A 45,917-nucleotide genomic window follows, 5' to 3' on the forward strand; every position below is an offset into this window, starting at 1 on the left:
GCAGGGACTTCCCGTTCGAGGCGACGATCGACTCGAACGCTTCGAAGTCCTCGGTTCTGGTCAATTCCGGCATGTAGTGGGCGCGGAGCGCCGCCACCGCGTCGGCGCGCGTGGTAAGATTCATCGTGAAGGGCCTTTCTCTTGCTTGCTTTGGCTTAGACACCCGCAAGCATACCGAAGGGCCCTTTTCCTTCGCTAGCAGATTTCTCGGCTGTTTTTCCTCAAAAACTTAACTCGCACGCAAGCGAGTGCTCAAGAAAAAGGGCTTCGTGTGCGCGCGGTGGCTGACGCGATGAGCAATCAGCCCTATTCGACCGGCAACTGAATCTCGGTCAGCCACTCGTCGACGGATTCCTTGTTCCAGATGCCATCAATGTAGCTCTCGCGGGAGAAACCCGCCACCTTGTACCCGTTGTCCTCGGCGTACTTGTAGATGAATGCGTACGCTTCGCCAAGGTTTTCGTAGGCGCCCTGGTGGTAAATGCTCAAAACCTTGGTCTCGGGGACTTCACGGAACTTGATGTTGTCGCTTTCCGTGCCGAACTCCTCGACGGCCTCGGAATGGCGCACGCGTACGTCGGCCTCGCGGTGCTCGCAGTCTAGGTACTCCACGAACTCGTACGGCGGCTCCGCGCATTTCAAGTCTGGGTTGAGGGCTTTTGCCTCAGCGCCCTGGGCTGGGATCCACTGCATGGCGTCGGAGTATTGGGCGAGTGTCGCTTCGGAGTAGTAAACGATGCAGGAGGGGATGGTCTTCTCGGTTACTTGATGGTTCATGCTGTTTCCTTCCAGTAGGTGATGGATCACAGAAAGGTTTCTGGCAATCTTGGCCTGCTGTTCCTGAAGTGTGTGCGCTTGCTCCAGGAGAATCTCCCGCTCATCCGCACCGCCGAGAATCGCCTTAATCTGGGCAATCGGTATGCCCAGCTGGCGAAGCGCCTTGATGCGAGCGGCAGTTCTGAGCTGTGCGGTGTCGTATATGCGGTATCCTGTCCACTCGTCGACGCGGGCGGGCGAAAGAAGCCCTTCCTTTTCGTAGAAACGCAGGGCCTTCACCGTCAGCATGGACAGCTTGGAAAACTCGCCGATCTTCAGCATGCTGAATGCCTCCTTTCCTATTACGGCGCCTACTGTCAGGCCTTACCTTAGGGGAGAGTCAAGGGGTGACTTTCGGTTCTTTTTCGGAGGTGGAAGCTGAGGGAGCATTGCCGCGACGGTTGCTGCGATAAGTGCGGGGTCATCGGAGTCTACGAGCAGCATGGGTTTCGCTCCTTCGTAGGGAATGTCCTCGCTTGGGAAAGATTCGCGAGCAACAGGTACGTCCTTGAGCAGCAGCCTGTCGTCGTAAATGCCACCAAAGAGGACTCCCTCGCTGTACAGAAGGTATTCGCCCATCATCTTGCGATGCGTGACGGCAGGGGTTTCGCGCAGCAGATCGAGCGCATATGCCAGGTATTCTTCGGTAGATGCCATCAGAACTTCTTTCCATTTTGCATGAACTCGGGGATGTTGGCATGAATGATGCCATCCCTTTGCTGGATGGGGTCGCTTCGCGTTAGCAGGTACTTGGGATAGTTGTCCTTAATCTGAGTAAAGGGCCGGTATTCGCGCTCCTCCGTTGCCCGGTCGGCCATGATGGTCATGGCAACTTGGACGTATGCGTAGCCCATCTCGGGGTTCCTGAGGATGAAGTCGCATTCCAGCTTCCCGATGCGTCCGACGCTGACCTTGCAACCCTGCGCGAGAGCGTAGCGGTAGACGATGTTCTCGAGGACGGGCCCGTAGTTGATGCGTTTGTCGGTGTTGAGGGCGAAGTAGAAGCCCAGGTCCGCCAGGTAGTACTTTTGCTCGCCCCGCAGCGATTTCCGCGATTTCGGGTCGAAGCGGGCGCACTTGCTGACGATCTTCGCGTCTTCGAGGATCTGGAGGTATCGCGCGAGCGTCTCGCGCTTGATCTTCACGCCCTGCTTGCTCTCGAGGTCTGATTGGATGTTCGCAAGCGACGTGGTGGCGCCGAAGTTGTTGATGACGTAGTCGCGCACCTGGTTGAACACGGAGACGTTCTTGATCTTCACGCGCCTGCGAATGTCCTTCTCGAAGATCTCCTCGATAATGGCGGCAACGTAGGCGCGCTTGTCGGCGAGCTGGGGGTAATCCATCGCTTTCGGAAAGCCGCCCTCGAGGATGTAGGCGTCGAACTCCGCGACCGGGTTCGGGTTCACGGGCAGTCCTAAGAAGCGCTTCATCTGGCAATACTCGCCGAAGTCCAGCGTCTGCATCTCGAATTCGATGTAGCGCCCGGTTAGCTTCGTGGCCAGTTCGCCCGAGAGCAGATAGGAGTTCGAACCGGTGATGAAGATGGAGAAGCCGCCTTCGGTGCGCAACCCGTTGAGCACGTCCTCGAAGCCGTCGACGTTTTGAACCTCGTCGATGAAAAGGTACTTCGTCCCCGAGATGGCGAGCAGGGGCTCGACGAGGGCCTCGAGCTGTTCAGGGGTCTTGACGGATCGGTACCCGTATCGGTCCAGGTCGAAGAAGACGATGTGCTCGTCATCGACGCCTTCGGCCCTCAGCTCTTCGGCGATGCACTGCATGAGGCAGGACTTGCCGCAGCGGCGGACGCCGGTGATGACCTTGATCATCCCGTCGTCATGGTAGAAGCCGCGGATCTTCTTCAGGTAGTTTTCTCTAGGGAATAAACGCATACTGGCTCCAATCTTCGTTGGAGCCAGTATATCAAATTAGAGGCTTATTGGGGTACTCGTTATCGTCTAAGCGATTTATACCCCCATAACTAAGGAATTTCCTACTCCCATTCTATTGTCGAAGGAGGTTTCGGCGTTATGTCGTAGCACACGCGGTTGGCGCCGGGGACCTCGGCGACGATGCGACTGGAAATCTTGCCCAGCACCTCGTAGGGCAGCTTCGCCCAGTCGGCGGTCATGGCGTCGGAGCTCTCGACGGCGCGCAGGATGATCGGGCGCTGATAGGTGCGCTCGTCGCCCATGACGCCCACGCTCTTGATATCGGGCAGCACCGCAAAGTACTGCCAGCAGCTGTGCTCGGAGTTGCGCTCGCCGGTCTCCTCGAAAAGCCGTGCGTTGTAGGCGTCGAGCTCCTCGCGCACGATGGCATCGGCGTTCTTCAAGATCTCGAGCTTCTCCTTGTCAACCGCGCCGATGATGCGGATTGCCAGACCCGGGCCTGGGAACGGCTGGCGGTACACGATGTGCGCCGGAAGACCCAGCGCAAGACCCAGCTCGCGGACCTCGTCCTTGAAGAAGTGGTCGAGCGGCTCGATGAGGTCGAAGCTCACGCCATCGGGGAACGGGATCAGGTTGTGGTGGCTTTTGATGGTGGAAGCCTTGCCGCCCGTCTTGCGTGCGCCGGACTCGATGATGTCGGGGTAGATGGTGCCCTGGGCAAGGTACTTCACGGGCTTGCCATCGGTTTCCAGCTGCTGGGCGACCGCGAAGAACTCCTTCCAGAACTGCGTTCCGATGATGCGGCGCTTTTGCTCCGGCTCGGTCACGCCGGCCAGGAGCTCGGCGTAGCGGTCCTCGGCGTGCACATGGATGAAGTCGACGTCGAACTGCTTGGTGAAGACTTCCTCGACCTGCTCGGGCTCGCCCTTGCGCAGCAGGCCGTGGTTAACGAACACGCAGGTCATCTGCTTGCCGATGGCGCGGGCGCCAAGGGCGGCGACCACGGAGGAGTCCACACCGCCGGAAAGCGCCAGGATGACGCGGTCCTCGCCGACCTTCTCGCGGAACTCGGCGGTCATGGTCTCGACGAGGTTGTCCATCGACCAGTTCTTTTCGAGCTTGCAGACGTTGAAGAGGAAGTTGGAGAGGATCTGCTGGCCGAATTCGGTGTGCTTGACCTCGGGGTGAAACTGCGTGGTGTAGATGCGCTTCTCGGCGTTCTCCATCGCGGCCACAGGGCATACGTCGGTCGATGCCACCACAGTGAAACCCTCGGGCACGTCGCGCACGGCGTCGAAGTGACTCATCCACACGGTCTGATCGGTCGGTGTGCCCTCGAAAAGCGCGCCGCCCTCAACGTGAAGCGTCGCGGGGCCGTATTCGCCCACCTCGGGGTGGAACACGGTGCCGCCGAGCGTCACCGCCGTGATTTGATGCCCATAGCAAAAGCCGAGCACCGGCACGCCCAGCTCGTAGATCGCAGGGTCGACGCGCGGGGCGTCTTCGGCGTTCACGCTCGCCGGGCCTCCCGACAAGATGATGGCGGACGGCGACATCTCGCGTACCTCCTCGGCGGTGATGTCGCATGGCACGATCTCCGAGTACACATGAAGGTCGCGCACGCGGCGGGCAATCAGCTGCCCGTACTGCGCCCCGAAGTCGAACACGAGGACTTTCTGCGCTGAAGCTTGGGATGATGCGCTCAATGCTGCTCCTTAGTCGAGTATCTTCATTCGCCGTCTCGTCAAGCGGCGTCTTTTCTCAATGGAACATCTTACTAAAAGGGTGGGGGAGTGATACCCGTTGCTAGGTGAAGGGTTTGGTAAAGAGTTGTGGTCACCTTGTGTTCCCAGGTCGTTACGAAAAGACCCTCTTGCCGGCATTCCAAAAGATGTGTATAATCTTCGGTTGCGTCTGCGGTGTTATGGATACACCCGGGCGCGTGGTTAGACCGGCGTCATGACATCGAGCCTCCATCGGTGCCCACGGCAATCGGGAAGCCACGTAAGGTAGGAGGGTTTTTGGTGTGCGGAGAGGCGCGCGAGCAAAAACCCAGCAAGAAAGAGAGTGTCATGGGAGTCAAACAGTACAAGCCGACGAGCCCTGGCCGCCGTTTCCAAACGGTCTCCGATTTCGCCGAGATCACCACGTCGAAGCCGGAGAAGTCGCTGCTTGCGCCCCTTCACAAGAAGGCTGGTCGCAACAACAAGGGCCGCATCACCGTCCGTCATCAGGGCGGCGGCAACAAGCGTCGTTACCGCATCATCGACTTCAAGCGCAACAAGGACGGCGTGCCCGCCAAGGTGGCAACGGTCGAGTACGACCCGAACCGCTCCGCCCGCATCGCGCTTCTGCACTACGTCGACGGCGAAAAGCGCTACATCCTTCACCCGAAGGGCCTGAAGGTCGGCGATATGGTTGTTTCCGGTCCCGAGGCCGACATCAAGCCGGGCAACGCGCTTCCGCTCGCCAACATCCCCGTTGGTACGCTGATTCACGCGGTTGAGCTCCAGCCTGGCAAGGGCGCCGCTCTTGCGCGTTCCGCTGGCACGAGCATCCAGCTCATGGGCAAGGAAGGCAAGTACGCGATTCTGCGTATGCCGTCCTCTGAAATGCGTCGCGTCCTTCTGACCTGCCGCGCGACCGTTGGCGAAGTCGGCAACGCCGAGCATGCCAACATCCGCATCGGCAAGGCCGGCCGCAACCGCTGGAAGGGCATCCGCCCGACCGTCCGCGGCACCGTCATGAACCCGGTCGACCACCCGCACGGCGGTGGCGAAGGCAAGAACAAGTCTTCGGGTCGCAACTCTGTTTCGCCGTGGGGCATGCCCAGCAAGGGCCATCGCACCCGCAACCCGAAGAAGGCTTCGAGCCGTCTCATCATCCGTCGTCGCAAGAAGTAGCGCGGACACGTTAAGGAGTAACTGTGAGCAGAAGTTTGAAAAAAGGTCCTTTCGTAGAGCCGCGTCTGCTTGGCCGTATCGAGGCCATGAACGCAGCTGGCGAAAAAGACGTCATCAAAACCTGGTCGCGTGCCAGCACCATCTTCCCGGATATGGTGGGCCACACCATCGCCGTCCACGATGGACGCAAGCACGTGCCGGTGTACATTACTGAATCTATGGTCGGCCACAAGCTGGGCGAATTCGCCCCGACCCGCACCTTCAAGGGTCATTCCGCCGACAAGGGCAAGAGATAGGTAGGGGTGAACAATGGAAGTTAGAGCACAAGCCCGTTACGTCCGCGTTTCTCCCCGCAAGGCGCGTATCGTCGTCGACCTCGTTCGCGGCAAGTCCGTCGCCCAGGCTCAGGAGATTCTGCGCTTCACCAATCGCGGTATCGCAGAGACCGTGGAGAAGGTTCTCAACTCAGCCGTTGCGAACGCGGAGCACAACAACCACCTGCGCGCCGAGTCCCTCGTCGTGAAGAAGGCCTACGTTGACGAAGGCCCCACGATGAAGCGTATTCGTCCCCGCGCAAAGGGTTCCGCCGCTCGCATCCGCAAGCGCACGAGCCACATCACGATCGTCGTCGCCCCGCGAGAGGAGGCATAAAGCACATGGGTCAGAAAGTCAACCCGACTGGTTTCCGCATCGGCGTCACCGAAGACTGGCGCAGCCGCTGGTACGCCGACAAGAATTACGCCACTAACCTGGCGAACGACCTCGAGATCCGCGAGTTCCTGAACAAGCAGCTCTCCCGTGCCGCCGTCTCCAAGGTCGAGATCGAGCGCGCAGGCGACAAGATCAAGGTCATCGTCACCACCGCTCGTCCGGGCGTGGTGATCGGCAAGAAGGGTGCCGAGATCGACGCTCTCCGCAAGAAGCTCGAGAAGATCGCCAACGGCCCCGTGAACATCGAGGTCGTCGAGGTCAAGCGTCCCGAGCTCGACGCGAACCTCATCGCTCAGTCCGTTGCTGAGCAGCTCGAAGGCCGCGTGGCCTTCCGCCGTGCGATGCGCAAGGCCGTGCAGTCCGCTCGCAAGAGCGGCGCCAAGGGCATCCGCATCCAGTGCTCCGGCCGTCTCGGTGGTGCCGAGATGAGCCGCCGCGAGTGGTACCGCGAAGGCCGCGTGCCTCTGCATACCCTCCGCGCCAAGATCGATTACGGCTTCTGCACCGCCAACACCACCATGGGCGCCATCGGCATCCAGGTGTGGGTGTACCACGGTGAGGTCCTCCCCGGCCAGAAGGCTCCCCAGCCGGCCCTCGAAGGCACCTCTCGTCCGAGCCGTTCCCGTCGCAACGACCGTAACGAAAGGGGGACGAAGTAATGCTCGTACCTAAGCGCGTCAAGCACCGCAAGGTGCAGCGTGGCTCCATGAAGGGCAAAGCCAAGGGCGGCACCCGTCTGAGCCATGGTTCCTGGGGCATTCAGGCCCTCGAAGCTCACTGGATCACCAATCGCCAGATCGAGGCTGCTCGTATCGCCATGACCCGCCAGATGAAGCGCGGCGGCAAGGTTTGGATCACGATCTTCCCCGACAAGCCGATCACCAAGAAGCCGGCAGAAACCCGCATGGGCTCCGGCAAGGGCAACCCCGAAGAGTGGGTAGCCGTCGTTAAACCGGGCCGCATCATGTTCGAGCTCGATGGCGTTGACGAAGCGACCGCTAAGGAAGCTCTTCGCCTTGCCATCAACAAGCTGCCCATCAAGTGCAAGATTGTTTCCAAAGAAACGGAGGGGCAGGCGTAAATGAAAGCAGCAGAGATTCGTGAACTGTCTGCCGACGATCTGCAGGCGAAACTGAAGGAAGCGCGCGCTGAGCTTTTCAACCTGCGTTTCCAGATGGCTACCAGCCAGCTCGACAACACCGCTCGTGTTGGTCAGGTTAAAAAAGACATCGCTCGCATCCAGACCGAGATGCGTGCGCGCGAGCTAAGCGCTTAAGGCGAGAAAGGTTAGTGCAACATGAGTGAAACTCGCAATTCGCGCAAGGTCCGCCAGGGCGTTGTGGTCAGCGATGCCAATGACAAGACCATCGTCGTTGCCGTCAAGGAGCGCAAGCCGCATCCGGTCTATGGCAAGATGATCACCACCACCAAGAAGTTCCATGCGCATGATGAGAACAACGAAGCCGGCATCGGCGACACTGTTCAGATCATGGAGACGCGTCCGCTGTCCAAGATGAAGCGCTGGCGTCTGTCGAAGATCGTCGAGAAGGCAAAATAGCACGTGCGTTTTTGCATGCTATTCACGAGAAAGTTAGGTTAAGCAATGATTCAGATGCAAACCATGCTCGCGGTTGCCGACAACTCCGGCGCTCGCAAGGTGCAGTGCATCAAGGTCCTGGGCGGCTCCAAGCGCCGTTACGCGGGCCTCGGTGACGTGATCATCTGCAGCGTCAAGGAAGCAATGCCGAACGGCTCCGTGAAAAAGGGCGAGGTTGTACGCTGCGTCGTCGTGCGCGTCAAGAAGGAAGTGCGTCGCGCCGATGGCAGCTACATCAAGTTCGACCAGAACGCGGCTGTCCTGATCAACCAGGACGGCTCTCCGCGCGGCACCCGTATCTTCGGGCCCGTCGCTCGCGAGCTCCGCGACAAGAAGTACATGAAGATCGTGTCTTTGGCACCGGAAACGCTGTAGGGAGGTTAGTGAGATATGTCTTCGATGCATGTTAAGAAGGGCGACACCGTGAAGATCCTGTCTGGCAAGGACAAGGGCAAGACCGGTGAGATTCTCCGCTCCATCCCGCAGCGTCAGCGCGTGGTCGTCGAGAAGTGCAACATGGTGAAAAAGGCTATGCGCCCCACGCAGCAGAACCCGCAGGGCGGCATCACCACCGTTGAGGCTCCTCTTCACGTTTCCAACGTGATGCTTGTTTGCCCGAACTGCAAGGAAGCCACCCGTACTTCCAAGCGTGTTAACGAGCAGGGTAAAAAAGTCCGCGTTTGCAAGAAATGTGGAAAAGACATCGACAAATAGGTGTCAAGTAACGTATAATCTTCAGCCTGCGCGCCTTTCGGTGCGCAGGTTGTTGTATGACCCTGGGCAATCCAGGGACGCCGGGTCGGAAATCCGGCGTTCAAATCATCGGATGAGAGGCAAAAATGACTACTCCTCGCTTGAAGGAAAAGTACAAAAGCGAAATCGTCGCGAAGCTCGAGAAAGAGCTCGGCATTTCCAACATCAACAATGTTCCGCGTCTCCAGAAGATCGTCGTGAACATGGGCGTTGGCGCTGCCGCCAGCGACCACAAGCTGCTTGATGCTGCCATGAACGACATGCGCATCATCACCGGCCAGCAGCCCTGTGTCACCCGCGCCAAGAAGTCCATCGCAGGCTTCCATGTTCGCGAGGGCCAGGCTATCGGCTGCAAGGTCACCCTTCGTGGCGACCGCATGTGGGAATTCCTCGACCGCCTGCTGTCCACCGCGCTTCCGCGCGTTCGCGACTTCCGCGGCATCTCCCGCACCAGCTTCGACGGTCGCGGCAACTACACGCTCGGCATCACCGAGCAGCTGATCTTCCCTGAGATCGAGTACGACAAGGTTGACCGCACCCGTGGTATGGACATCACGTTCGTCACCACCGCTGAAAACAACGAGAATGCCCTTGCGCTCCTCGAGGCGCTCGGCTTCCCGTTCAAGAGCAAGTAAAACAAATCGGGTCGCACTCGCGGCCCATTTGCGTAACCTCGGCATTAAGGCTGCCTAAGGGAGGCGGCCTTTAAAGCAAGAAAGAAGGAATGCATGGCTAAGAAATCGATGATCGCCAAAGCCAAGCGCGAGCCGAAGTTCTCCACGCGTCAGCACAACCGCTGCACGCGCTGCGGACGTCCGCGCGCTTACTATCGCAAGTTCGGCCTGTGCCGCATTTGCGTGCGCGAGCTGGCGAGCAAAGGCGAACTTCCCGGCGTGACCAAGTCCTCTTGGTAGTCCTTTCCGGATTCACACGCTAGGGTGTGCCGGCGCATCAGGCGGAGGCGTTATGGGCGCCAACGAACCGAGCGCTTAGGCTCATCAAGGATCAAAGGAGAAAAACAAAAATGAGCATGACCGACCCCATCGCAGATATGCTTACGCGTGTGCGTAACGCTCATTCTGTCGGCAAGCCGACGGTTTCCATGCCGTCGAGCAAGAAACTCGTCGAGATCGCCCGCATCATGCAGGAAGAGGGCTACATTCAGGGCTTCGAAATCATCGATGGCGAGCCCCGCGCAACCCTCGAGATCACGATGAAGTACGGCCCCAAAAAGGCCAAGACCATCCGCGGCATTAAGCGCATTTCCAAGCCTGGTCTGCGCATCTACGCCGGCAAGAACGACCTTCCGCGCGTTCTCGGCGGCCTCGGTACCGCAATCATCTCGACTAGCCAAGGCGTTATGACCGACCGCGACGCTCGCAACAAGGGCATCGGCGGCGAGGTTATCGCCTACATCTGGTAGGAAAGGAAGGCAAAGATATGTCGCGTATTGGCAAGCAGCCCGTCGCCGTTCCTGCCAACGTTGAGGTGACCATCGACGGTCATAACTTGACGGTGAAGGGCCCGAAGGGCGAACTGCACCGCAGCTTCAACCCGATGATGACCATTGCCCGCGAAGGCGATGAGATCATCGTTTCTCGTCCGGATGACTCCCGCGAGGCCAAGAGCCTCCACGGTCTCACCCGTACGCTCATCCACAACATGGTCGAAGGCGTTGAGAATGGCTTCCAGAAGAAGCTTCAGCTCGTCGGCGTCGGCTACCGCGCCGCGCTCAAGGGCACGTCCCTCGAGCTTTCCCTCGGCTACTCTCATCCGGTTGTCATCGAAGCGCCTGAGGGCATCAACTTCGAGGTCCCCAGCCAGACCGAGATCATCGTTCACGGCGCAAGCAAAGAGCAGGTTGGCCAGGTTGCAGCCGACATTCGCAAGTGGCGCAAGCCGGAGCCTTACAAGGGCAAGGGTATTCGCTACGAGGGCGAGGTTGTGCGTCGCAAGCTTGGCAAGGCTGCTAAGGGCGACTAGTGGGCTTAAGCGCTACGGTAATTTACTGAAGGGATCATCATGAGAAGCAATGATTTGAAGCATGAGAAAGGCTTAGCCCGTCGCCATCGTCGCGTTCGCGGCAAGATTTCCGGCACTCCTGAGCGTCCGCGCCTTTGCGTGACGCGCAGCAATTCGAACATCTACGCGCAGGTTATCGACGATGTGTCGCATACCACCATCTGCGGCGTTTCCAGCCTCGGCCCCGAGTTCAAGGCAACGGGCAAGAAGGGCGGCACCGTCGAGGGCGCAGCTGAGATCGGCACCATCATCGGCAAAATGGCTCAGGAAAAGGGCGTCACGAAGGTCGTCTTCGACCGCGGCGGCCACCTCTATCATGGGCGCGTCAAGGCTCTGGCCGACGCTGCTCGTGAAGCAGGCCTGGTATTCTAGAAGGGGTTAAGCGTATGGCTCGCAAACAGCAAGAAAACGCTGCCGTTCCTGAGCTCCAGGAGCGCGTCGTTTACATCAACCGCGTGTGCAAGGTCGTCAAGGGCGGCACGCGCTTTGCGCTCACCGCGCTTGTCGTCGTCGGCGACGGCAACGGCCGCGTGGGCATCGGCCTGGGCAAGTCTAAGGAAGTGCCTGTGGCTATCAAGAAGGGCGTCGATGACGCGAAGAAGAACATGTTCTCCGTCGCCATCACCAAGGAAGGCACCGTTCCCCACGACATCGTGGGCGAGTTCGGCGCAGGCCGCGTCCTCATCATGCCGGCTGCTCCTGGTACCGGCGTTATCGCCGGCGGCCCCGCTCGTGCGGTCATGGAGCTCGCAGGCATCAAGAACGTGTTCGCCAAGTCTCTCGGCACTAACAACGCGATGAACGTTGTGAAGGCTGCTGCAGACGGTCTCCAGAAGATGCAGAGCCCGGTTGAGGTTGCGGAGCGCCGCAACATGTCCGTCGCTCAGATCTTCGGCGGGAAGGAGAACTAGTAATGGCTGAGGCACAGAAAACGCTGCGTGTAACGCAGATCAAGAGCTCCATCGGCTACAAGAAGGATCAGCTTGCCACGCTCAAGAGCCTTGGTCTTGGCAAGATCGGTCGTTCCCACGACCTCGTGGACAACGAGTCTGTCCGCGGCATGATCTTCAAGGTGAAGCATCTTGTGAAAGTGGAGGAACTGTAAGTTGGGATTTGCCCCGCTCACATATTCTCATTAAGGTATAATCTCGGATTGGCGTGCCGGACACCGGTGGCGCCAATCTGGGCGTTATTAGGAAGTTAGCTGGCGGCGAGCTGCCAGCCCCAGGTAAGACAGCCTGGAAGCGAATGTAAGGAGTATTGCACAATGGAACTTAAGGATCTCAAGCCTGCAGAGGGCTCTCGTCACAGCCGCAAGCGCGTCGGTCGCGGCAACGGCTCTGGCTATGGCAAGACTGCCGGTCGCGGTCTGAACGGTCAGAAGTCCCGCGCTGGTGGCGGCAAGCGCCCCGGCTTCGAAGGCGGCCAGACTCCTCTCGCGATGCGTCTGCCGAAGCTCCCCGGCTTCCGCAACATCAATCGCGTCGAGTATCTGCCGGTGAACGTTTCCCGTCTTGAGGAGAAGTTCGAGGCCGGCGAGGTCGTCAACGGCGAGTCTCTCAAGGCTAAGGGCATCATCAAGCACGAGGATGCGCTGGTGAAGGTTCTGGGCGACGGCGAGCTAACGAAGGCTCTCACCGTTTCGGTCGATAAGGTGTCTGCTTCCGCTAAGGCGAAGATCGAAGCAGCCGGAGGAAAGGTCGAAGAGCCTTGCTAAGCTCTATCATTGACGCATTCAAGGTACCGGAACTTCGTAAGAAGATTCTGTTCACGTTGGGTATTTTGGCGCTGTATCGTTTCGGAGCCTACATCCCCGTGCCCGGTATCCCGTTCAACGAGTTCGCGAATTCCTTTTCGAACTCGGGCGTCTCGATGACCATGCTCGACTTGTTCACGGGCGGTGCCCTTTCGCACTTCTCTGTGTTCTCACTCGGCATCATGCCCTACATCACTGCATCGATCATCATGCAGCTGATGCAGGGCGTGATTCCCGCCGTGGGCCGTTGGGCGAAGGAAGGCGAGACCGGTCGTCGCAAGATCACCCAGGTCACGCGTTACCTGACGCTCGGCCTTGGCCTGATCAACGCTATCGGCTACCTGCTGCTGTTCAAGTCCTCCGCATACGGCGTGGTCTTCACCGACCAGGTCCCCGAAGTCCTGACCGACATCATCGTGGTGTTCACGCTTGTTGCCGGCACGGCCTTCATCATGTGGATGGGCGAGCTTATCACCCAACGCGGTATCGGCAACGGCATGTCGCTCATCATCTTCGTGAGCATCGTGTCCCGCGTTCCCGCTGCTATCTTCTCGTCCGTGAACCTGCAGGCTGATTTCGGAATGGGCATTGCTATCACGGCGCTCATCCTCATCGTGGTTCTCGCTTGCATCCCCGCGATCATCTTCATCGAGCGCGCTCAGCGCCGCATCCCGGTGAACTATGCCAAGCGCGTCCAGGGCCGCAAGATGATGGGTGGCCAGTCCACCTACATCCCCTTGAAGGTGAATGCTGCGGGCGTTATCCCGATCATCTTCGCGAGCTGCATCATCTACTTCCCGGCTCAGCTTGCTGCGCTGTTCAACGTTGGTTGGCTGACGGCGTTCGCTGATGCAGTTTCTACCGGTTGGCTCAACTGGATTTTGACCGTGCTGCTCATCGTGTTCTTCGCGTACTTCTACACCTCGATGGTGTTCAACCCCGAGGACACGGCGGACAATCTGCGCAAACAGGGTGGCTTCATTCCCGGTGTGCGTCCCGGCTCTGCAACCGTAACTTACATCAAGAACGTGATTCATCGCGTGACCCTTCCGGGCGGTATCTTCATCGCCTGCATCGCGGTCATCCCGACGATCATCTTCTACTTCAGCGGCAACCAGCTCATTCAGGCGTTCGGCGGCACCTCGATCCTCATCATGATCGGCGTTGCGCTCGACACCATGAGCAAGGTCGAAAGCCAGCTGAAGATGCATAACTACGACGGCTTCTTCAAGTAAGACCGTTTGCATATGACCTGTTCATGTGCATGTTAGGAACCAAGGCCACGGGTGGAGTGCCCGTGGCCTTTTCCGTTTGCGTGAAGTTTCGCGCTCACGTTGCGCGTTTGGTAGAATAGGCGATGGAATTTATCCTTGCTGATTGAAAGGAACTCAATCATGAATATCGTGTTGCTGGGTGCTCCGGGCGCTGGTAAAGGCACGCAGGCTGCCAAGCTCGTCGAGGAATTCGGCACGCCCCATATCTCCACTGGCGACATGCTTCGTGCTGCCGTGAAAGCTGGAACCGAGCTTGGTAAAAAGGCGAAGTCCTTCATGGACGCGGGCGATCTCGTCCCCGACGACGTCATCATTGGGCTTGTGACCGAGCGTCTCGGCGAACCGGACACGGAAAAGGGCTTCATTCTCGATGGTTTCCCGCGCACTTCCGCTCAGGCTGTTGCGCTTGACGCTGAGCTTTCCAAGCTGGGCCGTCCCCTGTCCGCCGCTCTTCTTATCGACGTTGACTCCGAGGTTATCGTGAAGCGCCTCACCTCGCGTCGTATGTGCAAGGACTGCGGCTACATCGGCTCTGAAGCTGACGCGCAATGCCCCAAGTGCGGTGGCGAGATGTACCAGCGCGACGATGACAACGAGGCAACCGTTCGCAATCGTCTCGACGTGTACGAGAAGTCCACGAGCCCGCTCATCGATTACTATCGTGGCTGCGACTTGCTCGTTTCCATCGATGGCGATCGGGATCCGAACGTTGTCTATGCCGACGTGAAGAAGGCTCTTGAGCTGTAAGAGGGGCAACGCGGCGGTCTATTCGTCGTTCTCACCAGAAAACCCCGTATTCCCAAGGCCCCGTTCATTGAGCGGGGCCTTTCTCCGCTATAATGATGAGTCATGCCAACGCTCCGAAGGAATATCACGTATCTGTACGAGTCTCGGGTCCTCCCGAGGCGTTCTTTGCTTGCGCATATTGCCAAGGTGGCGGCTGTCATTATTGCAATCGCGCTTTTCCTCGAAGTCTTCGTGTTCAACATCAACTTCTATAAGTCGCTGGGCTACAACTCGATTGATCTAAGTGATTCCCTTGAGCTGCAGGAAACCAGCGACGAGCAGTATAAGATTACCGAAGTTGACAACGTCATTGAGTTCTCGAATTTGAACACCGAGGTCCACAACGTGTATCTCAAGTTCGACTGGGAGCAACCTGCGCAAAACCTTACCTTCAAGATTCAGTTCACCGACGATGCCCACGCAACGTACTTTGATACGACGGAATATACCCTCGGTGTTCCCGAGGTCGACATCTCGACCATGGTGTCGGAGAGCCAGTACGTGAATCTGAATACTACCGGCTACGTGAAGAATCTTCGAATCGAGCTTGTCGGCAACGAGAAGACCAACTACCCAGTTCGCCTTACAAGTCTTGTGTTGAACGCCCATCGGCCGTTTTCCTTCAACTTCCTTCGCTTTTTCGGCGTGATCGGCATCCTGGCGTTTACATATCTCTTCCGCCCTGGTTCGAGTGTTTACCGTGTGAGCATTGTTCGCCGGCCGAAGCTCTCGAAGGGGGGAATCATCTGCGCGGTCGCGATCGAGGTCGTGCTCATCTCGTCGTTTCTCTTCATGGGGTCCAACCTTGTGGGCGTTGCCACGTCGACCTACAACTTCGGATCGTGGGACGGCCATAGTATTGCGAACTCGTTTGAGGTCGGCGGCGAGAACGCGCAGCAGTATGCCGAGCTCGCTAAATCCATGTCGCAGGGGAAGCTCTATCTGGAAGAGGAGCCGCCCGACTGGCTTCAGCAGATGGACGATCCCTATGACAAGGGTGCTCGTGACGAGTTGCAGAAGGAGACGGGCGAGCCGTATCTGTTCGACGTCGCTTACTACCAGGGACACTATTACGTGTACTTCGGTGTGGTGCCGGTGCTGCTGTTCTACTTGCCGTGCTATTTGGCGACAGGCGCGAGTTTCCCAACAGCTATCGGCGTGCTCCTCGCAGTGATCGCTTTTATTCTGGGGTGCTCGGCCTTGCTCGATCGCTTTGCCCGCTATCATTTCAAGCAAGTGAGCCTTGGACTGTACCTGCTTCTCCAGATTGCCCTTGTCGCGTGCTGTGGAATATTGTACCTGGTGAAGTTTCCGACGTTCTATTCGCTGCCGATAGCGTGCGGCTTGGCGTTCTCCGTCTGGGGGCTCTATCTGTGGATGTGCGGTCGCGGCTCGCAGAGGCCGTGTGGATGGTATCTCGCGGGCTCGTTATGCATGGCGCTTGTCGCAGGATGCCGACCGCAGCTTGTGCTGCTATCGTTTCTTGCCTTCCCGCTGTTCTGGCGCCGCTACATCACCGAGCGCCGGCTTTTCACGAGGCGAGGCGCTCAGGAATTCGCTTGCTTAATAGCGCCGTATGTCGTGGTCGCTGCCGGCATCATGCTGTATAACAATGCGCGCTTCGGGTCCCTCACCGACTTCGGCGCGAACTACAATCTCACGGTCAACGACATGACGAAGCGCGGAATGAACGTGGGACGATTGGCCCCCGCGCTGTTCACGTACTTCTTGCAGCCGCCATGCGTGACGGGGGTGTTCCCCTTCCTGCAGCCGACGCCGTTCGAGACCACCTACATGGGGCAGACTATCAAAGAAGTCACCTTCGGCGGCGTGCTGGCCTGCCTGCCGGTGCTTTGGGTGCTTCCGTTCGCTTCCCGCATCCTGAAGCTGCGTATTTCTCAGCGCTCGACGCGCACAATCATGGGCGTCATCCTGGTGCTGATCGCAGCGGGCGTCATCGTCGCGCTGCTTGATGCGGAGATGGCGGGAATCCTGCAGCGCTACTATGCCGACTTCAGCTTCATGCTCTTGGCTGCCGCGGTGCTTCTCGTCTTCATTGTGAACGAGAACCTTGTGCCAGGTTCGACGATGGCGCAGGTGTTCACCAAAGTGCTTCTCTTGCTTGTGGCAGTGAGCGTCCTCTATAGCGCGCTCATTTGCTTCGTCCCCGAAACGGGGTGGTATTCCGATGTGTATTCTTGGGCGTATTCGAGCTTCTTTGAGACGGTACTTTTCTGGACATAACGAGTGCGCTGCAGCATGTGCGTTGCACTGGATGAAAGCGAAGGAGCGGCCGGGCTGGCCGCTGGTTGGAAAGGAAAACTGACGTGAACGTAGTGGTTACCGAAAACTATGAGGAGATGAGTGTTGCCGCGGCGAACGTGATCGCGGAGCAGCTGAAGGCGAAGCCGGACAGCGTCCTCGGCCTCGCGACAGGCACGACCCCGATTGGCCTGTATGCCGAGCTCGTGCGCGCGTGCGACGCGGGCGAGATCAGCTTCGCTAACGCGCAGTCGTTCAATCTCGACGAATATCGCGGCCTGCCTGGAACTCACGACCAGAGCTACCGTTACTTCATGCAGGACAACCTCTTCGACCACGTCGATATCGATGTTGAGAAGACACATGTACCCGACGGCTCGATGGATGACGCCCAGGCGGCGTGCGACGCTTACGAGCAGGCAATCGCGCAAGCCGGCGGCGTCGATTTGCAGCTTCTGGGCTTGGGGCACAACGGGCACATCGGCTTCAACGAGCCGTGCGATTCCTTCCCCGTGACCACGCATTGCGTCGAGCTCACGGAGAGCACCATCCAGGCGAACAGCCGCCTGTTCGATTCCGCCGATGAGGTGCCGCGCGAGGCCTACACCATGGGCATCGGCACCATCATGAAGGCGCGCAAGATTCTCCTCGTGGTGAATGGCGCAGGTAAGGCGGAAATCGTTCGCGACGTGCTTCGTGGGCCAGTAGTTCCGCAGGTTCCTGCGAGTGTTTTGCAGCTGCATCCGGATGTGACGGTGGTGCTCGATAAGGAGGCGGCAGCGCTTTTGTAGGATTCGCTGCACGCGCGATGGCATGAGAAAGGGAAACGTATGATCATTTCTGGTGGCAAGGTCTTCAGCGGTGCGGGGTTCGACGCGCGCGACGTGTACGTCGAGGGCGGTGTCTTCGCGGAGGAACCGATAGGGGAGTGCTCGCCGGATCAGACGATCGACGTCTCCAATTGCTGGGTCATCCCTGGCCTCATCGATGTGCACTTTCACGGAGCGATGGGGCACGACTTCTGTGACGCCGAGAATGAGGGAATCGCCGCAATCGCCCGTTACGAAGCTTCTCAGGGCGTTACGGCCCTATTCCCGACGACGATGACGCTTCCCGAGGAGCGGTTGATCCCCATCGTGGCATCGATTGCCGGGCATTCCGGCGCTGACGACGAGGCCGCGATCGTCGGCATCAATATGGAGGGTCCTTTCATCTCGCCGGGGAAAGTTGGCGCTCAGAACCCATCGTACGTGCGCGGCGCGACGATGGGGGAATTCGAGCGTTGGCAAGAGGCGGCGCAGGGGAAGATCAAGCTGGTTGATGTCGCGCCAGAGGAACCTGGCAACCTGGAGTTCATTCGCGAGGTTTCGGGGCGTGTTCGCGTTTCGCTTGCGCATATGTGCGCCGATTACGAGACGGCTGCCGCTGCCTTTGAGGCGGGAGCGCGTCACATGACCCACCTGTTCAACGCGATGCCGGGGTTGCATCATCGCGAGCCGGGTCCGATTGCCGCTGCTGTCGACCGGCGAGACGTGACCTGCGAGATTATCGCTGACGGCGTGCATATTGCGCCTTCGATGGTTCGCCTCGCATTCTCGCTTTTCCCCGAGCGCATGATTTTGATCAGCGACTCGCTGCGAGCGTGCGGGCTGGGTGACGGGACCTTCGAGCTCGGCGGACAGCTGTTCACCGTGCACGGCAATCGCGCGACTATCGAGAACGGGTCGCTTGCGGGTAGTGTGAGCAGTGTCATGGCGTGCTTGCGTACGACGGTGACGAAGATGGGAATCCCCTTGGCCGATGCGGTTCGCGCTGCAACGATGACGCCCGCGAAGGCGCTCGGTATCTCTGGCGAGCGCGGGAGCATTGCGCCCGGGAAGATCGCCGATGCCGTTGTGCTCGACGGGGATCTTCAGGTAAAGCACGTCGTCTTGCGAGGGAAGTTGCTGTTCTAAAGGAGAGCCTAGGTGGGATAAACGCGCGCCGGGGGTGTCGGAATAAGCAGAAACGACAACTAACCCTCGCTGCTAAAAAAAGTGCATCCTGAGAGGATGATTTTGGCACAAAAGCTGAGGTATCCCGCGGATAGAATCCTCGAATTGGGGAATGCGACGAACTTGAGCAGGCTCTTAAACAAGAAATCCCAGGTCAAGCGCTTGCTCGATCTGGGATTTCTTGTTGGTCTCTTACTACCGAGTGGGACACCTCGGCTTTTGTGTCAGGATTGACTCGATTCGGTGTACTCTTACCCTTCGATCGCTTCCGCAAACCAGCTCGTGATGGACGTGGGGTGCGTGATGGCGGTTCCCACGACGACTGCCCAGGCGCCGGCGTCCATGGCGGCCTTTGCGTCGGCGGGCGTGTGGACACGGCCTTCGCAGATGACGGGCTTGTCGGGGAATTCCGTCGTCGCTTGGCGCACGAGCGCAACGTCGGGGCCGTCGGCCATTCCGCAGTCGATGGCGGCCCCAGGATGCGAAAGCGTTGTCGAGGCGATGTCACATCCGATGGCGAAGGCGTGACGGATGTCCTCAATCGTCGAGCAATCGGCCATGACGAGCACGCCTTCTTCCTTGAGCGGGCGCACAGTGTCTTCGAGCGTCTTGCCGTCGGGCCTCGGACGGTCGGTGGCGTCTACCGCGACGATGTCGGCACCGGCGGCAACGCAGGCGCGCGCATGACGCAACGTCGGCGTGATGTAGACGCCCTCGTGTCCTTCCTTCCAAATGCCGATGACGGGCACCTCGGTACGTCCCTTAATAGCGGAAATGTCGGAAAGTCCCTGGCAGCGGATTCCGCCAGCGCCGCCCAGCTCGCAGGCGCGTGCCATCTGCGCCATCGTTTCAGGGTGGCGCAGGGGCTCACCCATGTAGGCCTGGCAGCTTACAATGAGCTTCCCCTTGAGCTGCTGAATAATGGGATCGATCATGAGATGCTCCTTTGCAGTTAGCGAGATGTGCTTTGGGTTGGGCGCGAGCTGCAAGCATGTATGCAGCTCGCCGGTTTTAGCCTTCGTGTGAAAGGACCGCTTAGGCGTTAAAGCGAATCGATGAGGTTCTCTGCCGCGCCGATGAGCGGGGCGGTTGCGCCAAGCTTAGCATCGACGATGGGGAGATCGCGCTGGATTGAGGGGATCTGACCGTCGAACCCGCGCTGCAGCTCCGCGCGCCATTCCGTGCCGGCTTTCACCACCGAACCCGACAAAATGACGATGTCGGGGTCGAGGATGTTAGTAAGACCGGCGATGGCCTGGCCAAGCGCAAAGCCTGCTTCCTTGATGATGCGCCGTGCAGGCTGTTCGCCTTTTGCGGCAAGTGCGGAAATCTCGGCCCCGGAGAGATGTTCCTCGGTGGCCTCGAAGAAACGTGCCTCGATGCCGCTACCTGCAGCGACGCTTTCCAGATGCCCGCTTCCTCCGCAAACGCAGGGAATCCCCGTGGCGACAGAGGAGGCCATATGCCCCACCTCGCCCGCGAAACCGTGCTTGCCGCGCACGATGCGGCCATGCGCGATAACGGCACCGCCGACGCCGGTTCCCGCGGCGATCATGATGCAGGTATCAGCACCGCGCCCAGCGCCCCAGCGGGCTTCTCCCACTGCGTAAGCCTGCACGTCGTTCAAGATGGCGGCAGGAAGGCCGCAGCGCTCGCGCAATGCTGAGGCAAGCGGTTGTCCGCCCCAGCCCGGCATGAGGTCGTTCGCGTAGGCGATGCCGCCGGACTTCGCGTCGACGCGCCCGGCGGTTCCCACTCCGATACCGAGGGGGGAGGCGGGGGCGCATACGGCAAGGTCGCTCGCAAGCGAGCAAATCTTGTCGAGGACGCTCGCTCCGCCCTTCATCGCCTCGGTCGCCACGGTGCGCGAATCTTCCACAACAGGCTCGGCTTCAGCGGAATCGTAGCGCACGATGCTGCCCGTGATCTTGGTGGCGCCCACATCAATCGCGACAACACGCGCAGGAAAATCGCAGTTCGCAGGGAAGGTTGCCATGCTACTCCTTGAATGGCTCGAAAGAAAGGAGCGCGACGCGCGGGCCTTTCGCCCTTGCACGCCGCGCTCTTCTGCTGGGTGACGTTATTTGCGGATAGGCGCGTCGGCGTCCATGAGGCCCGACTTCTTGAGGACCTCGACGATGGCCGCGACGTCTTCGCCTTCAAGCGCTTGGACAGGCTCGCGCATCTGGTTCGTGTTGAACACGCCCATCTGCCACAGTGCCGTCTTAAAAGCGCCAACGCCGGCTCCGAAGCCGACGGTCGCCTTCACGACGCGGGTGAGGAACATGAGGCGGGCGAGGTGATCCTGCAGCTCCTTGACCTTCGCCCAATCGCCTGCCTGGAACGCCTTGTACTGCTCGACGTAGCTGAACGGATCGAGGTTCGCAAGGCCGGGAACGGAGCCGTCCGCGCCGCCGAGGTAAGCGCCGTCGACGCAGACCTCATGGCCGGTGAGCAGCTGGAGCGGATGGCCTGCGTCCTCGTTTTCGAGCACGAGCCAACGGAAGGAGACGTCGTCGCCGGAGGAGTCCTTCACGCCCTGGAGCACGCCGTCCTTGCCGAGGCGCACGAGCATCGTGGGGTCGAGCTTGGTGTGCACGCACACGGGCAGGTCGTAAGCGAACAGCGGCAGGTCGGTGTTCTCGCGGATGTCGCGGAAGTGACGCTCGACCTCGCGTGGGCCGCCAAGCGCGTAGAATGGGGCGGTTGCGACGAGCGCGTCGACGCCGTAGCCCTTCGCGCGCTTGCACTGGTCAATAACGCGCAGGGTTTCCATGTCGATGACGCCGGCGAGCACGGGCACGCGATGGTTCACGATGGCCACGGCTTCCTGCAGCACGTGGTAACGCTGGGCGTCGGTGAGGAAGGCGACTTCGCCCGAGGATCCCAAGAAGAACAGGCCGTTCACGCCTGCGTCGATCATGCGGTTGATAGAGCGCTCGAACGACTCGAGGTCGAGCTGCTTCTTTTCGTTCAGGGGGATTACCACGGGGGGAATTACGCCGTGGAACTCTTTGATGTCCATGCCGTGCCTTTCATTTGACGGTCTTGTCTCAAACTCGAAAAGCATAGCACGCAGGGAAAACGCGTCAAGGAAAGGGCGCTTTTCATCACACGAAAAGGGGAGAGGGAGGAACGTTTTACGAAACTCCATATGACGCTCGATGGATGTGGGGTGCGTTTCGCGCGCAGTTCCGCACGAGCCAAACAGCCCAGTGGGCTGTTTGCGCGAGCAGGACTGTTTGAGCACGGAATGCACCCCACGTCCATCCTTTGGATTGGGATTTCCCGTCTCTAGCAAACAAAAAGGGCGACCCTTGCGAGTCGCCCTTCGTTCATGCTGGCCAGTGCTTACTCTTTCCCAAGATTGGGGTGGAGAAGCGAGGGAGCCGCACCCAGAAGCAGGCGCGTGTAGTCGTCCTTGGGGTGGTTGAACACCTCTTCGGCGGTTCCCCGCTCGACTGCCTGACCGTGGTTCATGACGATGATGCGGTCGGAGATATAGCGCACTGTCTGAATGTCGTGGCTGATGAAGACCATGGCAAGGCCGAGCTGCTTCTTCAGGTCCATAAGCAAGTTCAGAATCTGCGCGCGAACCGAAACATCGAGTGCGGACGTCGGCTCATCAGCGATGATGGCGTCAGGATTGAGCGACAGTGCACGAGCGATGGCCACGCGCTGGCGCTGGCCGCCGGACATTTGGCCGGGCAGCGCATCGAGAACGGACTCTGGCAGGCCCACCATCTCGATGAGCTCATGCACGCGGGCCTCGCGAGATTTCGCATCGCCCACGTTGTGCACGATCATCGGGTCGGTCAGCTGGTCGCGCACGCTCATGCGAGCGTTCAGCGCGGTCGCCGGGTCCTGGAACACGACTGAGATCACGCGGCCGATGATGCGACGCTGCGCAGCGGTGCGCTTCGTGACGTCGGTTCCCTTGAAATAAACGTGCCCCGACGTAGGCGTCTGCAGGCCGCACATGACGTTTGCCGTGGTCGATTTGCCGCAACCCGACTCGCCGACAATGCCAATCGTCTCGCCCGGCATGAGCTTCAGAGTGAGACCGTTCACCGCGTGCACCTTGTTCGGGTGCAGGATCGATCCCGTGCGCGTCTTGAAGACCACATGCACGTCGTCGAGGAAGATGATGGGGGTTTCCCCGTCCTCATCGGAAGCGACAGTGCTCGCAGGCGCATTTGCGTCCTTCGCGTCTTCCTGTTCGGTGATAAGCTCGCGGCCCTCCGCAGTCTCAATATCGTTCACAGACTCCGTGTCGCTCGCGGCGGCAACAAGGTCCTTTTCGGCGATTTCCGCCGCTTGATTGTTCTTCTCGGTCATTTACTCTGCACCTCCCGTAAGGTAGGGCTCGATTCCCACGCGCTTCAGCTCGCTGTCGGGAAGCTCGGCGTAGTAGTGGTCGGTGCCCTTGACGCGCTTGAGCATCGGGCGGACGTTCGAAATCTTGTCCGGGTGGCTCGAACGCGGGCGGAAGCGGTCACCCTCGGGGAAGTCCTTCGGGGACGGAACGCTGCCAGGCACCTGGTGCAGGCGGTCGCCGCCGGCCTCGATGGAGAGCACCGAGCCGAGAAGGCCGCGCGTGTACTCGTGAACGGGGCTGGTGAGGATGTCCTTCACGGGGCCCTGCTCCACGACCTGGCCTGCATACATGACGGTGATCGAGTTTGCGACCTCGGCGACGAGTGCGAGGTCGTGGCTCACGAACACCATCGCGAAGCCGAGCTCGTGCTGAAGCTTGTTCAGAAGGTCGATAACCTGCTTCTGCACGGTGACGTCGAGGGCGGTCGTCGGCTCGTCTGCGATGACGAGCTTCGGGTCGCGCGTGAGCGCCATGGCGATGAGCACACGCTGGCGCTGGCCGCCGGAGAGCTCATGCGGGTAGGAGTCGAGCGTGCGCTTGGGGTCGAGGCCCACAAGTTCCAGCAGTTCCTCGGCGCTGCGGGTGCCGCCGCGCTTGGTGAGCTGCTTCATCTGCGCCTTGATCAGCATCGACGGATTCAAGCTCGAAAGCGCGTCCTGGTAAATCATCGCGATTTCACGGCCGCGCAGATCGTTCATCTCCTTGTCGGAGAGGGTGAGCAGGTTCTTGCCATCGTAGAGGATTTCGCCGGAAATCTGCGCCTTCTTGTCGAGCAGGCCCATGACGGTAAGGCTCGTGATGGACTTGCCGCAGCCGGATTCGCCCACAAGGCCCATGGTTTGGCGCGGGCGGACGACGAAGCTCACGTGGTCGACGACGTTCACGTCGCCATGACGCGGGAACTTGATGCAGAGGTCCTTCACTTCGAGGATCGGCGGTACGTCGGTGCGGGCTTCGAAGCGGTCGGTGCGCACAAGCTCGACCTCGCGCAGTGCGTCGAGGCGCTTGGTGAGCATCTCGGCCTGGGCGGCGTAGGCGAGCGTCGGGTCGGCGACCATGCGGTCGGCCTCGCGGTTGCCCTTAAGATCGTTCTCGTCGACCTTGACGGCGGCCTTCGGCGCTGCGATCGCGTCGGTGATGCCCTCGGAGACGATGTTCAGGCAGAGCACCGTGATCATGATCATGAGGCCCGGGAACAGCGCCTGCCACCAGCGGCCGGCGAGCACGCCGTTGCGCGCGTCGGCGAGGATATTGCCCCACGTCGGCGTCGGCTCGGGGATGCCGGCGGAGATGAAGGAGAGCGACGCCTCGAACACGATGGCATCAGCGACAAGCACGATGGTGAACACGAGCACCGGGGCGATGCAGTTGCGCACGACGTGCTTCCAGAGAATCCAGGGGGCGCGGGCGCCGGAGACGACGACGGCGCGCACGTAATCCTGGTTGTATTCGCTCATCACGTTCGCGCGCACGATGCGGGCGATCTGCGGGATGTAGAGAAAGCCGATGGCGAAGATGAGCGAGGGCACGCTGTTGCCGAACACGACGATGAAGGTCGCAGCGAGAGCGATGCCGGGGAAGGACATGATGATGTCCAAGATGCGCATGATGATATTGGAGATGCGCTGGCGCACAACGGCGGCGATGGCGCCGATGATGGAGCCGACCACGAGCGCGAACGCCGTGGCGCCCAGGCCGATGGTGAGCGAGTACTTGGCGCCACACATCAGGCGGGACAAAACGTCGCGCCCCTTGTCGTCGGTGCCAAAGAGGTGTTCGCCGTTAGGCGCGGTGAACGAGGTGTAGATCGCATAGGGATCATAGGGAGCGATGAAGTTGGCGAGGATGGCGATGGCGATGATCGCGATGAGCACGACAAGCGAGATGCGCGCGCCAATCGTCATGTTCTTCCAACGGCGGAAGCGCACTTTGCCGGCGCCGGCCTCCATCTTCTTAGTGAGGTTGCCACGAAGTTGAGCCATGGTGCTACACCGTCCTGATTCGCGGATCGATAAGGATATAGAGCATGTCGACGATCACGTTGACGATGATGAAGGTGATGGCAACGACGAGGACGACACCCTGGACGAGCATAACGTAGTTCGACGTGACGCCCGAAAGGATGGCCATGCCCATGCCGGGAAGCGAGAAGATGACCTCCAAGACCACAGCGCCGCCGATCATGTAGCCGAACTTCAGACCGAGCACGGTGACCGGCGTGATGAGCGCATTGCGGAGCACGTTGCGTGCGACGACGGTGCCGTAGGGGATGCCGAAGCCGCGGGCGGTGCGCACGTAGTCCTTGTCGAGCTCCTCGACCATCGACGTGCGGATGATGCGCGTCATCTGGCCGGTCAAGGGAACGGCAAGCGCGATGCCGGGCATTGCCATGCGGGCAAGCCAGCCGCCCGGGTTCTCTGTGAGCGCAGGGAGCGCACCGGAAGCAGGCAGCACGTGCAGCATTGAGGAGAACAGAAGGATGAACAGCACGGCGAGCCAGAACGACGGGGTGGCGATGCAGGCGATCGAGAAGATGCGGATGACCTGGTCAGGCCAGCGATCGCGATAGAGCGCCGAGATGACGCCCAAAATCGTGCTCGCGATGATCGCGATGATGAAGCCGAAGAAGCCCAGCTGCAGCGTAATGGGCAGCGCGGTCGCGATGCGGCCTGCGACGGATTGGTTCGCGGGGCCGAAGGTTCCCAGGTCGCCATGGAAGAAACCCACCATGTAGTTGCAGTACTGCACGACGACGGGGTCGTCGAGGCCGTGTTGCTCGCGGTAAAGTGCGAGTTGTTCCGCTGACGCGTTTTCGCCCAGGGCTGAGTACGCCTGATCGATGGGTGATAACGACATCAGGAAGAAGACGAGAACGGTGACACCGAAGATCATGATGGGCAGCCAAATCAGGCGGTTGCCAATCAATCGCAACAGGTTATTCACTTGTCCCCTCCTTTCGATTTCTGCTCGTGAGAGCACCCTTAAAAATGTTCGGCACCTCTCCGAGCGGTGCCGCGCCCAAGAATTGCCAACCTAGCATTATAACGGTCGGCTTCCTATCAAAGACTGTTTTTTATTGCAAGCGCATAAAACTGATAGCGTTACTGCAGCTGTTTCTCGCAAACGTGCCACCAGTTGTTGCCCGTGCCCTTCGCGAATTCGCATCCGACGCAGGGCTTCGTGCAGAACTCGACGGTTCGCATGTCGTCGGTGAGAAGCTCGCTTCCTTCGTAGGGGGTGTGGGGAAGGGCCTCGTCTGCGGCTTCCATTCCCTTTATGTACATCGCCGCAAGTTGCTTCATGCCGCGCTTCGTGGGATGCGTGCCGTCGATAGCCTCGTAGTCGAAGCCGAGGGCAGCTGCGTCGACGGGCGTGCAGTTGGGCTCGTCAGCTGCGGCGTCGAGGATGGCCTTGCTGTACTCGTCGACGCAGATGCCGCGAAACCATCGAGGTGAGGTCGACTTCTCCGCTCCCTTCACGCGCCCAGGGAGAAGCGTTGCCGCCCAGATGTGCGCATTCGGCCACTTCTCGTGCATGGTGCGAAGCATGCTGCGATACGACGTCGCGAACTTCTCGACTGCATCGTCGGGAGCGAGTCCCGCGACCTTCCCCTTGTCGGGGCAGCTTGCCACAAGTTCGGCCGGCGCGTTCGGCGACCCGCCGCAGATCTGCGCGTAGGCAGACCCCCATCCGTAGTCGTTGATGCCGATGTAGACGAGGATATCGTCAGGCGCTTTCCCGTCCCGCTCGAGCGCAGCGATACGGCGCTCGCTCGCGCCTTGGGGAAACACGTTGCCCTCGCACACGCAGCCCGACCAGGCGGCATTCGCGAGAAGCTTGCCGCCGAAATGGTTGATGACCTGCATCCACCAAGTGTCGGCAGGCGTTTGTACTCCCGTCGCCTCACGCTGATCGCCCGTATAGAAAATGCTCCAGCCATCGGGGGTTACCCCTTCGAAGGTGCTGATGGAGTCCCCGTACACTGAAAAAAGTCGCTTCATGCGAAACCTTCCCTCCCTCTTTCGACTGCAATGCAACCAGTATAGTTGCGCATGCCCGCTTTCCGCGTTTCGCGGTTGTTTCGCAACAAAAAGCCCGCCTCGGGAGGCGGGCTTTCGTGCAAAAGGAAGCAGGTTATTTAGGCGAGCTTACTTAAGCTTTGCGTCCTGGAAGTACAGACCGGTGGTCGGGCTGGGCTCGAAGCCTTCGATCTTGTCTGCCCAGTAGCCGGTGAGAACCTTCTTGTGGAACAGCGGGTACAGCGGCACTTCCTCGGCGATGATGTCGAAGCACTTGTTGTAGGCTTCCTGGCGAGCGCCCGCATCGGTGGCCTTGCGCGCCTCGTCGAGGTACTGGTTGAACTCGGTGCACTTGCCGTCGCCGGCCTTCGCCCAGCAGGTACGGCCCTGGCACCAGTCGGTGTTCTCGCCGTAGAACCAGGCCAGATGCACGTCGGCGTTGGTGCCGAAGCAGGACACGTCGCCAGGGGCCAGGAACACGTCGTAGTCGAGCACGGAATTGTCTTCCTTGGCAGCGAGCGCCGGGTAGGGGGCAGCCTGGACGTCGAGCGTGCAGGTCAGGCCGACTGCCTGGAGATCCTGCTGGATCTGAGCTGCGAGGTCCTTGATCCAGTTGTCGATGACGAGGAGCGTGAAGGAGAGATTCTCCTGACCCGCTTCCTTGAGCAGGGACTTCGCCTTCTCGGGATCGTACTTATAGATGGTGGAAGCCTCATGGTATGCCGGGTTGTCCTTCGGCAGGTAGGACGTCAGCGTCTCCGCCTGGCCGCCGAGCTGGTTGGAGATGAGCTTGTCGTAGTCGATGGCGTAGAAGAAAGCCTGACGGACGCGCTTGTCGTTGAAGGGCGCCTTCTGGCAGTTGAACATGAGGAAGCCGATGCCGTAGCTGCTGACGCTGTCGACGGTGACGCCGGCGTTCACGAGCTGGTCGCTGTTGGCGAACGGGATGTTCTCGCCAGCGACGGCGGTGCCTTCCTGAAGGGCGGTCACGCGAGCGGTGTTGTCGACGCGGACGAGCCACTGCATGGCGTCAGCGTTTGCCGGCTTTGCACCGTTGTAGTTGGCGTTCGGCGTGAAGTTGAGCTCGCCGCCGTCCTCGCCGTTGCACTCGCCGAATGCCCAAGCGCCCGACCCGATCGGCGGGGTGGGCATGGATTCCTTGGTGATTTCGCTTGCCGGGAACACGCGGCACAGGGACAGGCGCTCTTTGAGCAGGCTGTCGCTGTCGACCGAGGGGTAGGCGAGCTTGAAGGAGACCGTAGAAGCGTCCTTGGCGGTTACTTCGTCGATGAAGGAGAGCATGTCCTTATAGGTTGCGTTAGCCTTGTTGGCCTCGACCACGGCGACGACGTCGTCGGCGGTCACTTCGGTGCCGTCGGAATACTTGGCGCCCTGGCGAAGCGCGACCTCGTACTCGGTGTCGGAAACCTTCGTCGGCTCGCCGGCTGCGAGGGCAGCTTCGGTCTTGCCGCTGAAGTAGTTGAGCTCATAGAGGCCCTCGAGGCAGTGCTGGATTGCGGGAAGCATGAGGGCGGAGCTTGCGCCGATGGGGTTGTAGTTGGCGTTCTTGTAGCTGCAAGCAGCGACGATGGTGCCGCCGCCCTTGGCGGTGCCGTCTGACTTCGCGTCGTCAGACTTCTTCTCGCTCGATCCGCCACCGCAGCCAGTCAGCGAAAGCGCGGCGAGCGCGCCTGCGGCAGTTGCGCCTGCAACGAAGGAGCGACGAGTGAGTTTCACTTGTTCCATGGATTACCCTCCAACTTTTATCGTTCGGGGACGACCCCCGTACGCTCGTGCGCCTTCCTTTTGCGCACGAACGCTTCACATTATCTTCGAAACTGCTTGATAAATAAAGGGAAAGTAAAGGATTTCGTGCATCTTGTTCGAAAGTTGTAACGTTGCGCCGAGAGGGACAATCCCGCGTACTGTTACCGAATCAGTCACGTTTGACCAGCGGCGAAGGGGTTTTAAGGCCCCTTTCTGTCCCCTAAACATCCCTCCCGGCGTCCCGTGCGCTCTCCTGCGCGCCCCGCCGCGCCCATTTACCGAAGCGTAACAACCCTTGCAAGCGCCGTTTCGCGCTGCAGGCGGGTGGAGTGCGATTGCGCTGCTAGTATTCCTGAATGTCTACAAGAACAGACGAGATTGTGCACGAGGGCGCAGGGGGCACGCCTCATGCGCCTTTGCCCTTCCGTAATTATCTGAGGAGAGTGAGCATGGCACGAGAATTCAAGTCGATGGACGGCAACTCCGCGGCCGCGTACGTTTCCTACGCGTTCACCGAGGTGGCGGGAATTTACCCCATTACGCCGTCGAGCCCCATGGCTGACCTGGTCGATCAGTGGTCCGCCCAGGGCAGGAAGAACATCTTCGGCACGCGCGTGAAGGTGTGCGAGATGCAATCGGAAGGCGGCGCTTCGGGCACGATGCACGGCTCGCTCGCAGCGGGCGCTCTCACCACGTCCTACACCGCATCCCAGGGCCTCCTCCTCATGATTCCCAACATGTACAAGATGGCGGGCGAGCTGCTCCCTGGCGTCTTGCACGTCTCCGCCCGCACCGTGGCAACCCAGGCCCTGAACATCTTCGGCGACCACTCCGATGTCATGGCCTGCCGCCAAACCGGCTTCGCCATGCTCGCCGAGGGCAACGTGCAGGAAATCATGGACTTGGCTCCGGTGGCGCACCTCGCGGCCATCAAGGGGCGCGTCCCGTTTTTGAACTTCTTCGACGGCTTCCGCACTTCGCATGAGGTCCAGAAGGTCGCATGCTGGGATTACGCCGATCTGGCAGATATGTGCGACATGGACGCGGTGCAGGCGTTCCGCGATCACTCGCTCAACCCCGAGCGCCCCTCCATGCGCGGCTCGCACGAGAACGGCGACATCTTCTTCCAGCACCGCGAGGCGTGCAATTCTTTCTACGACGAGCTTCCCGCCATCGTCGAGGACTATATGCACCAGATTAACGCCAAGCTCGGCACCAACTACGAGCTGTTCAACTACTACGGCGCGCCCGACGCCGACCGCGTGATCGTGGCCATGGGCTCGTTCTGCGACGTGGCCGAGGAGGTCATCGACTACCTCAACGCCCACGGTGAGAAGGTGGGCCTTGTGAAGGTGCGCCTGTACCGTCCGTTCGTGACGAGCAAGTTCGTGGAGGCTCTTCCCGAGACGGTGAAGAAGATCGCCGTGCTCGACCGCACGAAGGAGCCGGGCAGCGTGGGCGAGCCTTTGTACATGGACGTCCTGAACGCGCTTGCCATCGAGGGCCGCTCGGGCATCACCGTTGTCGGTGGCCGCTACGGCTTGGGCAGCAAGGACACCCCGCCCGCGTCCGCGTTCGCCGTGTTCTCCGAGCTCGCGAAAGACGAGCCCCGTCGCCAGTTCACCATCGGCATCGTCGACGACGTGACCAACCTTTCGTTGCCTGAGGACCCCAACTGCCCGAACACCGCGGCGCCGGGGACTATCGAGTGCAAGTTCTGGGGCTTGGGCGGCGACGGCACGGTCGGCGCGAACAAGAACTCCATCAAGATCATCGGCGACCACACCGACAAGTACGTGCAGGCCTACTTCCAGTACGACTCCAAGAAGACGGGCGGCGTGACGATTTCGCATCTTCGCTTCGGCGACAGCCCGATCCGCAGCCCCTACTATATTAATAAGGCGGACTTTGTCGCTTGCCACAACCCCAGCTACATCACGAAGGACTTCCCCATCGTGAAGGACGTGAAGCCGGGCGGCACCTTCATGATCAACTGCCAGTGGACGCCCGAGGAGCTTGCGCACCACCTGTCAGCCGACGCCAAGCGCTACATCGCGAAAAACGACGTGCAGCTCTACACGATCAACGCGATCGACCTGGCCATCGAGATCGGCATGGGCAAGCGTACGAACACCATCCTGCAGTCGGCGTTCTTCACGCTTGCCGGCGTGCTCCCGCAGGCCGAGGCCATCCAATACATGAAGGATGCGGCTACGAAATCGTACCTGAAGAAGGGCCAGGCCGTCGTCGACATGAACCACAAGGCGATCGACGCCGGCGCGACCGCGTTCGTGAAGATCGACGTTCCCGCCGACTGGGCGGACGCCGCAGGCGACGTAGCTGCCCCCGAGCTTGAGGGCAAGTCCGAGCTCGTCAAGCAGGTGCGTGAGATCATGGAGCCCGTCGGCCGCATGGACGGCGACTCGCTGCCCGTCTCCGCGTTCGTCGGTCACGAGGACGGCCAGTTCGAGCAAGGTGCGTCTGCGTTCGAGAAGCGCGGCGTTGCGGTAAGCGTTCCCAAGTGGGAATCCTCCACGTGCATCCAGTGCAACCAGTGTTCGTTCGTGTGCCCGCACGCCACGATTCGCCCCTACGCGCTCACCGACGAGGAAATCGCCGCAGCGCCTGAGAACCTTGTGGCCATCCCCATGAAGGGCAAGCTCAAGGACACTTTCCGCTACACCCTCGCCATCTCGCCGCTCGACTGCATGGGCTGCGGCGTGTGCGTCGGCGTGTGCCCCACCGACTCGCTTTCCATGGTCGGTGCCGAGGGCGAGCTTGCCGAACAGGACGTGTTCGACTACTGCGTGGCGGAGGTTGCCGACAAGCCCGAGGTGCAGGACAACTCCGTGAAGGGCAGCCAGTTCAAGCAGCCGCTGCTTGAGTTCTCCGGCTCCTGCGCGGGCTGCGCCGAGACCTCCTACGCGCGCCTCGTCACCCAGCTGTTCGGCGACCGCATGTTCATCTCCAACGCGACCGGGTGCTCCTCCATCTGGGGCGGTCCCGCTGCGACCTCGCCGTATACGGTCAACAAGGAAGGCCGCGGTCCCGCTTGGGCGAACTCGCTGTTCGAGGACAACGCCGAGCACGGCTTCGGCATGCTGCAGGGTCACACCGCCGTTCGCCAGATGGTGATCGAGCAGACCGAGCAGCTGCTTGCTGCCGGCGTGCCCGAGGACGCGGCTGCTGCAGCCCAGGCATGGCTTGACGCGCGCGATGACTCCGCGGCATCGAAGGATGCTTCTGCTGCTTATGCGGTCGAGCTCGAGAAGCTTGCGGAAGGCGAAGGGGAGGCGGCAGCGCTTGCGGCCAAGATCCTCGCGAACAAGGATTACCTCGCCAAGAAATCCATCTGGATCTTCGGCGGCGACGGCTGGGCGTACGACATCGGCTACGGCGGACTCGACCATGTGCTTGCATCTGGCGAGGATGTGAACGTGTTCGTCTTCGACACCGAGGTGTACTCCAACACTGGCGGCCAGGCATCCAAGGCATCCAACATCGGCCAGGTTGCGCAGTTCGCGGCGGCGGGCAAGAACATCGCTAAGAAGAGCCTCGCCGAGATCGCCATGCAGTACGGTTATGTGTACGTGGCGCAGGTCGCCATGGGCGCGAAGCCGGCGCAGACGATCAAGGCCATCGCCGAGGCCGAGGCGTATCCGGGGCCGTCGCTCATCATCGGTTACTCTCCTTGCGAGATGCATGCCATCAAGGGCGGCATGAAGAACTGCCAGGAGGAGATGAAGAAGGCCGTCGACTGCGGGTACTGGAACCTCTTCCGCTACAACCCGGCGGCGCCCGCGGGCAAGAAGTTCACCCTCGATTGCAAGGAGCCCGCTGGCGGCTACCAGGAGTTCCTCATGAACGAGGCGCGCTACAGTCGACTCACGCGCGAGTTCCCCGAGCGTGCAGCCGAGCTCTTCGAGCGCAACGAGGAAGCAGCGATCGAGCGTTACAACCATCTGGTGAAGCTGAAGGAGCTCTACGCCGAGGACTAACGAGGCGGAAGGTCTTATATCGAAGCGCATAGGGAGGGCGCGGTTCTCGCAAGGGGCCGCGCCCTCCTTTGCTATGTGGGATTTTGCACGGACGGAAAACGAGGTGGCGCGCCGCGCCCCCATTGATGCCTTCTGTCCACGAAACCCCAATTCTCAAGAAGAAGGCCTCGCGGGCAGGAGCACTTTCTTGCGGGCTTTCCGCGCGCAATGCTTCGCGATTAGGTATCATATTCGCTACAGGATTATCGTTTTCGACCGCAGCTTCCGCACGCCGATCTTGCGTTGTGCGCGATTTCGCTGCGGCCAGTCATCGACGAGGAGGCCTCTTTTGCAGAGCATGCCCACCGCCCAGGAATGGTGCGACTTCTATCGAAGTGTCGACAAGAACGCCGACAAAACCCTCGATGAGCTCAGGGTGCGCTGGAACCAGATGGCGCCTCACTATGCTCACAAGAACCGGCGGAGCGGATATCTCGCACAGCTTACCGAGCTGCTCGCGCTCGCGCCGGGCGAGAGCATCCTCGATATGGGCTGCGGCCCCGGCGTGCTCAGCGTCCCGTTGGCGAAAAAGGGCCACGATGTGGTGGCAGTCGATTTCTCGGACGGGATGCTCGGGGAGCTGCGGCAGGCGGTTGCCGAAGCTGGCGTCGAGGAGCGTTTCTCCATCTTCCGCCGCGCATGGCAGGAGAGTTGGGACGGCATTCCCCAGGCCGACGTGGCGATTTCGTCGCGCTCTCTCACAACCCATGACATCCAAGATGCCGTCGCCAAGCTCGAGTCAAAGGCGAAAAGCCGCGTCGTGGTCACCACCGCTTGCGGCGAGGTGCCGTGGATCGATGCCCGCGTGGAGCGCGCTTTAGGTCGCGAGATCACGCCGCCCCAGCTCGCGCGGGATTTCGCCGTGCTTTTGAACTATCTGCTGGGAAGCGGGCGTTTTCCGGAGATTCGCTACATCGAGGTGCCGCGCGTCCCGCAATCGGATAGCGCCGAGGAGCTCAAGGGATTTCTCGCCAAGGCGGCGGACGTAAAGCCCGAAGAGCGTCCTCTGTTCGACGCGTTCTTCGACAAACATGTGAAGGAGCGCCCTGGCGGCGGCGTCATGATGGACTACACGCAGGAGACGCGCTGGGCCGTCCTTTGTTGGGGGCCACTTTAGCCGCGCCCGCTCGCATGTCAACGTAAGAATGTCGTGCGCAGCTTCGTGCGGCAAAGCGCGTCCCGTATAATGGTTCTCATGCGATAAATGCAATCGAAAGGGGAGTGCATGGCAGACAAGAACAACAAGGGCTACGGTATTCCCGCGGCTCCCGCTGTGCCTGCCTCTCCTGCGAAGCCGGCTGCTCCCGCGGCACCTGCTGGGCGGCCAGGGAAGTCCGCGGACAACGCTTCGCCTAACGTTCGGGAAGTATCCGCGAAAGAGCGCATTGATGCTCGTCGCCGCGAGCTCGAAAAGAAGCTCGCCGCTAAGGCGACTGCGGGTTCCTCGGAGGCTCGCAAGAGCTCGCCCTCGAAGGCATCCTGTGCAGATAGGGGAGCATCTCCGCAGGCGGGAAGCTCGTCGACGCGCACTGCTTCTCCCGCAGGAACGGGAAGGCGTCCTGCGGCGGCACCCTTCTTGGAGGAGCATCCTCACCCGAAAGGCGTCTCCGACCGCTTGCGCCAGACCATCGCGCACACGACGTCGGGGCGGCCGAAGGACGCGTTCGGCAAGGGAATGAAAAAGCCCCAAGCGACGGTCAGGGCGGAAGGCGGCAAGCCCGCTTCGCCCGAAGGGGCCCCTAAGAAGAAGTCCTGCCTTAGCTCCATATTCGGCATCATCATCGCTCTTATCCTGCTCTCCCAGGTCGGAGGATGTGTGGCGTCTTGCGTGGGGGATGTTTTCGATTCGATCGATGACGATACTTCGAGCTGGTTTGAGGACTCGGGCTCGGAGCGCCAGGACGGCTCTTCTAGTTCCATGAACAGCTTCTCCAACGATGAAGCCGACGAGGCTGCGGCGCTTGCGTCCGCGCGCGATGCTTTGGCGTCGCTCGATTCGCACGAGAAGATCGTCGACCGCATTGCTCAAGGGATAAATGCGAGATACGTCAAGATGTTCGGGTTCTCTGCTGACGATGCGGGCATTGATTCGAAGGAGCTTGCACGCTGGTTCATCGAGGGGGTTTCATGCACGGTCGGCGATGACGACGTCTTCGTCTACACCGACGGTACTGCTGACGTGTTCGCCGACTGCACGAGCGTTCCGGCATACAACTTCGTGTCGGCGGTTGACGATGCAGCGCGCTCGCTCGCAACGGGCTCGCGCACTCCCACAAAGCAGCAGGTCGCTGCGGCAACGGAGACGGCGAAGGAGCACGCGAGCTCCGAGTACGCTTTCATCATGTTCTCGCTTGTCAAGACCGATGCCGGCTGGATGCTCGATGAGGATGCTTTCGTGAGCGACACTGCCGACCACCTGTTCGGATTGTAAGGAGCCTTGCCATGAAGATTCCGAGCGAGGTTGTTATCAAAGCGCAGTCGCTCAGGATGGGAAACGGCGTGAGCGTTCCTGCCATCCTGTTCGTCTGTGGCGCCTGCGGGCGCGTGCTTAAGCCAGGCGAAGGTTCGCGCACGTGTCCCGACTGCGGAAGCCGCGATATAGAGACTCGGGTCGACCCTTCGCGCAGTGTTGTCGTCCGGCGTGCTTGTTGAGGATAGGGCGTTCCGCCGGTCTGGCGGGAAATACGGCAAGAATCTTCGGCTACTTCTTTAATTGGTACATATGTTCGTGTATACTGAACCCATGAATACGAACGAACATACTTCATACGACGTAGTCCTGCTCCCGACATACGCCGAGGCGCTCTCCTATCGGAAGCGCGTTGCTGCCGAGGCCGGTCCCCATGCGCTTTTTGGGGTGACGGTTGCCACGTTTCCCGCCTGGATTGCCGACCTCTGGGAGCTTTTCGGCGACGGCCGGGTTATCGCGAGTCCTCTCGAGGTGGAAGCGCTCTCCGTGTCGCTGTGCTCGAAGGACTCGGCTGCGGCAGGCTGCGCCCGTGTGGTGACGGCCTGCCTTCAAAGCGCGGGAATACCAGCCTTCGACAAAGTGTGCGCCCGTGCGAAGCGCGGTGAGGATTGCGGGGTCACTTTCGCGCAGGCGCGCGTGCTGCGCCTGTGCGCCGACGTGCGCGATGCACTGTGCGACACCGGTCGCGTGCTTGTGGGGGAAGCGCTCAAGATACTTCCAGACGCTATGCCGTCGCGGCCCTTGCGCCTGCTCGTCGAGTGCTCTTCGCCCTTGTCGGCGCAACAGCGGGCATTCCTCGAGGCGTGTCCGCTTATCAGCTACAAGGTTCGCTTGGCACCTGGCGGGGGAGGGATTCACCGTGCACCCGAGGGCGTTCTCGTGAGGTTCGCCTTCCCCTCGGGAAGCTATGCCGAGCCGGCGACTTTGCGCGATATCCTTTGCGGCGAAGGGCGCGAAGGTGCGCTCGTCGCTTCTAAGGAGCCCCTTTCCCTGTTCGAGAAGCTTGCGCCCGCGCTTGCGGAGGCGGGGCTTTCGTGCGCCGTTCGCGCAGGCGTTTCCTTTGCCCAGACTGACTTCGGGCGCGCAATGCTCTCGCTTCGGCGCTTTCTCGTGTCCGATGCCTGGCGCTCGGGCGATCTTGCAGATTATCTGCTCTCGCCCTTCTCGGGGTTCTCTGTCGAGGGCGCTTATTCTATCGATGCGCAGATCCGCGGCAACCGGCTTATCGATCGCGAGTCGATAACGGCGTCGCTGCGCGAGAAGAGCCGCCTGTTCGAGGCGATGGAGGACATCGCGACCGACCGAGACGCCGACATATTGCTCGGCGAGCTCGAGGACGCGGTGCGCTCGATGGTCAAAAGGCCCGAAGCCTGGCGCCGTGAGCAGCTTGCGGCGATGGCGTCGCTGCGGGACGCTGCCTCGGCGGGACGTCTCGCCGATCTCGATATGGAAGGGGTCGTCGATCTTCTGGCCCATTCGAGCGTCGACGTTTCGCGCTCGTTGGGTGTGGGCGATGACGGGCGCTCTTACGGCGGCGATCTTGCGGTCCTGCCTGCCGACGTCGTGTTCGCGGACTATCGACATGCGATGTCTTTCCCCTCCGCATCCTGCGACATTGCCGTTGCATGCGATCTCACGAGCGCCGCGTTCCCCGCTTCCGACTCCGACGATGCGGCGACGACGCTTCTCGCCAAGCTGGGAATCTTCCCAGACGACGATGCGCTCTCTCGTATGCGCCGATCGTTTACAGCCCTGTTGGCGGCGCCCCGCAAGACGTTCCTTGTTGTTCGTTGCCTCAACGACGAGAATGCCGACCCGACGTACCCCGCCGCCGTCCTCGAGGAATTCATCGACTGCTATCGCGAGGATCCGTCTGCAACCGACGACATCAAGAATCCCTTCATGTTGCCCGCTTGTTTGCAGGAGGGGATCGTCGAGCGCGGGGAGGAGACCCTTGTCGAGAATGCCGTCATGGCGGGCGGTGACCTGCCATGCGAGACGGTCGAGCTTCCCGTGTCCGGCGAGGTGTCGGCTTCGAAGCGTCCGCTTGTCGTGTTGCCGCGCGTAGTGGCGGGCCAGGTGGTCGACGAGCCGTGCCTCTCTCCCTCGCAGATCGAAAGCTATCTGGAGTGCCCGTACAAGTGGTTCGCCCAGCGCCGCTTGCGTCTCGAAGGGATCGACGAGGGATTCGGCCCGCTGCAGATGGGCGATTTCGCCCACAGCGCGCTCAAGAGCTTCTACACCCATTTCCAAGAAGAGGTCGCACCCAAGGTGACGCGCGAAACGATTGATTCTGCCCGTGCCATCATGCGCGATGTGCTCGATCGGCACGAATCGCACCAATACGACCTGAAGCCTTCGGACAACCGCCTCGTTCCCACGACGGAGCTCGAACGGCGCGACGTGGATTCCCTCAAGCGCAAGCTGCTCGACTACCTCGATTACGAGGCCGAACTTCTGCCGGCATTCCACCCTGCATATCTGGAATACAACATTGCGGAAGGCGCAACGGCAGAATACGCAGGTCATCTGCTCGTTGGAACGGCGGACCGCATCGATGTCGACGATGAGGGGCACGCCGTGGTGCTCGACTACAAGGCGTCGGTTTCCCCAGAACACGAGCTTGCCGTGCGCGAAGAGGGAAGGCTTGGCAAGGTGCAGACGCTCATCTATGCTCAGGTGGCCCGTCGAATGCTCGGGCTTAACCCTGTCGGTGCGCTCTATGTTTGCTACGGAAAGAGGTGCGCCGTTACCGGAGCCTATGACGCTACCGTACTCGAGTCGCCGCACCTTCCTTCCATGCGTCACGACAAATGCGAGTTCGCGCCGCGGGATGGTGAGTCGTTTGCCGACCTGCTCGACAGGACCGAAGAGGCGATTGCCCGCGGTGTCGAGCGCATGCTTTCAGGCGACGTACGCCCTGATCCTTCAAGCCCTCATGCATGCACCTGGTGCCCAGTGCTCTCATGCGCAGAAAGAAGGGCATAGCATATGGCTCTCACTCCTGGACAGAAACAATGCGTCGATACGCTCGTGGGCCCCGTGGCGGTGTCTGCCGGTGCGGGCAGCGGAAAGACGTTCACGCTTACCCGCCGCATCGTTCATTCGCTCGAATGCGGGTTCGCTTCCGGCATCGACGAGGTGCTCGCGATTACGTTCACCTCGAAGGCGGCGGGCGAGATCAAGTCGCGCGTGAAGGGCGCGCTCAAGGCCTGCGGGCGGACTGACCAGGCGCTTCTCGTCGACTCCGCTTGGATTTCAACCATTCATGGTGCCTGCGCCCGCATGCTGCGTGCCCATGCGCTCGACTTGGGAATCGCCCCCGATTTCACGGTGGCGGATGAGGCGGCCGCGAACGATATGCTCGATGCCTCGCTCGAGGAGGTGCTCGGCTCTGAAAACGACATCATCTCGCCGGGCGACTATGATGCGCTATTCACGGAGTATGCAGCTCGTCAGGCGGGGTCGATGTCCGCCGCAAGCGTTGAAGGCATGGTGCGCGACATCGTCGTTGCTGCGCAATCGAGCCCCGAAGGGATGGCGTCCATCGTGCCGGCGCCGTCGGCGGCATCGCCCCACAAGCTTATGGTGCGCATGGCGTCTTTGGCGGGCGATATCACGGCGGTGTGCGAGGCCCAAAAGCCGGGAAAGACCCGTGATGCGTTCCTCGACGGTACGGCCCGTGCGCTCGAGGGGCTCGAGGACGCGCAGGAGCAGGGTGCGGAACCATCGCCTGAGCAGGTCTTAGAGCTATTCAACGCATTTCCGGTTCCCAGTCGTGCGTTCGGCACGCCTGAATACAAAGAGTACGCAACCGAAGCGGCGCAAGGGTATCTCTCCTTGATGATGGAAGCTCGCCTTGCCCTCGCCGAGCCGCGTATGCGCGAGGTGATCGACTTATCAGGTCGTGTCTTCGATGCGTATCGCCGGCGCAAGCGTGAGGCGGGCGTGCTCGACAACGATGACCTGCTCACGATGGCGTCGCGCATGTTCAGCGAGCACCCCGAAATCGCTGCCGAGTACGCTGACCGCTTCAAGCTGATCATGGTCGACGAGTTCCAAGACACCGATCAGTTGCAGGTGAACATGATCAAGCGCATGGCGGGCAAGAACTTCGAGCGCCTGTGCACGGTTGGCGATGCGCAGCAGAGCATCTATCGTTTCCGCGGGGCGGACGTCTCGGTCTACGATAGGCACCTTGCATCGGTGGCAAGCACTAACGAAGCAGGCCTTATAGAGCTTGCCGATAATTTCAGAAGCCATGGTGACGTGCTCGCATTCGTCGACTGCGTGTTCAGTCAGCCGAGTGTGTTCGGACGCTCGTTTATGTCGCTTTCCGCGTCGCGCGATTCTGGTCGCATCGAATGCCCCTACCAGGGGTCCGATCCGCGCATCGAGGTGCAGCTCACCACCTATCCCCGAGGCGTTGCCTCGGACGCAGCGCGCGCCGCGGTTGCGCAGCGGATCGCACAACGTTTTGCGAAGCTTGTCGACGAGGGTCATTCGGCGGGCGACATGGTGGTCTTGCTTGGCAGCATGCGGTGTGCCGACATTTATGCTGACGCTATACGCGAACAGGGTCTTTCCTGCGTGGTCTCAGGGGGATCCATATTCGGCCGCGCGCCGGAAGTGCGCCTTGCGGTGCGGCTCGCCGAGGTCATTGCGAACCCTAAAGATACCGAAGCCCTTTTCGAGGTGCTCTCGAGTGAGATCTTCGCACTCACTGCAGACGACTTCATCGACCTTTCGACGGGCCTCGACGAGCTGCGGGGCATTCCCCGCCGCCGTTCGCTCGATTCCGGTGTCTCGGTGTGCGCCGCCGCTGAAGACGAGGCATCGCTTGCGCCTGGTCTCCGCGCTGCGGTAAGAACGCTGAAAAAGGCAGCATCCCGTGTGAGGCTCGAGTCCCTCTCTGAGGTTATGGAAGGCGTTCTCGTCGATTCTGGCTGGCTACGCCGGCTCGAGGACGAAGGCGCCGAAGGGCTTGCGCGCGCGGCAAACGTCTACAAGGCATGCCGCCTTGCTCGCGATATCGAGCGCAAGAAAGGGTCGGGTCCCGCTCAGACCGCAGTCGAGTTGCGTGCGCATATCGAGATTGCGAAAGAGGCTCCGGGATCGCTTTCTTCGAAGTCAGGCGATTTCGTTCGCATCATGACCGTCCACGCAAGCAAGGGCCTCGAATTCCCCATCGTCGCGGTGGCCGAGCTGCGCTCCGACGAGGTGCGCTCATCGCGAATGGTGCGGACCACGCTCAATGGCAAAACCTACCTCTCGCTCGATGCGGGAGCGACGGCAACGCGCTTAACCGCGAAGCAGTCGCAGCTCATCGCGAAATGCACGTCGGTGGACCCTTTCGAGGGAAGCGAAGGCGACGAGTTCTACCAGCAGCTGATCGAGAACCCTGGCGACCACAGCCCCGTGGAGGTTCGCTGCGCGATTCGCCAGCATGAGTATCTCGGTGAAACCGAGGAAACGCGTCGGCTTCTCTATGTCGCGCTCACCCGCGCAAAGGAAGCGATCATTTGCGCAATTGCCGGGAAGACGACAAAGGACGACCCGACAGGCCTTGCAAAGAGCGTATGGGGAAGTGTGGAGTCCGCCCTGTGCGGGGAGGGGAATGCCTTCGAGCCAGGCGTGACTCTTCTCGATTTTGGCGGCGAGTCTCCTGCGCGCGTTGAGCGTATCGACTTGGCTGTTGAGTCGGAAGAACCCTGTGATTCCGAAGGCGTCGGCGCCGAAGACAACGATGAAGCGGCAAATCAAGAAGAAGAAGAAGTGTGCTCGCTTGAGGACGGATCCAACTTAGCGCGTCAAGCTATCGCGGTTCCCGAGGTCTTGCCCTACTGTGAGCTGTCGGCACAGGCGTGGCCTGCGTCCCGTGCCGATGTGTTCAGCTATTCGTCGATCGCTCACAGCTCATCGGGCAAGGCTGAAGTCAGCTCGCCCGAGGAAGAGTTCGCATTGCCGAAAGTGCCGCCCGTCGAAGAGCCTGGTTTTTCGGAGGCGGACGAGACGGCGTGGACCGCGATTCGAGCTTCGCTTTCGGGAGACGCCGACAAGGCGACGGACTTGGGCACCGCCTTCCACAGGCTTGCCCAGCAGGCAGTATGCACCCATACCGAGAACGCCGCCCTCGTCTGCCCCGACAAATCGCACGTTGATGCGCTCGCTCGCCATTGTGGGCTTTCCGACTTGCAGCGCATTCGCCTCACCGAAGCGCTTGCGCGATGGTTTAAAAGCGATCTTGCGGCACGCGTCGTGACATTTTCCCGCCTTCGCGCGGAAGTTCCCTTCTTCGTGCGCGTGGGGCACGGAGCCGACGCGCCTTTCATGGAGGGGGAAATCGACCTTCTCGCCGATGGGGAAGACGGTCGCACAGCGCTCGTCGTAGACTATAAAACAGGCGGGTCGCCAGGGGAAACGCCGGCACAGTTGCACGAAAAGCATCGACTTCAGGCGCTTTGCTACGCGTATGCCCTGCTCATGCAAGGCTATGCATCCACGGAGTTCGCATTCGTGCGCGTGGAGCAGCCCGACGATACCAAAGAAGGCCAGCCGCAGCAGGTGAACTACACCTTTTCCGCAGCTGACCTTCCGACAATCGAAGGGGAGATACTTGCGCGCTACGCGAGCAGCTTCTCCGCGTAAGCGATCTTCACGCAGCAGACGAACACATTGAGCGCCTCGCGAAGCTCGTAGAGCGGGGGAAGCGTGGGCGCGATGCGAATGTTGCTGTCGTAGGGGTCGTGCTTGTACGGCCAGGTCGCGCCAGCGTCTGTCATCGTGACGCCTGCTTCCTTCGCGAGCTGCACGATGCGCTTTGCACACCCCTCAGGTGCATCGAAGGACACGAAGTATCCGCCGCGCGGCTTGGTCCATGTGCATCCGCCGACTTCGGAAAGGCCCATGGTGAGCTCGTTTTCGACGAGCGTGAACTTCGGGCGCAGGATATCGGCATGCTTCTCCATGTGGGCAGCGATGCCGTCGGCGTTCTTCAAAAACCTCACATGGCGAAGCTGGTTGAGCTTATCGTAGCTGATGACGGTCGTGGCCATGCGCTTCTTGATCTCAGCGATATTGTCGGGGCTCGCGGCGATGGCAGAGATGCCGGCTCCGGGAAGCGTGACCTTCGACGTAGACGCGAACTTGAAGTAACGGTCGGGGTTGCCCGCCTCGCGGCATGCCTCGGCGATGTCGAGGAGTTGGTCCTGGTCGGCCTTGAACGGGTTCAGGTGATGGACGCTGTAGGCGTTGTCCCAGAAGATGCGGAAATCGTCAGCAGCGCAGGGCATGGCCGCCAAGCGACGAACGACTTCCTTGGAATAGGTGACGCCCCCAGGGTTGGAGTACTTGGGGACGCACCAGATGCCCTTCACAGTCTCGTCCTTGGCGACAATTCTCTCGATCTCATCCATATCGGGGCCGTTTTCGTCCATCTTCACGGGAATCATCTCGATGCCGAACGATTCCGTGATGCCGAAGTGGCGGTCGTAACCGGGAACGGGGCAAATCCATTTGATGCCGGGGTACTGCGCCCAGGGTTTGCTGCCGAGTGTGCCGAAGTCGAGGCATCGAGCGACGGCATTGCCCATGAGCGTCAGGCTCGAGTTTCCGCCGACGATCACATTTTCCGGTACATCATCGAGCATCGCTGCCATCAGGCGCTTCGCCTCGGGAAGACCGTCGAGCACGCCGTAGTTGCGACAGTCGGTGCCGTCCTCGGCGATGCAATCCTGCGCGCTTGAAATGCAGGAGAGCAGGGGCAGGCTCAAATCGAGCTGCTCTGCGCTCGGTTTGCCGCGAGCCATATTGAGTGAAAGACCCTTTGCTTTGAACTGCGCGTACTCTTCTTTCAATCGATCGAGCTCGCTTTGGAGCTCCGCGCGATCCATTTGTTCGAATGCAGCCATTTCTCATCCTTTGCCGTGTGCGGCGAAACGTGCGATACGCCGCGAATCTTGCCGCCCTTGATATTACGTTTGCACGCGCGATGCGACAAGTTTCAATTGCGAGAAATCCTCGGCATCCTCGCGTATCGCAGGTATCGACACCACTCAAACACCCTTTCGTGCTCTTAACTAAAGAAAGCGAAAGGGCCGCCGTTTCGTGAATCGTTCACACAGCGACCGAAATATTACTTTAGTCGGGAAAAGTATGCCGTATAATTCGCCTATTCGACTATCGAGAGGGATGAAAATGGTTACTGGTGATTTTTGGGTACTCCTGGCGATGCTTCTGTACTTCATCGTCGTTGTGCTCGTCGGCTTCGTCTATGCGAAGAAGTCGAACGCCTCAAGCGAGGCGTACTTCCTCGGCGGTCGCGGGCTCGGCCCGTGGCTCACGGCGCTTTCCGCGGAAGCGTCGGACATGTCCGGATGGCTGCTCATGGGCCTTCCCGGCGTCGCGTACTTCACGGGCGCGTCGGACGCCATGTGGACGGCAATCGGCCTTGCGATCGGCACGTATCTCAATTGGAAGTTCGTGGCGAAGCGTCTGCGCAAGTACTCCGAAGTGGCGAACAACTCCATCACCGTCCCCGACTTCTTCTCGAACCGCTTCCACGACAACAAGCATATCCTCATGACGATTGCGGCCATCATCACGCTCGTCTTCTTCTCGATTTACACGGGAAGCTGCTTTGTGACTTGCGGTAAGCTGTTCTCGACGCTCTTCGGGCTCGACTACGCGACGATGATGGTGCTCGGTGCCATCATCGTGTTCCTCTACACGTTCGTCGGCGGATATCTCTCCGTCTGCACGACCGACCTCATCCAGGGCACGCTCATGTTCTTCGCGCTCGCCACGGTGTTCATCGGCAGCGTCGCGCAGGCGGGCGGCGTCGAGAACACGGTCGCTTTCCTGCAGGATATTCCCGGATTCCTTTCGGGTACGCAGATTGCAACCCCTATTCTCGACGCGGCGGGCAACCAAGTCATCGAGAACGGCGCGCCGCTGTTCGGAGCGGCAGGGGAGTACGGGCTGATTACCATCGTGTCGGGTCTCGCGTGGGGCCTGGGATACTTCGGTATGCCCCAGGTGCTCGTGCGCTTCATGAGCGTGCGTCATTCCGATGAAATCAAGAAGTCCCGCATCATCGCGATGATCTGGCTTGTGGTGTCGCTTTCGAGTGCGGTGTGCATCGGCCTTATCGGGCGCGCCGTCATCCCGACGGAGTTCCTCACGCAGTCTGCCGCGGAAAACGTCTTCGTCGTGCTCTCGCGCATGATTCTGCCGTCCTTCGCCTGCGGCCTCGTCGTTTCGGGCATCTTCGCTGCGGCGATGAGCTCCTCGTCTTCCTATCTGCTCATTTCCGGTTCGGCGGTCGCGACGAACATCTTCAAGGGTCTGATCAAGCGCGACGCGACCGATCGCCAGGTCATGATCGTCGCCCGCTTCACCTTGGCAGCCGTGCTTTTGTTCGGCATCTTCATCGCGATGGACTCCAACTCGTCTATCTTCAACGTTGTGTCCTACGCGTGGGCGGGCTTCGGTGCGTCGTTCGGCCCCCTCGTGTTGTTCTCCCTGTACTGGAAGCGCACGACGCTGCAAGGCGGTATCGCCGGCATGCTCGTCGGCGCTGCGTCGGTCTTCGCGTGGCATAACCTGGTGAAACCCCTCGGCGGTTGGTTCGGCGTCTACGAGCTCTTGCCGGCATTCGTGTTCGCCTGCATCGCCATCGTGGTGGTCTCGCTGCTCACAAAGAAGCCTTCCGAGGAAATCGAGAAGGAATTCGATACCTACATGGATCTCGACGTGTAGCGCGCCTTCAGTGCCAATTGAGCGAAACGGCCCCTGTGCAGACAGCGGGCCGTTTTTGTTTATGAGGCAAAATGTGATGAGCGCTTCCCGTTCTGCAGGAGATGAGGTCATCCCAATTTGCCACAGAGAAGGCGAGCAGGGGAACCAAGGTGCGTGCCCTAATGCTATAAATCTACGCTTTCCCAGCCTGTTAATGCGGCTATTGCCTTTGTAGCATAAAAAACGCCCCCGTTTCTCCTTGAAGAAACGGGGGCGTTGAGCGCATCTTATAGAGAGGAACTTAGAACCTCAATGAATGAGTGAATCTCGACCACGAAAGGTCATCCGTGTCGCGTACGTACGCTCCTTCCGTAGGGGCATGTACGTAATGAGTTCCTCCGTAGTTTACCGCGATACCTACATGTCCGTGACGCCAAAGGACATCGCCCGGGCGTGCTTCAGAGACGGGGCCGCGCCAGGAAGCGCAGTTATATAGCGACTCGCTTTGGTGCGGAAGGGAAATACCAACCTGCAGATAAGCCCAGCGCACGAGTCCGGAGCAGTCGAACGCGTTCGGGCCTTCAGCGGCCCATATGTACGGACAACCGATGCGCGACATGGCGTAATCGACAACCGAACCGTGCGAGGGAACGTCAACTCCGTTGCCTGAGTAACTACCGCCACTGCTGGAGCCACCGCCGCTGCTCGACCCACCGCCAGAACCATGGTTACGGTTCGCGGCCGC

General features: G+C 60.5%; 42 protein-coding genes. 28 read left to right on the top strand and 14 right to left on the bottom strand.

What is annotated here, in order from left to right; all coding sequences use genetic code 11:
* Window positions 1–306 precede the first annotated feature (306 nt).
* The 4 genes from ACMRQN_RS04095 to guaA form a co-directional block, all read right to left on the bottom strand.
* The gene (locus ACMRQN_RS04095) at window positions 307–1,098 is read right to left on the bottom strand and encodes a MerR family transcriptional regulator (RefSeq protein WP_418733939.1); all 792 of its coding nucleotides are present in this window, start codon (window positions 1,096–1,098) and stop codon (window positions 307–309) included.
* Window positions 1,099–1,140: 42 nt separating this feature from the next.
* Window positions 1,141–1,473, bottom strand: a complete 333-nt coding sequence (locus ACMRQN_RS04100; RefSeq protein WP_418733940.1) for a TfoX/Sxy family protein — start codon at window positions 1,471–1,473, stop codon at window positions 1,141–1,143.
* A complete protein-coding gene (locus ACMRQN_RS04105) occupies window positions 1,473–2,705 on the bottom strand; it encodes an ATP-binding protein (protein ID WP_418733941.1) in 1,233 nt (410 codons plus the stop codon). Before ACMRQN_RS04105 ends, ACMRQN_RS04100 begins: the two co-directional genes overlap by 1 nt.
* A 101-nt stretch (window positions 2,706–2,806) precedes the next feature.
* Window positions 2,807–4,411, bottom strand: a complete 1,605-nt coding sequence (guaA, locus tag ACMRQN_RS04110; protein ID WP_418733942.1) for a glutamine-hydrolyzing GMP synthase — start codon at window positions 4,409–4,411, stop codon at window positions 2,807–2,809.
* Window positions 4,412–4,777: 366 nt separating this feature from the next.
* Between guaA and rplB the strand changes: the two genes are divergently transcribed.
* The 22 genes from rplB (at window position 4,778) to nagA (ending at window position 18,724) form a co-directional block, all read left to right on the top strand.
* Entirely contained in the window at window positions 4,778–5,608 is an 831-nt protein-coding gene (gene rplB, locus ACMRQN_RS04115; RefSeq protein WP_158050394.1) for a 50S ribosomal protein L2, read from the top strand.
* Window positions 5,609–5,631: 23 nt separating this feature from the next.
* On the top strand, window positions 5,632–5,904 hold the full coding sequence (rpsS, locus tag ACMRQN_RS04120) for a 30S ribosomal protein S19 (protein WP_296061600.1): 273 nt from the start codon (window positions 5,632–5,634) through the stop codon (window positions 5,902–5,904).
* Between the two features lie 13 nt (window positions 5,905–5,917).
* Window positions 5,918–6,259, top strand: coding sequence for a 50S ribosomal protein L22 (rplV, locus tag ACMRQN_RS04125; protein ID WP_158050396.1), 342 nt, complete (start codon window positions 5,918–5,920; stop codon window positions 6,257–6,259).
* Window positions 6,260–6,264: 5 nt separating this feature from the next.
* On the top strand, window positions 6,265–6,978 hold the full coding sequence (gene rpsC, locus ACMRQN_RS04130) for a 30S ribosomal protein S3 (RefSeq protein WP_158050397.1): 714 nt from the start codon (window positions 6,265–6,267) through the stop codon (window positions 6,976–6,978).
* Window positions 6,978–7,400, top strand: coding sequence for a 50S ribosomal protein L16 (rplP, locus tag ACMRQN_RS04135; RefSeq protein ID WP_158050398.1), 423 nt, complete (start codon window positions 6,978–6,980; stop codon window positions 7,398–7,400). Before rpsC ends, rplP begins: the two co-directional genes overlap by 1 nt.
* On the top strand, window positions 7,401–7,595 hold the full coding sequence (gene rpmC / locus ACMRQN_RS04140; protein WP_139652572.1) for a 50S ribosomal protein L29: 195 nt from the start codon (window positions 7,401–7,403) through the stop codon (window positions 7,593–7,595).
* Window positions 7,596–7,616: 21 nt separating this feature from the next.
* Window positions 7,617–7,877 (top strand): 30S ribosomal protein S17, encoded by a 261-nt coding sequence (gene rpsQ / locus ACMRQN_RS04145; RefSeq protein WP_158050399.1) that lies wholly within the window; start codon window positions 7,617–7,619, stop codon window positions 7,875–7,877.
* A 45-nt stretch (window positions 7,878–7,922) separates the two neighbouring features.
* Window positions 7,923–8,291: a 50S ribosomal protein L14 gene (gene rplN / locus ACMRQN_RS04150; protein ID WP_158050400.1), complete on the top strand. Its 369-nt coding sequence runs from the start codon at window positions 7,923–7,925 to the stop codon at window positions 8,289–8,291.
* A gap of 24 nt (window positions 8,292–8,315) precedes the next feature.
* The gene (gene rplX / locus ACMRQN_RS04155; protein WP_246155894.1) at window positions 8,316–8,630 is read left to right on the top strand and encodes a 50S ribosomal protein L24; all 315 of its coding nucleotides are present in this window, start codon (window positions 8,316–8,318) and stop codon (window positions 8,628–8,630) included.
* 125 nt (window positions 8,631–8,755) lie between these two features.
* Window positions 8,756–9,304 carry a 50S ribosomal protein L5 gene (rplE, locus tag ACMRQN_RS04160; RefSeq protein WP_158050402.1) on the top strand — a complete coding sequence of 183 codons (549 nt, stop codon included), beginning with the start codon at window positions 8,756–8,758 and terminating at the stop codon, window positions 9,302–9,304.
* A gap of 93 nt (window positions 9,305–9,397) precedes the next feature.
* Window positions 9,398–9,583 carry a type Z 30S ribosomal protein S14 gene (locus ACMRQN_RS04165; RefSeq protein ID WP_158050403.1) on the top strand — a complete coding sequence of 62 codons (186 nt, stop codon included), beginning with the start codon at window positions 9,398–9,400 and terminating at the stop codon, window positions 9,581–9,583.
* A 110-nt stretch (window positions 9,584–9,693) separates the two neighbouring features.
* Window positions 9,694–10,092, top strand: coding sequence for a 30S ribosomal protein S8 (gene rpsH / locus ACMRQN_RS04170; protein WP_158050404.1), 399 nt, complete (start codon window positions 9,694–9,696; stop codon window positions 10,090–10,092).
* A 17-nt stretch (window positions 10,093–10,109) separates the two neighbouring features.
* Complete coding sequence (gene rplF / locus ACMRQN_RS04175) at window positions 10,110–10,652, top strand: 50S ribosomal protein L6 (protein ID WP_296061620.1); 543 nt, start codon at window positions 10,110–10,112, stop codon at window positions 10,650–10,652.
* A gap of 39 nt (window positions 10,653–10,691) precedes the next feature.
* Window positions 10,692–11,063, top strand: a complete 372-nt coding sequence (gene rplR, locus ACMRQN_RS04180; protein ID WP_296061623.1) for a 50S ribosomal protein L18 — start codon at window positions 10,692–10,694, stop codon at window positions 11,061–11,063.
* Between the two features lie 14 nt (window positions 11,064–11,077).
* Window positions 11,078–11,602 (top strand): 30S ribosomal protein S5, encoded by a 525-nt coding sequence (rpsE, locus tag ACMRQN_RS04185; RefSeq protein ID WP_276998479.1) that lies wholly within the window; start codon window positions 11,078–11,080, stop codon window positions 11,600–11,602.
* Between the two features lie 2 nt (window positions 11,603–11,604).
* A complete protein-coding gene (gene rpmD, locus ACMRQN_RS04190) occupies window positions 11,605–11,796 on the top strand; it encodes a 50S ribosomal protein L30 (protein WP_158050408.1) in 192 nt (63 codons plus the stop codon).
* 162 nt (window positions 11,797–11,958) lie between these two features.
* A complete protein-coding gene (gene rplO / locus ACMRQN_RS04195) occupies window positions 11,959–12,408 on the top strand; it encodes a 50S ribosomal protein L15 (RefSeq protein WP_158050409.1) in 450 nt (149 codons plus the stop codon).
* A complete protein-coding gene (gene secY / locus ACMRQN_RS04200) occupies window positions 12,402–13,682 on the top strand; it encodes a preprotein translocase subunit SecY (RefSeq protein WP_297151915.1) in 1,281 nt (426 codons plus the stop codon). The genes rplO and secY overlap by 7 nt, the downstream gene beginning before the upstream one ends.
* 159 nt (window positions 13,683–13,841) lie before the next feature.
* Window positions 13,842–14,468, top strand: coding sequence for an adenylate kinase (locus ACMRQN_RS04205; RefSeq protein WP_296061641.1), 627 nt, complete (start codon window positions 13,842–13,844; stop codon window positions 14,466–14,468).
* A 165-nt stretch (window positions 14,469–14,633) separates the two neighbouring features.
* Window positions 14,634–16,751 (top strand): cytochrome C oxidase Cbb3, encoded by a 2,118-nt coding sequence (locus ACMRQN_RS04210; protein ID WP_418733943.1) that lies wholly within the window; start codon window positions 14,634–14,636, stop codon window positions 16,749–16,751.
* An 83-nt stretch (window positions 16,752–16,834) separates the two neighbouring features.
* The gene (nagB, locus tag ACMRQN_RS04215) at window positions 16,835–17,560 is read left to right on the top strand and encodes a glucosamine-6-phosphate deaminase (protein ID WP_418733944.1); all 726 of its coding nucleotides are present in this window, start codon (window positions 16,835–16,837) and stop codon (window positions 17,558–17,560) included.
* 39 nt (window positions 17,561–17,599) lie between these two features.
* Window positions 17,600–18,724 carry an N-acetylglucosamine-6-phosphate deacetylase gene (gene nagA, locus ACMRQN_RS04220; RefSeq protein WP_418733945.1) on the top strand — a complete coding sequence of 375 codons (1,125 nt, stop codon included), beginning with the start codon at window positions 17,600–17,602 and terminating at the stop codon, window positions 18,722–18,724.
* 290 nt (window positions 18,725–19,014) lie between these two features.
* Here nagA and ACMRQN_RS04225 read toward each other — a convergent pair whose 3' ends face one another.
* From ACMRQN_RS04225 to ACMRQN_RS04260, 8 genes are all read right to left on the bottom strand, one after another.
* A complete protein-coding gene (locus ACMRQN_RS04225) occupies window positions 19,015–19,698 on the bottom strand; it encodes an N-acetylmannosamine-6-phosphate 2-epimerase (RefSeq protein ID WP_418733946.1) in 684 nt (227 codons plus the stop codon).
* Window positions 19,699–19,805: 107 nt separating this feature from the next.
* A complete protein-coding gene (locus ACMRQN_RS04230) occupies window positions 19,806–20,759 on the bottom strand; it encodes an ROK family protein (protein ID WP_418733947.1) in 954 nt (317 codons plus the stop codon).
* 84 nt (window positions 20,760–20,843) lie between these two features.
* Window positions 20,844–21,788 carry a dihydrodipicolinate synthase family protein gene (locus ACMRQN_RS04235; protein ID WP_418733948.1) on the bottom strand — a complete coding sequence of 315 codons (945 nt, stop codon included), beginning with the start codon at window positions 21,786–21,788 and terminating at the stop codon, window positions 20,844–20,846.
* Between the two features lie 326 nt (window positions 21,789–22,114).
* Complete coding sequence (locus ACMRQN_RS04240; protein ID WP_418733949.1) at window positions 22,115–23,101, bottom strand: ABC transporter ATP-binding protein; 987 nt, start codon at window positions 23,099–23,101, stop codon at window positions 22,115–22,117.
* Window positions 23,102–25,123 (bottom strand): dipeptide/oligopeptide/nickel ABC transporter permease/ATP-binding protein, encoded by a 2,022-nt coding sequence (locus ACMRQN_RS04245; protein ID WP_418733950.1) that lies wholly within the window; start codon window positions 25,121–25,123, stop codon window positions 23,102–23,104.
* Window positions 25,124–25,127: 4 nt separating this feature from the next.
* Entirely contained in the window at window positions 25,128–26,084 is a 957-nt protein-coding gene (locus tag ACMRQN_RS04250; RefSeq protein ID WP_418733951.1) for an ABC transporter permease, read from the bottom strand.
* Window positions 26,085–26,242: 158 nt separating this feature from the next.
* Window positions 26,243–27,142: an SGNH/GDSL hydrolase family protein gene (locus ACMRQN_RS04255; RefSeq protein WP_418733952.1), complete on the bottom strand. Its 900-nt coding sequence runs from the start codon at window positions 27,140–27,142 to the stop codon at window positions 26,243–26,245.
* Between the two features lie 147 nt (window positions 27,143–27,289).
* Complete coding sequence (locus tag ACMRQN_RS04260) at window positions 27,290–28,906, bottom strand: ABC transporter substrate-binding protein (protein ID WP_418733953.1); 1,617 nt, start codon at window positions 28,904–28,906, stop codon at window positions 27,290–27,292.
* 470 nt (window positions 28,907–29,376) lie between these two features.
* Here ACMRQN_RS04260 and nifJ point away from each other — a divergent pair, with 470 nt between their 5' ends.
* The 5 genes from nifJ to ACMRQN_RS04285 all read left to right on the top strand — a co-directional run bounded on the left by nifJ (window position 29,377) and on the right by ACMRQN_RS04285 (window position 42,082).
* Window positions 29,377–32,925 (top strand): pyruvate:ferredoxin (flavodoxin) oxidoreductase, encoded by a 3,549-nt coding sequence (gene nifJ / locus ACMRQN_RS04265; protein WP_418733954.1) that lies wholly within the window; start codon window positions 29,377–29,379, stop codon window positions 32,923–32,925.
* A gap of 337 nt (window positions 32,926–33,262) precedes the next feature.
* The gene (locus ACMRQN_RS04270) at window positions 33,263–34,081 is read left to right on the top strand and encodes a class I SAM-dependent methyltransferase (RefSeq protein WP_418733960.1); all 819 of its coding nucleotides are present in this window, start codon (window positions 33,263–33,265) and stop codon (window positions 34,079–34,081) included.
* A 108-nt stretch (window positions 34,082–34,189) separates the two neighbouring features.
* Window positions 34,190–35,395 carry a hypothetical protein gene (locus tag ACMRQN_RS04275; protein WP_418733955.1) on the top strand — a complete coding sequence of 402 codons (1,206 nt, stop codon included), beginning with the start codon at window positions 34,190–34,192 and terminating at the stop codon, window positions 35,393–35,395.
* 312 nt (window positions 35,396–35,707) lie between these two features.
* Complete coding sequence (locus tag ACMRQN_RS04280; RefSeq protein WP_418733956.1) at window positions 35,708–38,422, top strand: PD-(D/E)XK nuclease family protein; 2,715 nt, start codon at window positions 35,708–35,710, stop codon at window positions 38,420–38,422.
* A 3-nt stretch (window positions 38,423–38,425) separates the two neighbouring features.
* A complete protein-coding gene (locus tag ACMRQN_RS04285; protein WP_418733957.1) occupies window positions 38,426–42,082 on the top strand; it encodes a UvrD-helicase domain-containing protein in 3,657 nt (1,218 codons plus the stop codon).
* On the opposite strand, the gene ACMRQN_RS04290 is transcribed toward ACMRQN_RS04285, so the two are convergent.
* Entirely contained in the window at window positions 42,058–43,344 is a 1,287-nt protein-coding gene (locus ACMRQN_RS04290) for an aminotransferase class I/II-fold pyridoxal phosphate-dependent enzyme (RefSeq protein ID WP_418733958.1), read from the bottom strand. The genes ACMRQN_RS04285 and ACMRQN_RS04290 overlap by 25 nt on opposite strands.
* 286 nt (window positions 43,345–43,630) lie before the next feature.
* On the opposite strand from ACMRQN_RS04290, the gene putP reads away from it, so the two are divergent.
* Complete coding sequence (gene putP, locus ACMRQN_RS04295; RefSeq protein ID WP_418733959.1) at window positions 43,631–45,193, top strand: sodium/proline symporter PutP; 1,563 nt, start codon at window positions 43,631–43,633, stop codon at window positions 45,191–45,193.
* 280 nt (window positions 45,194–45,473) lie between these two features.
* Here the strand turns inward: putP and ACMRQN_RS04300 are convergent, their stop codons facing one another.
* Complete coding sequence (locus tag ACMRQN_RS04300; protein ID WP_418733961.1) at window positions 45,474–45,791, bottom strand: C40 family peptidase; 318 nt, start codon at window positions 45,789–45,791, stop codon at window positions 45,474–45,476.
* Window positions 45,792–45,917 lie beyond the last annotated feature (126 nt).

Source organism: Ellagibacter sp., assembly GCF_048412355.1.
GTDB lineage: Bacteria > Actinomycetota > Coriobacteriia > Coriobacteriales > Eggerthellaceae > Ellagibacter.

Excerpts from the sequence above, each read along its gene's own strand:
- rpmC (WP_139652572.1), top strand. The coding sequence starts at position 7,401 with ATGAAAGCAGCAGAGATTCGTGAACTGTCTGCCGACGATCTGCAGGCG.
- rplP (WP_158050398.1), top strand. The coding sequence starts at position 6,978 with ATGCTCGTACCTAAGCGCGTCAAGCACCGCAAGGTGCAGCGTGGCTCC.
- ACMRQN_RS04205 (WP_296061641.1), top strand. The coding sequence starts at position 13,842 with ATGAATATCGTGTTGCTGGGTGCTCCGGGCGCTGGTAAAGGCACGCAG.
- rpsQ (WP_158050399.1), top strand. The coding sequence starts at position 7,617 with ATGAGTGAAACTCGCAATTCGCGCAAGGTCCGCCAGGGCGTTGTGGTC.
- ACMRQN_RS04240 (WP_418733949.1), bottom strand. The coding sequence starts at position 23,101 with ATGACCGAGAAGAACAATCAAGCGGCGGAAATCGCCGAAAAGGACCTT.
- ACMRQN_RS04290 (WP_418733958.1), bottom strand. The coding sequence starts at position 43,344 with ATGGCTGCATTCGAACAAATGGATCGCGCGGAGCTCCAAAGCGAGCTC.
- ACMRQN_RS04260 (WP_418733953.1), bottom strand. The coding sequence starts at position 28,906 with ATGGAACAAGTGAAACTCACTCGTCGCTCCTTCGTTGCAGGCGCAACT.
- rpsH (WP_158050404.1), top strand. The coding sequence starts at position 9,694 with ATGAGCATGACCGACCCCATCGCAGATATGCTTACGCGTGTGCGTAAC.
- ACMRQN_RS04285 (WP_418733957.1), top strand. The coding sequence starts at position 38,426 with ATGGCTCTCACTCCTGGACAGAAACAATGCGTCGATACGCTCGTGGGC.
- nagA (WP_418733945.1), top strand. The coding sequence starts at position 17,600 with ATGATCATTTCTGGTGGCAAGGTCTTCAGCGGTGCGGGGTTCGACGCG.
- rplE (WP_158050402.1), top strand. The coding sequence starts at position 8,756 with ATGACTACTCCTCGCTTGAAGGAAAAGTACAAAAGCGAAATCGTCGCG.
- ACMRQN_RS04230 (WP_418733947.1), bottom strand. The coding sequence starts at position 20,759 with ATGGCAACCTTCCCTGCGAACTGCGATTTTCCTGCGCGTGTTGTCGCG.
- ACMRQN_RS04165 (WP_158050403.1), top strand. The coding sequence starts at position 9,398 with ATGGCTAAGAAATCGATGATCGCCAAAGCCAAGCGCGAGCCGAAGTTC.
- ACMRQN_RS04095 (WP_418733939.1), bottom strand. The coding sequence starts at position 1,098 with ATGCTGAAGATCGGCGAGTTTTCCAAGCTGTCCATGCTGACGGTGAAG.
- nifJ (WP_418733954.1), top strand. The coding sequence starts at position 29,377 with ATGGCACGAGAATTCAAGTCGATGGACGGCAACTCCGCGGCCGCGTAC.
- rplR (WP_296061623.1), top strand. The coding sequence starts at position 10,692 with ATGAGAAGCAATGATTTGAAGCATGAGAAAGGCTTAGCCCGTCGCCAT.
- rplX (WP_246155894.1), top strand. The coding sequence starts at position 8,316 with ATGCATGTTAAGAAGGGCGACACCGTGAAGATCCTGTCTGGCAAGGAC.
- ACMRQN_RS04105 (WP_418733941.1), bottom strand. The coding sequence starts at position 2,705 with ATGCGTTTATTCCCTAGAGAAAACTACCTGAAGAAGATCCGCGGCTTC.
- rplF (WP_296061620.1), top strand. The coding sequence starts at position 10,110 with ATGTCGCGTATTGGCAAGCAGCCCGTCGCCGTTCCTGCCAACGTTGAG.
- rplO (WP_158050409.1), top strand. The coding sequence starts at position 11,959 with ATGGAACTTAAGGATCTCAAGCCTGCAGAGGGCTCTCGTCACAGCCGC.
- ACMRQN_RS04100 (WP_418733940.1), bottom strand. The coding sequence starts at position 1,473 with ATGGCATCTACCGAAGAATACCTGGCATATGCGCTCGATCTGCTGCGC.
- rpmD (WP_158050408.1), top strand. The coding sequence starts at position 11,605 with ATGGCTGAGGCACAGAAAACGCTGCGTGTAACGCAGATCAAGAGCTCC.
- rplV (WP_158050396.1), top strand. The coding sequence starts at position 5,918 with ATGGAAGTTAGAGCACAAGCCCGTTACGTCCGCGTTTCTCCCCGCAAG.
- putP (WP_418733959.1), top strand. The coding sequence starts at position 43,631 with ATGGTTACTGGTGATTTTTGGGTACTCCTGGCGATGCTTCTGTACTTC.
- ACMRQN_RS04235 (WP_418733948.1), bottom strand. The coding sequence starts at position 21,788 with ATGGACATCAAAGAGTTCCACGGCGTAATTCCCCCCGTGGTAATCCCC.
- ACMRQN_RS04245 (WP_418733950.1), bottom strand. The coding sequence starts at position 25,123 with ATGGCTCAACTTCGTGGCAACCTCACTAAGAAGATGGAGGCCGGCGCC.
- rplN (WP_158050400.1), top strand. The coding sequence starts at position 7,923 with ATGATTCAGATGCAAACCATGCTCGCGGTTGCCGACAACTCCGGCGCT.
- ACMRQN_RS04300 (WP_418733961.1), bottom strand. The coding sequence starts at position 45,791 with ATGTCGCGCATCGGTTGTCCGTACATATGGGCCGCTGAAGGCCCGAAC.
- rpsC (WP_158050397.1), top strand. The coding sequence starts at position 6,265 with ATGGGTCAGAAAGTCAACCCGACTGGTTTCCGCATCGGCGTCACCGAA.
- rplB (WP_158050394.1), top strand. The coding sequence starts at position 4,778 with ATGGGAGTCAAACAGTACAAGCCGACGAGCCCTGGCCGCCGTTTCCAA.
- ACMRQN_RS04270 (WP_418733960.1), top strand. The coding sequence starts at position 33,263 with ATGCCCACCGCCCAGGAATGGTGCGACTTCTATCGAAGTGTCGACAAG.
- ACMRQN_RS04275 (WP_418733955.1), top strand. The coding sequence starts at position 34,190 with ATGGCAGACAAGAACAACAAGGGCTACGGTATTCCCGCGGCTCCCGCT.
- ACMRQN_RS04280 (WP_418733956.1), top strand. The coding sequence starts at position 35,708 with ATGAATACGAACGAACATACTTCATACGACGTAGTCCTGCTCCCGACA.
- rpsE (WP_276998479.1), top strand. The coding sequence starts at position 11,078 with ATGGCTCGCAAACAGCAAGAAAACGCTGCCGTTCCTGAGCTCCAGGAG.
- ACMRQN_RS04255 (WP_418733952.1), bottom strand. The coding sequence starts at position 27,142 with ATGAAGCGACTTTTTTCAGTGTACGGGGACTCCATCAGCACCTTCGAA.
- ACMRQN_RS04225 (WP_418733946.1), bottom strand. The coding sequence starts at position 19,698 with ATGATCGATCCCATTATTCAGCAGCTCAAGGGGAAGCTCATTGTAAGC.